General features: G+C 41.8%; 47 protein-coding genes and 2 pseudogenes. 25 read left to right on the forward strand and 24 right to left on the reverse strand.

The annotated features are described in order from the left end of the window. Positions 1-77 precede the first annotated feature (77 nt). On the reverse strand, positions 78-311 hold the full coding sequence (locus AAC147_RS07030) for a GNAT family N-acetyltransferase (protein ID WP_231571342.1): 234 nt from the start codon (positions 309-311) through the stop codon (positions 78-80). Continuing rightward, positions 311-622 carry a hypothetical protein gene (locus tag AAC147_RS07035; RefSeq protein ID WP_231571344.1) on the reverse strand — a complete coding sequence of 104 codons (312 nt, stop codon included), beginning with the start codon at positions 620-622 and terminating at the stop codon, positions 311-313. The genes AAC147_RS07030 and AAC147_RS07035 overlap by 1 nt, the downstream gene beginning before the upstream one ends. A gap of 473 nt (positions 623-1,095) precedes the next feature. Between AAC147_RS07035 and tkt the strand changes: the two genes are divergently transcribed. The 4 genes from tkt to fbaA all read left to right on the forward strand — a co-directional run bounded on the left by tkt (position 1,096) and on the right by fbaA (position 6,794). Continuing rightward, a complete protein-coding gene (gene tkt / locus AAC147_RS07040) occupies positions 1,096-3,090 on the forward strand; it encodes a transketolase (protein WP_047679805.1) in 1,995 nt (664 codons plus the stop codon). 332 nt (positions 3,091-3,422) lie between these two features. After that, on the forward strand, positions 3,423-4,442 hold the full coding sequence (gene epd / locus AAC147_RS07045; protein ID WP_047679807.1) for an erythrose-4-phosphate dehydrogenase: 1,020 nt from the start codon (positions 3,423-3,425) through the stop codon (positions 4,440-4,442). Positions 4,443-4,493: 51 nt separating this feature from the next. Further along, a complete protein-coding gene (gene pgk / locus AAC147_RS07050) occupies positions 4,494-5,660 on the forward strand; it encodes a phosphoglycerate kinase (protein WP_047679809.1) in 1,167 nt (388 codons plus the stop codon). 57 nt (positions 5,661-5,717) lie between these two features. Then, entirely contained in the window at positions 5,718-6,794 is a 1,077-nt protein-coding gene (gene fbaA / locus AAC147_RS07055) for a class II fructose-bisphosphate aldolase (RefSeq protein WP_047679811.1), read from the forward strand. Positions 6,795-6,898: 104 nt separating this feature from the next. Here fbaA and dtpB read toward each other — a convergent pair whose 3' ends face one another. From dtpB to AAC147_RS07125, 14 genes are all read right to left on the reverse strand, one after another. After that, positions 6,899-8,365 (reverse strand): dipeptide/tripeptide permease DtpB, encoded by a 1,467-nt coding sequence (dtpB, locus tag AAC147_RS07060; RefSeq protein ID WP_047679813.1) that lies wholly within the window; start codon positions 8,363-8,365, stop codon positions 6,899-6,901. A 673-nt stretch (positions 8,366-9,038) separates the two neighbouring features. Further along, positions 9,039-9,557: a 4-hydroxyphenylacetate 3-monooxygenase, reductase component gene (gene hpaC, locus AAC147_RS07065; RefSeq protein ID WP_047679815.1), complete on the reverse strand. Its 519-nt coding sequence runs from the start codon at positions 9,555-9,557 to the stop codon at positions 9,039-9,041. A 21-nt stretch (positions 9,558-9,578) separates the two neighbouring features. Next, complete coding sequence (gene hpaB / locus AAC147_RS07070) at positions 9,579-11,141, reverse strand: 4-hydroxyphenylacetate 3-monooxygenase, oxygenase component (RefSeq protein ID WP_047679817.1); 1,563 nt, start codon at positions 11,139-11,141, stop codon at positions 9,579-9,581. 219 nt (positions 11,142-11,360) lie between these two features. Next, positions 11,361-11,936 (reverse strand): hypothetical protein, encoded by a 576-nt coding sequence (locus AAC147_RS07075; RefSeq protein ID WP_052189413.1) that lies wholly within the window; start codon positions 11,934-11,936, stop codon positions 11,361-11,363. 169 nt (positions 11,937-12,105) lie between these two features. Beyond that, positions 12,106-12,999, reverse strand: coding sequence for a 4-hydroxyphenylacetate catabolism regulatory protein HpaA (gene hpaA / locus AAC147_RS07080; RefSeq protein ID WP_369793131.1), 894 nt, complete (start codon positions 12,997-12,999; stop codon positions 12,106-12,108). Between the two features lie 43 nt (positions 13,000-13,042). Next, entirely contained in the window at positions 13,043-14,425 is a 1,383-nt protein-coding gene (hpaX, locus tag AAC147_RS07085) for a 4-hydroxyphenylacetate permease (protein ID WP_047679821.1), read from the reverse strand. A 237-nt stretch (positions 14,426-14,662) separates the two neighbouring features. Next, the gene (hpaI, locus tag AAC147_RS07090) at positions 14,663-15,469 is read right to left on the reverse strand and encodes a 4-hydroxy-2-oxoheptanedioate aldolase (RefSeq protein ID WP_047679823.1); all 807 of its coding nucleotides are present in this window, start codon (positions 15,467-15,469) and stop codon (positions 14,663-14,665) included. A gap of 26 nt (positions 15,470-15,495) precedes the next feature. Then, complete coding sequence (gene hpaH, locus AAC147_RS07095; protein WP_047679825.1) at positions 15,496-16,299, reverse strand: 2-oxo-hept-4-ene-1,7-dioate hydratase; 804 nt, start codon at positions 16,297-16,299, stop codon at positions 15,496-15,498. Positions 16,300-16,320: 21 nt separating this feature from the next. After that, the gene (locus AAC147_RS07100; RefSeq protein WP_047679827.1) at positions 16,321-17,793 is read right to left on the reverse strand and encodes an NAD-dependent succinate-semialdehyde dehydrogenase; all 1,473 of its coding nucleotides are present in this window, start codon (positions 17,791-17,793) and stop codon (positions 16,321-16,323) included. Positions 17,794-17,864: 71 nt separating this feature from the next. Beyond that, entirely contained in the window at positions 17,865-18,260 is a 396-nt protein-coding gene (locus AAC147_RS07105; RefSeq protein WP_047679829.1) for a 5-carboxymethyl-2-hydroxymuconate Delta-isomerase, read from the reverse strand. A gap of 12 nt (positions 18,261-18,272) precedes the next feature. Further along, positions 18,273-19,148 carry a 3,4-dihydroxyphenylacetate 2,3-dioxygenase gene (gene hpaD / locus AAC147_RS07110; RefSeq protein WP_047679831.1) on the reverse strand — a complete coding sequence of 292 codons (876 nt, stop codon included), beginning with the start codon at positions 19,146-19,148 and terminating at the stop codon, positions 18,273-18,275. A gap of 106 nt (positions 19,149-19,254) precedes the next feature. Next, positions 19,255-20,721 (reverse strand): 5-carboxymethyl-2-hydroxymuconate semialdehyde dehydrogenase, encoded by a 1,467-nt coding sequence (gene hpaE, locus AAC147_RS07115; RefSeq protein WP_047679833.1) that lies wholly within the window; start codon positions 20,719-20,721, stop codon positions 19,255-19,257. Next, the gene (locus tag AAC147_RS07120) at positions 20,718-21,482 is read right to left on the reverse strand and encodes a fumarylacetoacetate hydrolase family protein (RefSeq protein WP_047679835.1); all 765 of its coding nucleotides are present in this window, start codon (positions 21,480-21,482) and stop codon (positions 20,718-20,720) included. The genes hpaE and AAC147_RS07120 overlap by 4 nt, the downstream gene beginning before the upstream one ends. Continuing rightward, positions 21,479-22,126 carry a fumarylacetoacetate hydrolase family protein gene (locus AAC147_RS07125; protein ID WP_047679837.1) on the reverse strand — a complete coding sequence of 216 codons (648 nt, stop codon included), beginning with the start codon at positions 22,124-22,126 and terminating at the stop codon, positions 21,479-21,481. Before AAC147_RS07125 ends, AAC147_RS07120 begins: the two co-directional genes overlap by 4 nt. Positions 22,127-22,521: 395 nt before the next feature. Between AAC147_RS07125 and hpaR the strand changes: the two genes are divergently transcribed. Continuing rightward, positions 22,522-22,971, forward strand: a complete 450-nt coding sequence (gene hpaR, locus AAC147_RS07130) for a homoprotocatechuate degradation operon regulator HpaR (protein ID WP_047679839.1) — start codon at positions 22,522-22,524, stop codon at positions 22,969-22,971. Positions 22,972-23,300: 329 nt separating this feature from the next. Here the strand turns inward: hpaR and AAC147_RS07135 are convergent, their stop codons facing one another. Next, positions 23,301-24,476, reverse strand: a complete 1,176-nt coding sequence (locus tag AAC147_RS07135) for an MFS transporter (RefSeq protein ID WP_047679841.1) — start codon at positions 24,474-24,476, stop codon at positions 23,301-23,303. A gap of 234 nt (positions 24,477-24,710) precedes the next feature. Continuing rightward, on the reverse strand, positions 24,711-25,544 hold the full coding sequence (locus AAC147_RS07140) for a MurR/RpiR family transcriptional regulator (protein WP_047679843.1): 834 nt from the start codon (positions 25,542-25,544) through the stop codon (positions 24,711-24,713). A 271-nt stretch (positions 25,545-25,815) separates the two neighbouring features. On the opposite strand from AAC147_RS07140, the gene AAC147_RS07145 reads away from it, so the two are divergent. The 8 genes from AAC147_RS07145 to iolB all read left to right on the forward strand — a co-directional run bounded on the left by AAC147_RS07145 (position 25,816) and on the right by iolB (position 37,477). Then, positions 25,816-27,327, forward strand: coding sequence for a CoA-acylating methylmalonate-semialdehyde dehydrogenase (locus AAC147_RS07145; RefSeq protein ID WP_047679845.1), 1,512 nt, complete (start codon positions 25,816-25,818; stop codon positions 27,325-27,327). A 4-nt stretch (positions 27,328-27,331) separates the two neighbouring features. After that, positions 27,332-29,296 (forward strand): 3D-(3,5/4)-trihydroxycyclohexane-1,2-dione acylhydrolase (decyclizing), encoded by a 1,965-nt coding sequence (gene iolD, locus AAC147_RS07150; RefSeq protein ID WP_047679847.1) that lies wholly within the window; start codon positions 27,332-27,334, stop codon positions 29,294-29,296. A gap of 403 nt (positions 29,297-29,699) precedes the next feature. Continuing rightward, positions 29,700-30,686 (forward strand): inositol 2-dehydrogenase, encoded by a 987-nt coding sequence (gene iolG / locus AAC147_RS07155; protein WP_047679849.1) that lies wholly within the window; start codon positions 29,700-29,702, stop codon positions 30,684-30,686. 102 nt (positions 30,687-30,788) lie between these two features. After that, positions 30,789-32,477, forward strand: coding sequence for a solute:sodium symporter family transporter (locus AAC147_RS07160; protein WP_047679851.1), 1,689 nt, complete (start codon positions 30,789-30,791; stop codon positions 32,475-32,477). Between the two features lie 66 nt (positions 32,478-32,543). Then, positions 32,544-33,677, forward strand: a complete 1,134-nt coding sequence (locus AAC147_RS07165) for a Gfo/Idh/MocA family protein (RefSeq protein WP_047679853.1) — start codon at positions 32,544-32,546, stop codon at positions 33,675-33,677. A 56-nt stretch (positions 33,678-33,733) separates the two neighbouring features. Beyond that, the gene (locus tag AAC147_RS07170) at positions 33,734-35,692 is read left to right on the forward strand and encodes a bifunctional 5-dehydro-2-deoxygluconokinase/5-dehydro-2-deoxyphosphogluconate aldolase (RefSeq protein WP_047679855.1); all 1,959 of its coding nucleotides are present in this window, start codon (positions 33,734-33,736) and stop codon (positions 35,690-35,692) included. Positions 35,693-35,720: 28 nt separating this feature from the next. Continuing rightward, positions 35,721-36,611 (forward strand): myo-inosose-2 dehydratase, encoded by an 891-nt coding sequence (gene iolE / locus AAC147_RS07175; protein ID WP_047679857.1) that lies wholly within the window; start codon positions 35,721-35,723, stop codon positions 36,609-36,611. A 35-nt stretch (positions 36,612-36,646) separates the two neighbouring features. Continuing rightward, positions 36,647-37,477 carry a 5-deoxy-glucuronate isomerase gene (iolB, locus tag AAC147_RS07180; RefSeq protein ID WP_047679859.1) on the forward strand — a complete coding sequence of 277 codons (831 nt, stop codon included), beginning with the start codon at positions 36,647-36,649 and terminating at the stop codon, positions 37,475-37,477. A 55-nt stretch (positions 37,478-37,532) separates the two neighbouring features. Here the strand turns inward: iolB and AAC147_RS07185 are convergent, their stop codons facing one another. Together AAC147_RS07185 and AAC147_RS07190 are read right to left on the reverse strand one after the other, a co-directional pair. After that, positions 37,533-38,816 (reverse strand): cytosine permease, encoded by a 1,284-nt coding sequence (locus AAC147_RS07185; RefSeq protein ID WP_156115329.1) that lies wholly within the window; start codon positions 38,814-38,816, stop codon positions 37,533-37,535. 20 nt (positions 38,817-38,836) lie between these two features. Then, positions 38,837-39,532, reverse strand: a complete 696-nt coding sequence (locus AAC147_RS07190) for a helix-turn-helix transcriptional regulator (protein WP_047679863.1) — start codon at positions 39,530-39,532, stop codon at positions 38,837-38,839. A gap of 410 nt (positions 39,533-39,942) precedes the next feature. On the opposite strand from AAC147_RS07190, the gene AAC147_RS07195 reads away from it, so the two are divergent. Together AAC147_RS07195 and AAC147_RS07200 are read left to right on the forward strand one after the other, a co-directional pair. After that, positions 39,943-40,557, forward strand: a complete 615-nt coding sequence (locus AAC147_RS07195; protein WP_047679865.1) for a helix-turn-helix domain-containing protein — start codon at positions 39,943-39,945, stop codon at positions 40,555-40,557. Continuing rightward, positions 40,541-41,398 (forward strand): queuosine precursor transporter, encoded by an 858-nt coding sequence (locus AAC147_RS07200; RefSeq protein WP_047679867.1) that lies wholly within the window; start codon positions 40,541-40,543, stop codon positions 41,396-41,398. Before AAC147_RS07195 ends, AAC147_RS07200 begins: the two co-directional genes overlap by 17 nt. Before the next feature lie 627 nt (positions 41,399-42,025). Here the strand turns inward: AAC147_RS07200 and AAC147_RS07205 are convergent. Further along, positions 42,026-42,562, reverse strand: coding sequence for a TetR/AcrR family transcriptional regulator (locus AAC147_RS07205; RefSeq protein WP_047679869.1), 537 nt, complete (start codon positions 42,560-42,562; stop codon positions 42,026-42,028). Positions 42,563-42,818: 256 nt separating this feature from the next. Here AAC147_RS07205 and AAC147_RS07210 point away from each other — a divergent pair, with 256 nt between their 5' ends. Continuing rightward, a complete protein-coding gene (locus AAC147_RS07210; protein ID WP_047679871.1) occupies positions 42,819-43,298 on the forward strand; it encodes a nuclear transport factor 2 family protein in 480 nt (159 codons plus the stop codon). A 207-nt stretch (positions 43,299-43,505) separates the two neighbouring features. Here the strand turns inward: AAC147_RS07210 and fghA are convergent, their stop codons facing one another. Both fghA and AAC147_RS07220 read right to left on the reverse strand, forming a co-directional pair. After that, positions 43,506-44,357, reverse strand: a complete 852-nt coding sequence (gene fghA, locus AAC147_RS07215; protein WP_047679873.1) for an S-formylglutathione hydrolase — start codon at positions 44,355-44,357, stop codon at positions 43,506-43,508. Positions 44,358-44,453: 96 nt separating this feature from the next. After that, entirely contained in the window at positions 44,454-45,563 is a 1,110-nt protein-coding gene (locus tag AAC147_RS07220; protein WP_047679875.1) for an S-(hydroxymethyl)glutathione dehydrogenase/class III alcohol dehydrogenase, read from the reverse strand. A 522-nt stretch (positions 45,564-46,085) separates the two neighbouring features. Here AAC147_RS07220 and AAC147_RS07225 point away from each other — a divergent pair. Beyond that, complete coding sequence (locus AAC147_RS07225) at positions 46,086-47,657, forward strand: AbgT family transporter (protein WP_047679877.1); 1,572 nt, start codon at positions 46,086-46,088, stop codon at positions 47,655-47,657. Between the two features lie 235 nt (positions 47,658-47,892). Beyond that, positions 47,893-49,167, forward strand: a complete 1,275-nt coding sequence (locus tag AAC147_RS07230) for a DUF1479 domain-containing protein (protein WP_047679879.1) — start codon at positions 47,893-47,895, stop codon at positions 49,165-49,167. A 40-nt stretch (positions 49,168-49,207) separates the two neighbouring features. Here AAC147_RS07230 and AAC147_RS07235 read toward each other — a convergent pair whose 3' ends face one another. Next, on the reverse strand, positions 49,208-49,465 hold the full coding sequence (locus AAC147_RS07235; protein WP_072032491.1) for a helix-turn-helix transcriptional regulator: 258 nt from the start codon (positions 49,463-49,465) through the stop codon (positions 49,208-49,210). Between the two features lie 568 nt (positions 49,466-50,033). Between AAC147_RS07235 and AAC147_RS07240 the strand changes: the two are divergent. From AAC147_RS07240 to pcaF, 7 genes and pseudogenes are all read left to right on the forward strand, one after another. After that, positions 50,034-50,147, forward strand: a pseudogene (locus AAC147_RS07240) (transposase); the annotation flags it as partial. Beyond that, positions 50,140-50,700, forward strand: a complete 561-nt coding sequence (locus AAC147_RS07245; RefSeq protein WP_231571346.1) for a hypothetical protein — start codon at positions 50,140-50,142, stop codon at positions 50,698-50,700. The pseudogene AAC147_RS07240 and the gene AAC147_RS07245, both read left to right, overlap by 8 nt. Then, positions 50,675-50,896: a hypothetical protein gene (locus tag AAC147_RS07250; protein ID WP_231571347.1), complete on the forward strand. Its 222-nt coding sequence runs from the start codon at positions 50,675-50,677 to the stop codon at positions 50,894-50,896. The genes AAC147_RS07245 and AAC147_RS07250 overlap by 26 nt, the downstream gene beginning before the upstream one ends. Before the next feature lie 79 nt (positions 50,897-50,975). Beyond that, positions 50,976-52,014 (forward strand): annotated as a pseudogene (locus AAC147_RS07255) (tyrosine-type recombinase/integrase). Positions 52,015-53,028: 1,014 nt separating this feature from the next. Continuing rightward, a complete protein-coding gene (locus tag AAC147_RS07260) occupies positions 53,029-54,174 on the forward strand; it encodes a thioester reductase domain-containing protein (RefSeq protein ID WP_047679881.1) in 1,146 nt (381 codons plus the stop codon). Between the two features lie 107 nt (positions 54,175-54,281). After that, positions 54,282-55,448: an MFS transporter gene (locus tag AAC147_RS07265; RefSeq protein ID WP_047679883.1), complete on the forward strand. Its 1,167-nt coding sequence runs from the start codon at positions 54,282-54,284 to the stop codon at positions 55,446-55,448. 31 nt (positions 55,449-55,479) lie between these two features. Next, positions 55,480-56,679: a 3-oxoadipyl-CoA thiolase gene (pcaF, locus tag AAC147_RS07270; RefSeq protein ID WP_047679885.1), complete on the forward strand. Its 1,200-nt coding sequence runs from the start codon at positions 55,480-55,482 to the stop codon at positions 56,677-56,679. Positions 56,680-56,773 lie beyond the last annotated feature (94 nt).

Here is a 56,773-nt window from a genome sequence, read left to right on the forward strand (position 1 = left end):
GAGTCCCGTCCGCACCGCCAGAATTTGTAAGCCCTGAGTTTTTGACTCAGGGCTTTTTTGTTTTATTATCAAAGACCTCAAATCAACTTATAGAAATAGGTTGTTGCTGAAAATTCACCGATAGAATTAATAACATAATTTGGGATTTCACCGACTTCAACAAAGCCAAGTTTTCGATAAAGGGCAGAAGCTGGATCATTGGTGCGTGTACCCAACACCAGCAAACTACGCTGGTATTGCTTTGCCAGCTCTTCCAGTTCATTCATTAGCATTCTGCCAATCCCACGCTGGCGATAGTCTGTATGTACCATTAGCTTTTCCACATCAGCACGATGCTGTCCATTTTTTTCCGGCAAAGAGAAAGTTGCACTGAACCTGCAATATGCTCATCTTCCAACGCCACCAACAGTAAACGATGACCAGATACCAGGTCTTCTTCGACATCCTGCCAATAATGTCCTGCTTCATTTGCTTTTAGTGGTGCAATAAAACCGATGGAAGCATCATTTTCGACACAGTTATTCAGTAAGTTAATAAGTTCATCACGTCTGGCATTGATGGAATGCAATAGCATGATGTTTGGGACTGATATTGAACTTAGTTTAGGGTTGGATTTTGTCATTTATTATTAAGTCTGAGATAAGTGATGATTAAATACTATTCAAGTGAATTTATTCTGAATATAAGAAAAAATCAAAATATATTACAAGTAAGTGAATCTTGTTTGTTTTGATGATGAAAATTACGACATTTATCGTTCTTTAACTCAACCTCTTCTTTGAATCAGGTTGTTATCTAAGTCAATAGAAAAACCCATGCTTTCGGCCTTGATTAACCTATTGAGTATCGTATCTAATACATTGTTTCTTATTGTGCAAATCACGATATGAAATCATCGCTTATTTGCGAAAACTCACCTCCGATTATGTATATTCGCTTGAAAATACGTCAAAACAGCGGGGTAAATCAAAGAATTGATGCCGAGCGGAAATTAAGATAGTTTTCGTTTATTGGCATTAATGATTGCGGTTTGTATGCTGCGCTGCGAAAATTAGTTCTAGTTCACTAACGCTTTTATCCGACTTGGAGTAAAGAATGACCACTCGTAAAACCCTTGCGAATGCTATCCGCTTCTTGAGCATGGATGCTGTGCAGAAAGCAAAATCAGGGCATCCTGGTGCACCGATGGGAATGGCTGACATTGCTGAAGTGCTGTGGCGCGACTATTTGAACCATAACCCTGCCAATCCTGACTGGGCTGATCGTGACCGCTTCGTATTATCCAATGGTCATGGTTCTATGCTGATTTACAGCTTGCTGCATCTGACTGGTTACGATGTTTCTATCGACGATCTGAAAAATTTCCGTCAACTGCATTCTAAAACCCCTGGTCATCCAGAATATGGTTATACTCCGGGCGTAGAAACGACAACTGGCCCACTGGGACAGGGTATTGCCAACGCGGTTGGTTTTGCGATTGCGGAACGCACTTTGGCAGCGCAGTTTAACCGTCCGGGCCATGATATTGTCGATCACTACACTTATGTATTCATGGGTGATGGTTGTATGATGGAAGGGATCTCCCATGAAGTTTGTTCTCTGGCGGGTACATTGAAGCTAGGCAAACTGATCGCTTTCTATGATGACAACGGCATCTCCATTGATGGTGAAGTTGAAGGTTGGTTCACTGATGACACCGCTGCACGTTTTGAATCCTATGGCTGGCATGTTATTCGTGGTGTAGATGGTCATGACTCTGTTGCAATACAGGCTGCTATCGAAGAAGCTCGTAAAGAAACCGGCAAACCATCTCTGTTAATGTGCAAAACTATTATCGGTTTTGGCTCACCAAATAAAGCGGGCAAAGAAGAGTGTCACGGTGCGCCACTGGGTGACGCTGAAATTGAAGCGACCCGTAAGGCTCTGGGTTGGGAATATCCTGCTTTTGACATTCCTCAGGATATTTATGCAGAATGGGATGCAAAAGAAGCTGGTAAAGCTAAAGAAAGTGCTTGGGATGTAAAATTTGCCGCTTATGCTGAAGCTTACCCGGAACTAGCCACAGAATTCCGCCGTCGTACCCGTGGTGAATTGCCTGCAAATTGGGACGCTGAATCCAAAGCATTTATTGAGAATCTGCAACAGAATCCCGCTTCTATTGCCAGCCGTAAAGCATCACAAAATGCTCTGGAAGCATTTGGTAAAGTTCTGCCTGAATTCATGGGCGGCTCTGCTGATTTGGCACCAAGTAACCTGACTATGTGGTCTGGCTCCAAGCCTCTGAATGAAGTTCAAAGCGGTAACTACATTCATTACGGTGTACGCGAATTCGGTATGTCTGCCATCATGAATGGAATTGCTCTGCATGGTGGTTTTGTGCCTTATGGTGCGACATTCCTGATGTTTGTTGAATACGCCCGTAACGCAGTACGCATGGCTGCACTGATGAAGATCCGTAGCATCTTCGTTTATACCCATGATTCTATCGGCTTGGGTGAAGATGGTCCGACTCATCAGCCAGTTGAGCAAATTGCCAGCCTGCGTGTAACACCCAATATGAGCACATGGCGTCCATGTGATCAGGTAGAATCTGCGGTAGCCTGGAAATATGCGATTGAGCGTAAAAATGGCCCAACTTCTCTGATCTTCTCCCGTCAGAATTTGGCACAGCAGGAGCGTACGGCTGTGCAACTGGCGGATATCGAAAAAGGTGCTTATATCCTGAAAGATTGCGCAGGTCAGCCTGAATTAATCCTGATTGCGACGGGTTCTGAAGTTGAGCTGGCAGTGAAAGCCGCTGAACAATTGAGTGCAGAAGGCCGTAAAGTTCGCGTAGTTTCCATGCCATCTACTGATGTATTTGACAAACAGGATACGGCATACCGTGAAGCGGTTCTCCCTGCTGCGGTTTCTGCCCGTATTGCGATTGAAGCGGGTATTGCTGATTGCTGGTTTAAATACGTTGGTATTAATGGTGCTATCGTGGGAATGGATACGTTTGGTGAATCTGCTCCTGCTGATGCTCTGTTCAAAGAGTTTGGTTTCACTGTTGAGAATGTGGTTGCCAAAGCAACCGCATTACTGAAATAACAAGCAAACCCTGCCCTGGATAGGTTTTAGAAAGCAGCTAATAAAAACGGCTTGCTGAAAGATGAGAGGGGAAGAAGCGCATTAGCATCAAATCTTGGGCTAATGCGCTCTTTTTTCATCAAAATTTTTTGATTATGCTATTTATGACCCTTGCCATTATTCTCTATTTCTCGTAGTCTTCCCTTATAGTTAGCTGAACCGTTTCAGTTATCGCAGGAAAAATGTCTTGTCTGTCACAATCTGATTAATTTTATGATGAATCATCCGTACAATTTGCAGTTGCTCAGTTATTCTAAGCCGTTGCGTGACCATAAAGAAATTCAGGGGGTAACATGACCATCAGGGTAGCGATTAACGGTTTTGGGAGAATAGGGCGCAGTGTTCTGCGTGCTCTCTACGAAACCGGGCGTCGGGCTGAAATTGCGGTTATCGCTATCAATGAGCTGGCTGATGCAAAAGGTATCGCCCATTTATTGAAATACGATTCCAGTCATGGGCGTTTTGCATGGGATGTACGCCTGAACAATAAAGTATTGCGCGTAGGAGATGATAGTATACGGCTGTTTCATCAACCAGATCTCTCGGATTTGCCGTGGAAAGAACTGGATATTGATATTGTACTCGATTGTACGGGGAAGTATGGTGAACGAGTGGATGGAGAAGCTCACCTCACTAGTGGTGCCAAAAAGGTTCTGTTTTCCCATCCGGGAGGCAATGATCTGGATGCAACGGTGGTATATGGTGTAAATCATGATTCATTGGTTGCCGAAGATCGCATTGTTTCTAATGCATCTTGTACAACAAATTGCATTATCCCGATCATTAAGGTGCTGGATGATGCGTTTAACATTGAATCGGGCACGGTGACAACAATTCACGCATCCATGAATGATCAACCAGTCATTGATGCTTATCACTGTGATTTACGTCGAACCCGTGCGGCCAGCCAGTCGATTATTCCAGTCAATACAAAACTAGCGGCAGGGATCACACGTATTTTTCCCAAATTCAGTGATCGGTTTGAAGCCATTTCTGTACGAGTACCTACCATCAATGTAACAGCGATTGATTTAAGTGTGACAGTCAGTGCTGTCGTTAATGTCAGTGAAGTAAACCAACTACTGCAAGAATCAGCGGTGAGTTCGTTTCGTGGTATAGTGGATTTCACTGATTTGCCGTTGGTTTCAACGGATTTTAACCACGATCCTCACAGTGCTATTGTGGATGGTACACAGACCAGAGTGAGTGGAAATCATCTGATCAAAACGCTTGTATGGTGTGATAATGAGTGGGGCTTTGCCAATCGTATGCTCGATACAACCCTGGTAATGGCCTCTAAAGGTTTTATGTAATCACAATAGAAGATTGAGTAATTTTATAGAGAATCAATGAGAGGATTCACCATGTCTGTAATTAAGATGACTGATTTAGATCTGGCGGGTAAACGTGTTCTGATCCGTGCTGATCTGAATGTGCCTGTAAAAGATGGCAAAGTTACTTCTGATGCGCGTATCCGTGCGTCTTTGCCGACGATTGAGGCTGCGTTGAATCAGGGAGCCAAAGTCATGGTTACTTCTCACCTGGGACGCCCGACTGAGGGAGAATACAACGAAGAGTTCTCACTGCAACCTGTCGTTGATTACCTGAAAGGTGCACTTTCTTCTCCTGTTCGTCTGGAAAAAGATTATCTGAATGGCGTTGAAGTGGTGGAAGGCGAATTGGTGGTTCTGGAAAACGTTCGCTTCAACAAAGGTGAGAAAAAAGACGACGAAACGTTATCGAAACAGTATGCAGCATTGTGTGATGTATATGTAATGGATGCCTTTGGTACAGCACATCGTGCTCAGGCGTCGACTCACGGTGTTGCTAAATTTGCATCGATTGCCTGTGCTGGCCCATTATTATCTGGCGAACTGGAAGCCTTGGGTAAAGCACTGCACAACCCGGCTCGTCCAATGGTGGCGATTGTCGGTGGCTCTAAAGTTTCAACTAAACTGACTGTTCTTGATTCATTGTCCAAAATTGCTGATCAGCTTATCGTCGGTGGCGGAATTGCCAATACTTTTGTTGCCGCAGAAGGCCACAATGTAGGTCGTTCTCTGTACGAAGATGATTTGATCCCTGAAGCGAAAAAACTGCTGGAAAGCTGTGATATTCCAGTACCTACTGATGTTCGTGTTGCGACAGAATTCTCTGAAACTGCCGAAGCTATACTGAAATCCACCAGTGAAATTAAAGACGACGAGCAAATCCTTGATTTGGGCGATGCATCTGCTGAACGTCTGGCTGAAATCCTGGAAAGTGCTAAAACTATTCTGTGGAATGGCCCGGTTGGTGTTTTTGAATTCCCTAATTTCCGTAAAGGAACCGAAATTGTTGCCCATGCGATTGCAAAGAGCGATGCTTTCTCGATTGCAGGTGGTGGCGATACTTTGGCAGCAATCGATCTGTTTGAAATTGCTGACAAAATCTCTTACATCTCCACCGGTGGCGGTGCTTTCCTTGAGTTTGTTGAAGGTAAAAAACTACCAGCCGTTGTGATGCTGGAAGAACGTGCTAACAGTAAATAAGTTGTGATAACAGGCAGTGAATACTGCCTGTTCAATGTCAATACAGGACCACGTAACATGTCTAAAATTTTTGATTTCGTAAAACCGGGTGTCATCACTGGTGATGATGTTCAAAAAGTCTTTGCTATCGCAAAAGAACATAACTTTGCTCTGCCGGCAGTTAACTGTGTCGGTACTGACTCTATCAATGCAGTGCTGGAAACAGCGGCAAAAGTACGTGCTCCGGTAATCATCCAGTTTTCCAACGGTGGTGCATCATTTGTAGCGGGTAAGGGATTGAAACTTGAAGGGCAGCAAGCCGCAATTCTGGGGGCAATTTCTGGTGCTTATCATGTACATCAGATGGCAGAGCATTATGGTGTGCCAGTGATCCTGCATACTGACCACTGTGCACGTAAATTACTGCCGTGGATTGATGGTCTGTTGGATGCTGGTGAAAAGCATTATGCTCAGACTGGCAAACCATTGTTCTCTTCCCACATGATTGATCTGTCAGAGGAATCTCTGGAAGAAAATATCGAAATTTGTAGCCAATATCTGGCACGTATGGCGAAAATCGACATGACGCTGGAAATTGAACTGGGTTGTACTGGTGGTGAAGAAGATGGTGTTGATAACAGCCATCTCGACAGCTCTTCCCTGTATACTCAACCAGAAGATGTGGCTTACGCTTATGAGAAACTGAGTGCTATCAGCCCGCGTTTTACCATCGCGGCATCTTTTGGTAACGTTCACGGCGTTTATAAACCAGGTAACGTTAAACTGACACCAAAAATCCTGCGCAATTCTCAAGACTACATTTCTGAAAAATTCAACCTGCCACACAATAGCCTGGATTTCGTCTTCCACGGTGGTTCCGGCTCTACCGCAGAAGAGATTCAGGAAGCTGTCAGCTATGGCGTAGTGAAAATGAATATTGATACCGATACTCAGTGGGCTACCTGGGAAGGTATTTTGAACTACTACAAGAAAAATGAAGGTTATCTGCAAGGCCAGTTGGGTAACCCGGAAGGTGCGGATAAACCGAATAAGAAATTCTATGATCCCCGTGTCTGGTTGCGTGCTGGTCAGGTTTCCATGACTGTTCGTCTGGAGCAGGCTTTCAAAGAATTGAACGCGGTTGATGTGCTGTAATTTCCATACTGATTGGCATGGATTCAAGTAGTTTTTTAGTTCCCGCTCGTTATTTTAATTATCAACGAGCGGGAATTTTGTTTGATTAAACCAAATCAGATGGACTATGCTTTCGCTCCATCCTTCATAATACGGTTCAGCCACGGCACCATGAAAGCCATAATCACAGCAACAATAAGAGTGGCAATCCCTATCTTTCCAAATACGCTCATATAAAGTGGCAGGGTTTGCAGAGGGTCGGTCACGCCTTCTGGTGCTGCGGTGAATGTGGCAACATAACTTCCTAATACTGATGCTGCTGCTTGAGATAAGAACCACATGCCTAGAATAAACCCTGTCAGGTAGCTAGGAACAAACGTTGCTACCATTGCCAGCCCCAGTGCACTGATCATTAATTCCCCGACGCTCTGGAACAGATAAACCAGGACAATAAACCATGGGGAAGTCATGCCTTGTTCATCGGCAAATAAACCTGAAGCGGCGGCAGTCATGAAACCGAGAGAGCACAGGAACATGCCGAAGGTAAACTTTGTTGGCATGGAAAAGTCTTTTCCCTTTGCTCCCAAGCGGGTGTAAACCACAGCCAGGATAGGACTGACCACAATGATCCAGAATGGATTTAGTGCCTGGAAACTGATGGGATTAACATTAAAACCGAAGATCTGGGTATGGACGTTGTTGATGGCGAAAAAATTGAGGGAAGTCGGCATTTGGTTATACAGGATGTAGAACATAACAGCCTGTAGCATCAAAATAAATGCCACAAACATCTTATTGCGACCGATCCTGTCCTGCTTGAATGCCTGCCAGAAGAAAATTATTACAACAACGGCTGAAATCGCAATGAGGACAATATTGGCAATGTTGATATTGTGCAATAACCATGCACAGACGCCAATCATAGCCACAGTACCAAGCAAAACTAAAAACAGGGTTGCATAGTTCAGAGGGACATGATCTGGTTCAGAGCCAATGTTATGTACCATACGACGGCAGGCGATATAAACCAGCAAGGCGATAATCAGACCAATACCACAGATATTATAAGTGACGGCGTAGCCATAAGTATCAGCAATGACAGGGGCAAGAGAGAGAGAAACCAGAGAGCCAAGATTGATAGACATATAGAATAACGTAAATGCACCATCCAGGCGTGGATCTTGGGGTTGGTAACATTTTGCCAGTAGGCTGGCGGGGTTGGCTTTAAAAAGGCCATTACCGACGGCCACGGTTCCCAGAGCATAAAAAATCAGTTCAGGTTCCATGATGGAAAGACCAATCATGAAATAGCCTATTGCCAGTACAATGGCACCCAGAACGATAGTTCTCTTTGTCCCTAATAAGTGGTCGCCAACATAACCCCCGATAGAAATCAGGCCGTAAACCAGTGCAGAGAACGCACCGAAAGTGATAAATGCTTGTGTTTCTGAAAAACCAAGTTGTTTAACGAAATAAACAGCAAGAATGCTTTGAACGCCGTAGTAGCCAAATCTTTCCCATAATTCCACAAAAAAGATCATGAAAAAGGGTTTCGGTTGATCCCATAAACCGATTGGAACGGTTTTTTTCATAGTAACTGCCTCTGTTAGTTGTCATACCGGTGGACAATACATTCAGAGTTCATACTGTTGTTAACATATGGATAACGCAATGTATTGTACGGGTTGTGATTTTGTTTATTTATTCAGAGTGATCGAAGCGCGGGAGGTTAATATACTAGTACAATATCTTCTCAGTAGTTGATCACACTAATGTAAAAATTAATACCAGATTTGACGAAATATTCACTAAATTAATAGCGAAAATCATGCATGAATGGTTTGAGTGTTCGCAAATAAATCAATCTGCTGTTTATTTAATCTTTATTGTTGTTTTTTATCTAAAAATGGCTACCCATTAATTAGTATTAAGAAAATGAGATTACAAATGTCAATATATTAATTTTTTATTATGTGATTAATAATTTTGTTTGTTTTCGCAGGGGTAAAATCTATATAAGATGACTAATTTTATATAATCTCTCATAATTATTAAATAATTAATCAAGTTACCGATTGATTTTCAATCTTGGAGTAAGGTGAGTTATTTTTTAATCAATGTGATGAAGGCTTTGTGATGAAGGCTTAATTGGCGGGATATTATTCCAGAATTAAATTCGAGTTGAACTACTATATCTTACTGGATTTCAAGTTGTAGCTTTGCTAGCTACAACTTGAAATATGACGGATGTATAAGCTGATATTCTTAAACCGCGGTAGCCAAAGTCTTGTTCATAACTTGGTGAAAACTACGCTTAAAATAAATTAACCCATGCCCTTCTTCACGAACAATAATCTGTTTTATTTCCACCAGATAAACATTATGGGTACCGATTTCCTGTACCTGTTCAATGCTTCCTTCCAGATTGGCGAGAGTTCCTTTCAGCATTGGCTGCCCTAATGAGCCAGTGTGCCAGATATCCCAACTAAAGCGCTCTTCCATACTGGCTTCGGTCATACCAGCGAAATGGCGAGCCATTAATTCTTGCTCATGATTCAGAATATTGATACACAGCCGCCCGTTTCTCTGAAATACCGGATTCATGGCGCTGTTGCGATTAATGCACACCATTAGAGTTGGAGGCGTATCTGTCACAGAGCAGACTGCTGTTGCTGTCATACCGCAACGCCCTGCCGGGCCATCCGTAGTGATAATATTCACCGCAGCGGAAAGGCTTGCCATCGCATCCCTGAAACGCAAGCGATGTTCATTTTTTAAAGACATAATATGCCTCCTGCTACTGATTTATTTCAGCAGCTTATCTAATAGATTAATATCGTGGTTATTGTGTAAGTGGGGTTTTGTCCAGCCATTTACATCATAGTCAGAGAGACAGCGATCCACTAACTCCGTCATTTTCTTCATATTGCCGGAGCCATACGCATGACGCAGACATTGCAGGCGAATTTCATCCTGACTGCCGGCATAATTAATTTCGTACAATTCATGACGTCCACCGAATTCACTACCGATGGCATCCCACATTAATTTCAAAATCTTAATTCGTTCCACATGATCAATACCATTGGAGCCACGTACATATTTTTCCAGGTACTTATTGATTTCAGGATTGTTCATATCCCGCACGCTGGATGGCAAATAAATTAACCCGCTAGTGACATTACTTTCAATGATGTTCTTAATTTTCGTGTAAGCCATCGGTGCCATAACACGGTAAGTTTGTATTGCCTTGGCATCTGGCAGGTAAGCATTACCTTCCCATGGCTTGGCTTCTGCCCACATTGCATCGGTCAGAGACCAGAATAGATTGCGCCATGCCACGACTTCACCGAGATCTGCCTGAACACCACGAAAATCCACCACTCCAGTACATTCGAGACTCTTTTGCAGTAATCCGGTGATAAAGTCCAGTTTTACCGCCAGACGTACACAAGCCTGTATTGGAAACAGACGGGCAAACCCACTCTGGACAGCCCAATTACGAGCACGATCAAAATCGCGATAAATTAACACATTTTCCCATGGGATTAACACTTTATCCATTATGAGAATGGCGTCATTTTCATCAAACCGACTGGAAAGGGGGTAATCGAAAGGTGAACCTGTGGCTCCCGCCACTAATTCATAGGAAGCACGGGAAATTAATTTAACACCTTCAGAATCCATCGGAGCAACGAACATCAAGGCAAAATCAGGGTTATCACCGATGACTTGTGCTGAGCCAAAACCAATAAAATTATAGTGAGTCAATGCCGAGTTAGTTGCGACTACTTTGGCACCACTGACAATAATGCCTGCATCTGTCTCTTTTTCTATTTGGATAAAAATATCTTTAACCTGATCAGCAGGTTTATGACGATCAATCGGGGGATTAACTATCGCATGGTTGAAATAGAGCGTGTTTTCTTGAATGCGTTTATACCAGGTACGGGCGTTATCAGCGAACTGTCCATAAAATTCAGGGTAAGCACCTAACGCACAGCAAAATGCTGCTTTATAGTCAGGAGTACGGCCCATCCAGCCATAACTCTGGCGTGACCATTCAGCAATAGCATCGCGTTGTTGGCGGATATCATCGGGACTGGTCGCGAAACGGAAGAACTTATGGGTATAACCGCCACTGCCAGTATCCGTATCCCAACAGAGTACATCATGGGTTTCTGGGGCATGCAGGGCATCATACAGTTGACCGATAGAGGTTGCCGCATTGCGAAAAGCGGGATGTGTAGTGACATCCTTAACTCGTTCGCCATAGATATAAATTTCCCGTCCATCCTGAAGGGAATTCAGGTACTCTTTGCTGGTTAATGGGCGTTTATGATCGGCTCGCAAATCTTCTGGTCTCATGGCTACCTCATCATTCCGAAACTTCCCATTTTGATTTGTTATCCTAATGGGAGGGTAAGTGTTAATTTTATGTTTATTTTATAGGGTTGATTGAAGCGATTGAGAGAGAAGACTTGAAGAGACTTTCAGGAGATACGCGGGTACTTTTCGATAAAATTGGGCTGTTTACTGCGTAAATGTGATCGAGCTTGTATTTTAGAAGTAATGAGTTTTTTATTGTTATAATAAATTACAGAAGTGATATGGTGGAATATCGCGTCCATGGCGATAACGTAAGATTAATTCACCGTCGAATGGGATATTTTGATCGTAGCGGTAGCTTGGATAGGCACAATTACTCCATGGGTCACAAATTACAGCTTCTCGGTTCCATGTATCAGGCTTTTTTGTGTTTCCTTGGCGCCTGCCAATTACAACAATTGTATGTCCATCTTTTCCTAAATCATCAATATCAACATCAAACAGATCGAGAGGTTCTACTCCTTGCATTTTTAGATAAGAGAATGCGACGATAGCTTTTTCTCCACAATTACCCAATCGGTATTCTATGGCGGCAGCGCTGGTGAGAAAAATGTGTTTTCTGTTATGGTCACAAGTTTGCCTGTTGTTAGAAACTTCATTAAGCCTTGCATGGGTTGACATTCTTATAGAATACAATTGCTTATTTAATTCATTGCTCAGTTTTTTCTGCTCAACTGTTTGAGTTGGCAGTTGATTTGGAGAAGTAATACCAATTTTAATATTCACATAGTTGATGGCTTTTCTTGCTAAAAAAATATTTCTGGATAATGACATAGCTATATTTCTCCAGAATAAAAAATTATGAAAGGGATAATTAACTATTTTTTACCAGTGATTGGATTTCAGAGCGTGTTTTGCTTCTATCAATATTTTTTCTATCAATATTTTGATTATGCTGCATGAGATTTTCAGCCTACCATTTCAGAATTAGTGAGGCAATTAATTACTGAGGTGGCAGTATATCCTTTTCCCGCCAAATGCTCGGAGAACATCCCACCAACCGATTAAAAAATCGGGCAAAATAAGCCGGGTCTTTAAAACCGAGTTGGTATGCCACGTCAAATACAGGACTGTCACTGAACAACAATAACCGTTTAGCTTCCCGTAATAGCCGGTCAAAAATCAATCTTTTTGGTGGTCGGTTGGCAAACCGACGACACATGTCTTTCAGACGTGACTCAGTGACGCCCAGTTTTTGGGCGTATTCCGGTACAGTAAGATGTTGGCGGTAATATTGATCAATCAATTGGTTAAAACGCTGGAATAGTTTTAATTCTCCTCTGACTCCACCGGAATGGTGATCATCAAGGGGGATGCTGCGTAACAGGAAGGTAAACAGTGATTGCGCTAAAAAAGCCAATGATTGCTCGCGGCCAGCAAATTGGTTGGCAGACTCACGCCCGATCAGTGCCCAATAGTGGTTGAATGTCTCCAATTCATCAGGTTTATCCACGATGGAAAGGCAAATAGCAGGAATATCGATAAACTCCCGATGGAGAGGGTAGAGAGAATTAAGCAGTGGTGTAATCAATTCCTGGCGTACTGTCAGGACATAACCGTCGGTATCTTCTTGCGTAAAGAATGCGTGAGGAACGGAAGGAGGAGTCAGGATAAACAGCGGAGCCTGTACGGAGTAGCGAAGATCATCTAATTGTAATTCTATTCGGCCTGTTACCAGATAATGAAGCTGAAAAAAACCATCATGACGATGCGCTTGCATATCACGCCCAAAAAAAGCAGCCATGCGACCGAAAGTCTGATAGTGCACATCATCTGATCCCTGTGTTTCATCATAATCCTTGCTGATATCAATATTAGCAATGGTGGTTTTGCTCATATAAGTGTCTGACATGAATTTCTTCCCTTATTTGAGATTGTCATCAGGAATGTGGTTGATGGGGTGATGATATCGCCTGTGGTTTCGACGTCTTCATTGGGATCAACAAGACCATTAGCGCTCCGATAATGAGTAACACAGCAACAAAATAGAGTCCAGAGTCAAAACTACCGGTCTGATCTTTCAGCCACCCGATCAACAATGGACTAACGGCAGAACCCACATTTCCGGTGGCATTGATCACGGCGATCCCGATAGCACGCGCACGCAGACTGATGGATTGATCGGGGGCTGTCCAGAATACTGCCATGGCAGTAAAGGAGCCGGTTGATGCCATGATGATCCCCAAAAGCTGCACCAGACTGTTGTTTGTCAGTGAAGCCAGGATCCAACCTAAGGCGGCAAACAGATAGGGAAGTACCGTGTGCATTTTACGTTCTTGCAGGCGATCGGAACGGCGACTCCAATAAATCATACCTAAAATGGTACAGAACTGCGGAATAGCCGTTAGCAGGCCAATAACTACATGGCTGCTTTCCTGATTGAAACTCTGCATAATCTGTGGCGTCCAGATATTAATGGCGCTCAGGGTATTGGTCAGACAGAAATAAGCGAAGGTGTACATCAGGACAATCGGGGTAAAAACCTCACGCCACAGGCTGGTTTTTGTTTGTGAATTCTCAGCCTGAGACAAAGAAATTCTATCGTTCTCTATCATCTCTTGAAGGCATTTTTTATCCTCGTTTGTCAGCCAGTTGGCTTTTTCCGGTGAATCATCCAAATAAAACCAGACAACAATGCCGAGTAAAACAGAGGGAAATCCTTCCAGAAAAAATAGCCACTGCCAGCCACGCAGATCCCAAATTCCATCCATTTCCAGAATATAACCGGAAGCCAGTGAGCCAAATGCCATAGTAACAGGCATTGCGATCATAAACAGGGCATTAGCGCGGGCGCGATAATAGGCGGGGAACCAATAGGTCAGATAGACCAGAATGCCCGGCAGGAAGCCAGCTTCTGCAATACCTACCAGCATACGCAAGATATACAAACTGGTAGGGCCGGTGGCAAACATTGTGGCAGTAGAAGCAATACCCCACAGAACCATAATTGTGGCAATCCAGCGTCTGGCTCCTACAATACTCAGCATGATATTGCTAGGAATACCGAAAGCCACGTAAGTAACGTAAAACAGTGTAGCAGCCAGCCCGAACATGGTAGATGTAAGGCCAAGATCTTTTCCCATCGTTAAACCGGCAAAACCAATATTAATGCGATCCAGAAAAGAAAATATAAACAGGATGAATAAAAACAGGATCAGGCGGCGAAATAATTTATTGATAACATTTTGTTGTTGGGTGGTAAGTTGTTTATGTGGGTAAGCCGGATGATCGGATTTTGCTATGGCTTCAGGTGAACTGCTCATTGTTGTTACCTTTTTTATAATGAGTTATTTTTATAAATGATTTTTTTATGAATCGAGCTTTTTATGAATATTTAACGTGTTATGAACACGCTTTTTATAGATACAATTTTTATAGATAGAGAAGGAACGAAAACCGTGATGGCAGATGCTGCGATTAGCATCTGCCCGGTATACCCTGCATGTTGAATTTATTGAGTATAGAAAACACAATTCTGGCTTGGCAGAAATACCCGGAATTTAATAAATACTGTTTGCAGGTGATGTGATATTTCCCTGTTCCTTGCCAAAGCGGGCCGCTAATGAACTGACTGCTCCTGTCAGCAGTGTGATATCGACACCGACAGCAATAAACTGCACCCCAAGCTTCAGATAATGTTCCGCAGTTTCAATATTGGTCATCAGAATCCCTGCCGCTTTGCCTGCGGCTGTGATTTGGGTAATAGTCTGTTCAATCGCTGCCTTAACGTCAGGATGCTGGAGATTGCCAGGATATCCCATATCTGCACTGAGATCGGCCGGGCCGATAAATACGCCATCGACACCATCGACTGCCAGGATCTCGGCTAAATTATTCAAAGCTTCACGCGTTTCCACCTGAACCAAGACACACATTTCTTCATTGGCACGAGCCAGATAATTGGAAGTGTGGTTCCAGCGTGAAGCTCTCGCCAGCGCACTGCCTACACCACGAATACCTTCAGGAGGATAGCGGGTTGCCCGTACTGCTTCGCGTGCTTGTTCAGCATTCTGAACCATTGGCACCAGCAATGTTTGAGTACCGATATCCAGTAGCTGTTTAATAATGACGGGATCGTTCCACGGTGGACGGACAATAGGCTGGCTTGGATAAGGAGCTATTGCTTGTAGCTGGCTCAGAATTGAAGGGATATTATTAGGGGCGTGTTCTCCATCAATCAATAACCAATCAAAACCTGCATTCGCCAGAATTTCAGCGCTGTATGAACTGCAAAGCCCAAGCCATAAACCAATTTGTGGCTGTCCCGATTTCAGGGCTTGTTTAAATCTATTTGTTAGCTGATCCATATGTACACCTTAAATTCTTAAACTTCTTAAACAAAGTGGCAGCTAACAGAACCCAGTACGCCATAATCCACATGAAATGTATCGCCTTTACGGGCAGGGACGGGACGGGTGAAAGAGCCACTAAGAATGATCTGACCAGCTTCAAGTTGAGCACCATGCGAAGCCAGTTTATTAGCCAGCCATGCGACTCCATTGGCAGGATGATCAAGAACCGCCGCAGCGACACCTGATTCTTCGACGATACCATTGCGATAGAGTAGGGCGCTGACCCATCGCAAATCCAGTTCATCGGGTTTGATGGGGCGCCCACCCATAATGACGCCACCATTGGCTGCATTATCAGAAATCGTATCCAGCACTTTGCGCGGACGCTGAGTTTCGGGATCAATGTTGTGACAGCGGGCATCGATCAATTCTAACGTCGGAATAACGTAATCTGTCGCATGGTAAACATCAAACAACGTACAGTTTGGGCCGAGCAGCGGTTTTGCCAACACAAATGCCAGCTCGACCTCAATACGCGGCACAATAAAACGGTCGTAGGGAATATCACTGCCTGCCTGAAAAAACATATCATCCAGCAGGACGCCATAATCTGGTTCATCAATTTGCGAACTGGCCTGCATGGCTTTGGAAGTCAGACCGATTTTATGCCCCTTCAAAACTCGACCTTCTGCAATTTTCATACCGACCCATTCACGTTGAATGGCATACGCATCCTCAATGGTTATTTCTGGATAATCCAATGAGATTTGTCGGATCTGCTTACGGTCTTTTTCTGCCTGGTATAAACGGCGCGCAACCTGTGATACGACTTCTTGTTGTAGCATAGTATGTTAAACTCCTTGGGTTTATAACCCTCCGAAACAGAGGTATTTCACTTCCAGATAGTCTTCTATACCGTAACGTGAACCTTCACGTCCCAAGCCAGACTGTTTTATGCCTCCGAATGGCACCACTTCGTTAGAAATCAAACCTTCATTGATACCTACCATACCGCTCTCCAGGGCTTCAGCCACCCGGTAGATCCTGCCAATATCGCGGGAGTAAAAGTAAGCGGCCAGGCCAAATTCCGTATTGTTAGCAAGGCGGATTGCTTCTTCTTCATTACGGAATTTGAATAGGGCAGCCAAAGGGCCGAATGTTTCTTCATGGGTGATTAACATTGTTTCGTCAACATCAGCCAGCACGGTTGGTTCGAAGAACAGTCCACCCAACTTGTGTGATTGACCACCAGTAAGGAGTCGTGCACCACGGGAAACAGCATCATTAACATGAGCTTGTACTTTATCGACCGCTGCCTGATTAATCAGAGGCCCTTGCTGTGATGTGCTGTCATTAGCCGGTCCGATCCGTAGTCGTTTAACTGCCTGAGTCAGACGCTCAGCAAATGCCTCATAAATACTTTCCTGCACTAAAATCCGGTTGGCACAGATACAGGTCTGCCCGCTATTACGGAATTTTGTCGTCATGGCACCTTCTACCGCAGCATCCAAATCGGCATCATCAAAGACAATGAAAGGTGCATTGCCACCTAATTCAAGGGAGAGTTTTTTCACCGTATCGGCACTTTGTGCCATCAGTAACTTACCTACACGCGTTGAACCAGTGAAAGAGAGTTTGCGTACGATAGGACTAGAGGTTAGAACTTCGCCAATGGCTTTGGCATCCATCCCTGTGACAATGTTAAAAACACCAGCCGGAACACCCGCTTGCTCTGCCAGTGCAGCCAGTGCCAGTGCAGAAAGCGGAGTCTCTGCGGCAGGTTTCAGTACAATAGTACAACCTGCTGCCAGTGCCGGGCCGACTTTACGGGTGATCATGGCATTGGGGAAATTCCACGGTGTAATAGCCGCAACGACTCCGATAGGTTGCTTGATGGTAGAAAGACGACGTCCTGGCATCGGGGAGGGGATAGTCTCCCCATAAACCCGCTTACCTTCTTCTGCAAACCATTCGATAAAACTGGCACCATAAGCGATTTCTCCCATCGCTTCAGCATGAGTTTTTCCTTGCTCCATACTCAACAATTCGGCCAGCGTTTTCTGGTTATCCATAATCAGATTGAACCACTGCTTGAGTATCTGACTACGCTGTTTAGCTGTTAAAGCACGCCATGCAGGAAGCGCGTTTTGAGCCGCTTCAATAGCGCGATGGGTCTCTGCTGCTCCCATATCACTGACATTGGCGATGATGTCACCATTGGCAGGGTTGGTCACCGCAAAGGTTGCTTGATTATCCGCATCAACCCACCGCCCATTAATATAAGCTTGTTGACGCAATAATAAGGTATTAGGTATTAAAGTATCGAAATAGTTTGGCATGGTTTTCTCTCCGTTTAACAAAAAGGTGAACTGGATTTTCTGAATTAATTAATCTTAAGTCATGCTGTTCATCATGTCTGATCGTTTGCCTTAAACAGCTTATGAACGTTATTGGATTTATAATTCAGTATCGGATCAAGTTCTTCTATCGTGAAAGAGAGACCAAGATAACGCTGTGCCATTAAATCAGCAAAATGGGTTTTGATGAGCGAAAAAAGCTTCTCCCCGACTTTCTGGCGATCTTCAAGGCTGCGCCCTGCACCAATTTTTAGTGTCATATGAACAAAAGCATAATCTTGTTTGCCATCCGCCATTTGCCATGTATCCAGCCAAATTGCCCGACTGCGGATACCCCCCAGAGGGAAAATGCCTGAGTCTGCAAGCAACTGATTTACTTTGGAAAACAGTTCCGGCAAGTTGGCTTCTTTGCGAATATTTTCAGTACATTCAGCGTAAAAATGTGGCATGGTTAATTCCTGTCAGACGGTAGTTGTCCGATGAACAAAATCGGGTAACGGAAAAACGGCATTCACTTGTCCTGTCCCTGAGCTGGCAAATAATTCGGTAAGAAACTCGACCTTACCATCGTATTTATCCCAACCAAGCAACCCAAGTAACATGACAGTATCGTGCATATTGCCTTCTCCACGGCAATAGTGGGCATATTCAGGCAGCATTTTGCAGAATTCCTTGAACTTGCCTTTCTTCCAGAGTTCCACGACCCGGCGATCCATTTGCTCATCAAACTCACGGGTATAACTGTTCATTCCTTCTTCAGCACGTTGATCATCGATGAAACTGTGAGACAGTGAGCCACTTGCCAGAACTGCGACTGTACCATCATATTTTTCAATCGCTCGTAAAATAGCCGCTCCTAATTTACGGCTGTCTTCAAAGGCATGAACAGTACAAAAGGCAGAAATCGAAATCACTTTGAAATGGCGGTCACTATTCATATAGCGCATTGGAACCAATGTGCCATATTCCAGTTTCAGACTTGGGATTTCATGTGATTGCGCACGAACGCCCATCTTACGGGCTTCTTCTGCAATAATTCGACCCAGTTCGGGGTTACCGTCATACTCGTAACTCATGTCGCGAATAAAGTGGGGCAATTCGTTACTGGTATAAATACCGGAGAAATGTTCTGCGCAGTTAATATGATAGGCACTGTTTACCAGCCAATGGGTATCGAACACAATGATGGTATCAACACCCAATTCTCGGCAACGTCGGCTGATTTCTTTATGTCCGTCAATTGCACTCTGTCTGCAACCGTGATGTTTGCCCGGCAATTCGGACAAGTACATAGAAGGTACATGTGTAATTTTTGCTGCTAACGCTAACTTGCCCATAAATCCTCACTTAATATCAGGATGGTGAAACGTGGTTAACGCTGGAATTGATTACACTTTTCCCGTGTTAAAAACCTCAGTCCGGGTTAAAGCTTCCAATCCTGAATCAAAGCCCCCAGCGAGGAATCGAATGATTTCCCATTGAAATACAAACATTTTTCACTTCAGCAAAAACTTCAAAACTGTATTCGCCACCTTCACGTCCTATACCTGAGGCTTTCACGCCACCAAATGGCTGGCGCAGATCGCGTATGTTCTGAGAATTGACGAATACCATGCCAGCTTCAATACCATGGGCCAATCGCAGGACTTTGCTTACATCCTGTGTCCAGATATAAGATGCCAAACCGTATTCCACGTCATTGGCCATACGCAGCCCATCTTCTTCACTCTTGAATGGCAGCAGACAAGCAACAGGGCCGAAGATCTCTTCTTGCGCTACACGCATACGGTTATCTACATCTGCCAATACGGTCGGACGCAGGAAATGACCATCTTTCAGGTGATCAGGCAGATCGGTGGGTTTATCCGGGCCTCCTGCCAGTAAGGTTGCCCCTTCTTCAATGCCAAGGCGGATATAACCGGAAACCTTTTCCCAATGTTGTTGACTAATCAGGCTGCCGACTTGTGTATTCAGATCCTGTGGATCGCCGATGCGCAGTCGATTGGCACGTTCAGCAAAGCGTTTAACAAATTCAGGATAGATACTTTCCTGAATAAAAATACGGGAACCTGCTGTGCAACGTTCACCATTAAGCGAAAAAATAGTGAATAGAGCCGCATCTAATGCACGTTCAATATCGGCATCTTCAAAGATTAGCACTGGAGATTTTCCGCCCAGCTCCATCGAATATTTTTTCAGCCCTGCATTCTGCATAATCAGACGACCAGTTGCTGTTCCGCCAGTAAAAGAGACGGCACGAACATCCTGATGTTTTACCAGAGCATCCCCTGCCGTATTGCCGTAGCCCTGCACCACGTTCAGCACCCCTGCTGGAATACCCGCTTCCAGCGCCAGCTCGCCTAATCGGTCGGCTGTGAGTGGCGAAAGTTCGGACATTTTCAAAACAGCAGTGTTTCCCAGTGCCAGACAAGGAGCGACTTTCCATGTAGCGGTCATAAAAGGTACATTCCATGGGGAAATCAGTGCACAAACGCCCACAGGTTGGAGCAGTGTATAATTGAGCATCTTGTCATCAACGGGATAAGTTCGCCCGTTCATCTGCTGACAGATTTCAGCAAAGAAATCGAAATTGTGGGAAGCGCGTGGAATAAGTACATTTTGTGTCTGGTGGATTGGCAGACCGGTATCCTTGGTTTCCATTGCGGCAATATCAGGAACATTCTGGTCAATTAACTCACCTAAACGGCGCATCAGGCGTGCGCGTTCTTTCATTGGAGTATTGGCCCATTTGGGAAAGGCTTCTTTGGCGGCGGCAACTGCCTGATTAATTTCTTCTTTTCCTCCTGAAGCAACTTCTGCCAACACATCTCCGGTTGCAGGATTTGTCGTTTCAAAATAAGTTTTACTGTTAACGTTCTTGCCGTTAATCCAGTGGTTAATGATGGTCATGACAAACTTTCCTCATATTCTTGCTGGCTGACAATATGATTTACCAAACGTCCGATGCCTTCGATTTCCACAATGACTTCATCACCGGGAACGACATCGGATAGCCCTTTAGGGGTGCCTGTAGCAATCATGTCCCCCGGCTGCAACGTCATAAAGTCACTTAAGTAAGCGATCAGGAAGGGAATATCGAAGATCAAATCTGCGGTTGTACCACGTTGGCGTAGTTCACCATTGACCCAAGTGCTTAAGGTTAGATTATGAGGATCAGCGATTTCATTTTTATCAACAATCCACGGGCCGATTGGCGTTAATGTATCGCGGCTTTTTACGCGCAGATTAGGGCGATAATAATTTTCCAGGTAATCCCGGATAGCGTAATCGTTACAGAGGGTATAGCCTGCAACGTAATTCATCGCATCTGCTCTGGAAACTTTATGAGCAGGTTTGCCCATCACGACAACTAATTCTGCCTCATAATGCATATATTCCACATTGTCAGGACGGACAGAAACCTGACGATGGCCTGTGAAGCTATTGGCTGCCTTGATAAACACCAGAGGCTCTTCCGGCGGTTTAAATTCCAGTTCGGTTGCATGATCGGCGTAATTTAGACCCAATGCGAATAGTGTTCCATTGGCGGGGGGAAGCCAAAAAACATCAAGTTCGTTGACTTTGCTACCATCGGGGAGCAACACATTTTTCTGTTCATCAACAGTGACATGAAGAATCTGGCCTTGATAATGAACTCTGGCGTGTCTCATGCTTGACCTCCAGCCAATACAACGGTGTTTTGTAAAGTTGGGAAGCCATCGGCGTTGATAGTGACGGTATCATTGGGATGGAGCGTAATACGCTGATGTGGAGTTCCCAGCAGAATGACATCACCTTCTTCTAAGGTGGCAAAATCACTTAATGCGGACAAAAGTTCTGACGACGAGCGTACCAGATCTTTTGTTGACCAACGGTCAACTTCCTGACCGTTGATTTCAGTTGTGATCTCTAGTGAATCCACGTTTCTTGTACTGATCATCAGGCCGATTGGGCAAAAGCCATCCCGGCATTTTGCTTTTATGGCGGGGCGATAAAATGACGTCTCTGGCAAGCTGACTTCATTTGCCAATGCATAACCGACAATGTATTGCCCTGCGTCTTTAACGGAAACTTTGCGTGCGGGCTTGCCAGCTTTATCTGTACCGATAAACAGTGCCAGCGTTGCGCCACTTTGTACCGTTTCTCCAATAGGGTGAGGAATGATATCACCGGAAGCGATAATCGTGTTGTGAGGTTTGATAAACCAAATTGGAGTTTGAGGTGGTGTGTTATAAGGTGCTTTGTGAAATGCCTTGCGCCAAAAATCAAGCTGACTATTGTGGTTGAGAGCGACGGCAAAAACGGTGCCTTTCATTAACAACTCCTTGAAAGCTGAGCGACGGAGATACGTATCGCAAGAACAATTATTAATATATTAATAAACCAAGTGCTGATAACGTTCAATATGTTAAGTCAATTGTTAATTTTAATTGTGATCTGTGTAACAACATTCTGCCGCTGATTATTTTTAACACATAAAGATCAAACCGTTATATTATCTATCAAGGTCATTTGGTATTTCATTTAACTTTTTGTTAACTTTCTATGGAAAAATAATTTTATTTATTTGTTAATATTGAATTCTTTTCCCTTTGTGGATAGTTATGAGCATGTTAGTCTTTTTGCTGTTAATGTTGTCTATAATCGGTAGCGTGCGCGTTCAACTTATAGAGAATTACCCGTAGTTAACTTCAAGAGTCACCTTTAATTATGCATGAATCCTTGACAATAGCATTGCTTCAAGCTCGGGAAACCGCGATGAGTTTTTTCCGTCCGATATTGAAGAGTTATAATTTAACTGAGCAGCAATGGCGTATTATTCGCGTACTTGCAAGTAGTCGTTCGATTGATTTTCATGATTTGGCCAATCTTACCTGTATCTTACGTCCTAGCCTGACGGGTATTCTGACTCGCATGGAACGTGATGGTCTGATCTTTCGTTTAAAGCCTATGAATGATCAACGAAAATTATATGTTTCTTTGACTCCGGCGGGCCAAGAGCTGTATGAAGAAGCAAAAGGAAAAGTTGATGAAGGTTATGAGGCAATTGAAGCGGCTTTCTCTCCAGAAAAATTAGCTCAACTTTTAGGGTTATTGGATGAGCTTATTTCTATCGGAAATCGTTCTCAGGACGATATAGATGAAAATGAAGAACAGTAAAGATAGATGTGTATTAATATATTAATTAATTGATATTTTAATGATAAGAGAAAGAGCACCGGAATAAACTGGCCGTGATTTTCTGCACAGTTTATTGCGGTGGTTTCTTTGTTTTTTAGGAAATTGAACCTATTGTCAGAACTTATTGATTTTATTTATGGTTCATAAAATATATTTATGCTAAAGCTTTTCTATACTATTATGGAATAACTCATATTCAATATTGGAGTTAAATATGCTAGAGCAAAAATAGTACACGAGAGATATTTCAAGTTTTTTATTGATGATATTTATTTTAGTTTAAACATTTTTTATCACATATTGTGAAATTATTTTCTCAATATTTTTGTATACGTTTTCTTGTGGGCGAAGAAACCTGAAATGACGGCCAGTAACAATGCCATAGAAGCCAGTAAGCCACCAGTCAGATTGAGAGTAGAATAACTATAGTTTGCTGCGATAATGATCCCACCTAACCATGCTCCTACGGCATTACCCAAATTGAAAAATCCAATATTGACAGAAGAAACGAGATTAGGTGCACCGGCTTCCTGGGCTTTATCCATCACCAGACGCTGAATGGGTGATACTGTGGCAAAACCAAATGCAGCCATAAGGAATATACTCAAACAGGCAATAAATGGATTGTCACCGGAGAGCCAGAACATAAACAAAACTAAAGCTTGTAACCCTAGAGTCCAATATAGCAATGGCATCATGGCTTTATCTGCCAGTTTTCCACCAACAATATTACCAAAAAAGAATCCCAGTCCTAATACTACAAGGATCCATGTGATTGCACTTTCAGGTAATCCTGCAACATTGGTCATTAATGGTGCAATATAAGTAATAGAAGTAAAAAAAGCAGCAGGTCCCAAAACAGTAATTCCCATAGCCAGCAGAACGTGAATATTGGTAAAAGCTAACAACTCCTTTTTGATACTGGCAGGGGCTTGTTGATTGAATTTAGGCAGTAATTTTAAGATACCAAGTAATGCGATAATGCCGATAATAGTAATGATGGCAAACGTGACCCGCCAGGAAATGGCTTTTCCTATCCATGTACCAAGAGGTATCCCAACCAAATTAGCGAGCGTCATGCCACTGAACATAAATGCGATAGCGATTGTCTTTTTATCTTTTGGCACCAGTTCTGCCGCAATAATCGCTCCTATTCCCATAAAAGCACCGTGAGTCAGTGAAGCAACGATACGACCAATAATAGCCAGGTAAAATGTTGGGGATAAAGTCGTCAGTGTGTTTCCTATAATGAATAATACCATTAACATAGCGAGCATCTTTTTTCTCTCTATATGCCCACCCAGAATAATTAAAACAGGCGCCCCAATAAATACACCGAGTGCATAACTGGTGACCATATATCCTGCTGTGGGTATTGATATACTAAAGTCAATGGCAATTTCCGGAAGCAAACCAGCGATAATAAATTCAGTCGTGGCGATCCCAAATGTTGCTAAAGCTAGAACCCAAATAGCTGCTGGCATGGAGTGCTCCTGATCAGAGAATGAATAATAGGGTTATTATTAAAATCAGTTATTATTATCACAGAGTGTATTTATTTCTGAATGCGAAGAATGCTAACCTATATCAATATATTCATATAGCATTCAATTTGGAAGTAGCTGAAAACTAGTTAAATGAATACAAAATAATAATAGTACCCTATACCTTTCGTCTTTCAAGTTGCCACCAATAAGCGGCAACTTGAAAGAAATCACTTATCCTGCATTTTCTTTTCTGTAAGCTAAAGCAACAGCTAATGATTGGATCAGACATAGCGTGGCTGATTGAGAACGGAATGCATCAACTTTTGCCTCCTTCACCACAAAGCAAATGTCACTGAAACTTGCCAGTGGGCTGATCTGGCTGTCAGTAATCACAATCTGCTTTGCTCCAGCCTGTGCAGCTCTTTCACTGACCATTACCGTTTCTTCGGCATATGGTGTAAAACTGATGGATACCACAACATCATCAGCGCCAATCATGTTCATCTGTTCGCGAAACATTCCACCCAAACCATCCACCAACAAGGGACGGCACTCCAAATGACTCAGAGCATAAGTAAAGTATGACGCGACGCTAAAAGATCGGCGTAGCCCGATAATGTAAATATTGTGAGCATTCGCCAATAAATCTACTGCTTTATTTAAATCCTCCACAGGAGTGCGGGCGGCAAGTTGCTGAATGGCTTGTGCATTAGAGTGGGCAAATTCCTGTAAAATATGTTGTGGATCTTCCGGTTTCTGCTTATTGCCATCCAACGCCTTGAACAGGCGGGCCCTATCTGTATAACTGGCTGTTTCTTCTACCAGATTTATACGAAATAATTGTTTCATTTCATTGAACCCGCTGAAATCAAAAGCATTGGCAAAGCGAATAAGCGTAGAAGGTGGAACTTTGGCCTCTTTTGCGATAACTGCAACAGTATCAAAAGCTACGCTATTGGTATTATCTAAAACGTACCTTGCAACTTGCTGTAACCGTTTACTTAACTCATCATAACGTGAGCGAACTTGTTCTTGCAGTTCATGCAGATTCGACGCAGCAGACATAATGTCTCCCTAATAAATTGTAATGAAATAGATAATTCATTCATCGTTAGGCAAGTCTGTTAAATGCAGGCGAAGATGTTCGCAAGTTGCCATTGTCTAATGAATGTAATTGCACAAAAATAGCGTGTTGATCACATTAATAAAAGGGTATTCCAATTCTGATTGAAAATGAAATATATATTTCATATATCTGTAGCATCGTGATTCAATTCATAATGATTCAGCTCATCTTAAATGGTTAACCTTATAATTGTATTGAGAGAGGCTCAGAATGGAACAGATTAAAAATTTTATTGGCGGGCAACTCATTGGTAGTCAAAGTGATCGTATTTCATTTGTGTTTAACCCGGCGACAGGACAGTCAATTCGTCAAGTTGCCATGAGCACAGTTCAAGAGACTCAATCAGCTATTGGATCTGCTCACCAGGCCTTTAAGGAGTGGTCTAAAACCCCTCCATTGAAAAGAGCCAGGATCATGTTCAAATTTAAATCATTACTTGAAGAAAATCAGGAGCGGCTGGCTTGTCTGATTTCCGAAGAACATGGAAAAATCTATTCTGATGCAGTGGGGGAATTGACTCGTGGCCTTGAGGTTGTCGAATTTGCCTGTGGTATTCCCCACTTACAGAAAGGAGAACATTCTGCCAATGTGGGTACAGGCGTTGATAGTCATTCCCTGATGCAACCACTGGGCGTTTGTGCAGGAATTACTCCATTCAATTTTCCGGCAATGGTTTCGATGTGGATGTTCCCGATTGCATTAGCGACGGGAAATACCTTCGTTCTGAAACCTTCTGAAAAAGATCCTTCTCTCTCAATCGAACTGGCTAAATTATTGCAGCAGGCGGGTTTGCCGGATGGGGTATTTAATGTTGTACAAGGAGATAAGGAAGCCGTTGATGTATTGCTGACTGATCCTCATATTGAGGCGGTGAGTTTTGTTGGTTCTACACCGATTGCAGAATATGTTTATACCACGGCATCCGCACATGGCAAGCGTTGTCAGGCATTAGGGGGCGCGAAAAACCATTGCATCCTTATGCCGGATGCCGATATGGATATGGCTGCGAACGCCATTATCGGGGCAGCCTTTGGCGCAGCAGGAGAGCGTTGTATGGCATTGTCTGTTGTTCTGGCGATTGGGGATGAAATTGCAGATGAGCTGGTAGCAAGACTTCAGAATCAAATTGACAAAATGGCTATCGGTGCAGGGGTCACCGAAGGCAGGGAAAATGACATGGGACCAGTCATCTCTGAGCAACACAAGGCTAAAATTTGTCATTACATTGACAGTGGCGTAGCTCAGGGAGCGAAATTGCTGGTGGACGGGCGTGGATATCAGGTTCCTGATTATGAAAACGGCTATTTCGTCGGGCCTACCTTATTTGATTATGTCACGCCAGAGATGAAAATCTATCAGGAAGAGATATTCGGGCCAGTGTTGTCCATTGTTCGCATACAGGATTATGCAGCAGCTCTGAGATTGATTAATCAGCATGAATACGGTAATGGTGCTGCTATCTTTACCCGTGATGGGGAAACTGCCCGTCAGTTCAGTGAAGATGTACAGGCTGGCATGGTTGGCATCAATATACCTATTCCTGTGCCAATGGCATTTCATAGTTTCGGAGGCTGGAAACGCTCCATTTTCGGCCCACTGAATGTGCATGGTAATGATGGTGTGCGTTTCTATACCCGGATGAAAACAGTAACCAGTCGCTGGCCAGCCAGTGTGCGTCTGGAACACCATGACAGTAGCTTTATCATGCCAACGATGGAGTAATATCATGAATGCATCAATAACGCATGCGCAATCAACGAATACACAAAAGATGACAATGGCTCAGGCTCTGGTCAAATTTCTCAATCAGCAATATATCAATGTTGACGGTGAAGAATTTCCCTTTATTTGTGGCGTCTTCACCATATTTGGTCATGGTAATGTCGTGGGATTAGGGCAGGCGTTAGAGCAAGAACCGGGGCATCTCAGCGTTTATCAGGGGTGTAATGAACAGGGTATGGCACATATTGCTACCGGTTTTGCCAAGCAGAAAAAACGCCGACAGATTTTTGCTGTAACCTCTTCTGTTGGGCCGGGGGCGGCCAATATGGTTACAGCCGCCGCTACAGCAACTGCGAACCGTATCCCGTTACTATTATTACCGGGAGATACTTTTGCATGTCGTCAGCCTGATCCGGTTTTACAGCAGGTTGAACAGTATGGTGACGGCACCATCAGCACTAACGATTGTTTTCGCCCTGTTTCGCGCTATTGGGATCGCATTTCCAGACCTGAACAATTGATGAGTGCAATGATCCACGCTATGCGAGTATTAACTGATCCGGCAGATACAGGTGCAGTGACCATCTGCTTACCGCAGGATGTGCAGGGGGAAGTATGGAATTACCCTGATTACTTCTTCCAGAAACGAGTACATCGTCTTGAACGCCGACCTGCTACTTTGCCCCGTATTCAGGATGCCGTAGAGCTTATCCAGCGTAAGAAAAGACCGTTGCTGATTTGCGGGGGCGGAGTCCGTTATTCTGATGCTCATGCGGCTTTCCGTCAGTTCGTTGAAACTTTCAATATTCCATTTGCTGAAACACAGGCAGGTAAAAGTGCTATTGTCGCAACACATCCCTTGAATTGTGGTGGGATCGGTACAACGGGTTGTCTGGCAGCAAATTTGCTGGCTAAAGACGCTGATCTAATTATAGGTGTTGGTACACGTTTTACTGACTTTACTACTGCATCAAAGTCTTTGTTCCAAAATCCGCAAGTTGAATTTCTTACAATAAATGTAGCAGAATTTGATGCCAGCAAGCTGGATGCCGTCGCAGTTATTGCTGATGCCAGAGAAGGGCTGAATGCGATCATTCAGGCATTGGTAAAAACGGCATGGCGTTCTGACTGGCAGCAGGAAATTATGCAGGCAAAAGCAACCTGGCAACAAGAACTGTCACGGTTGTTTTCCATACAGTATCAGGTCGGGGACAAACCGGAAATTGCGGGTCAGTTGGATGATAAATTAAATGAATACAGTGAAACATTGCAGACTAATCTGACTCAGACACGGGTACTAGGCCTGATGGATCATCATCTGGAACCTAATGCCATTATTGTTGGAGCAGCGGGTTCCTTGCCGGGAGATTTACAGCGATTGTGGCAGCCTAAAGAGCCTGATACTTATCACCTTGAATACGGTTATTCCTGTATGGGGTATGAAATAGCAGCAGCACTAGGGGCAAAACTTGCCTGTCCGAACCAACCTGTTTATGCAATGGTTGGGGATGGATCTTATATGATGTTACACAGTGAATTACAAACAGCGATTCAGGAAAACATCAAGATTACCGTGTTATTGTTCGATAATGCCGGTTTTGGTTGTATTAATAACTTGCAGATGAGTCAGGGTATGGGGAGTTTTGCGACAGAAAATCGCTATCGTAATCAACAAAGTGGTCAGTTAGATGGCGTACTTGTACAGGTAGATTTTGCCAAGAACGCAGAAAGTTATGGCTGCAAAAGTTACCGGGTACATAACGAACAGCAACTGATTGCTGCTTTGCAGGATGCCAGAACACAACCCCGCGCAACTTTAATCGATATTAAAGTGCTGCCAAAAACCATGACCCATGATTATGAAGCATGGTGGAGAACAGGAACAGCACAGGTTGCAGACAACCTTGCCGTTACAACGGCGGCTGAAAACATCAGGCAATATGTGGAGAAATATACTCGTCAATATTAATTTTCTTGCGATGTAGTCCCTGCAATATGGTTTGATACTGCCTGTCTGGTGGTAAAACGAACCATTCTATGTTGGATATGGAAATTTTATTTCATATCCAACCACGTCATTGTCATAGTTGGTTGATCACGGTTTATTGAACACATTGTATTCTTTTAGCCATGCCTTAGTGGAATGATTTTTTTATATTATTCTATGATTTTAAAGTGAATTTATATTAGTCATCCAATGAAATAACACTTTTTTCGTGACAGATATAACACTAATTGCAGCTTTTTCATCACAAAATGCTAACCACTTCTAAAAAATAAAATTTTCAAATAAACCAAAATTGAAATAAATATTTTAATTGATATATTTTTATCCACCCAAAAAGCAGATACAGAGGTATCAAGGAGCATTTATGTTCAATATTGCATTATTTGGCGCAGGTAGGATTGGGCAGGTTCACGCGGCTAATATTGCCAATCATAGAGAAACTCGCCTTTATTCCGTGATTGACCCTTATCAGACAAATGCTGAGATACTGGCACAGAAATATCAGTCTAAAATACAATCGACTGAAGAAGCGATGGCTGATCCCAATGTGCACGGTGTTCTTATTGCATCAGCAACAGATACACATGCTGATTTGATCGAACTGGCGGCTCGGCACAATAAAATGATTTTCTGCGAAAAGCCGGTTCACCTTGACCTTGAGCGGGTTCGACAGTGCCTTGCTATAGTCAAGCAGTTTCAGGCTCCTCTGTTTGTTGGTTTCAACCGTCGATATGATCCCCAGTTTCGTCGGATGAAAAATTTATTCCATTCCGGCAAAATTGGTAAAGTAGAATCTCTGCTTATCACATCCCGTGATCCTTCTCCTCCGCTTGCTGAATATATCCGGGTTTCTGGTGGTATGTTCAGGGACATGACCATTCATGATTTTGACATGGCTCGTTTTATTATCGGTGAAGAACCCTGTGCTATTTATGCACAAGGCAGTAATTTGGTCGACCCGGCCATTGGTCTGGCTGGTGATATTGATACTGCGTTTATTGTTATGAAGTTTCCTTCAGGAGCGATGGTAACCATCTCCAACAGCCGTCGTTCAGGGTATGGTTATGACCAACGCCTTGAATTACATGGTGAAAAAGGCTTGCTGACGGCAGGTAACATTAAGGAAAACAGCGTGGAATTTTGGGGAGAAAATGGATGCCTTTCTGCCAAACCTGAACATTTTTTCCTGCAACGTTACCATGAGGCGTATATCGCGGAATGGAGCCATTTTGTTGATGTTATGGCAGGCAGGGCCACTCCAGAAACCACGGGGTTTGATGGTGCACAAGCATTGTACCTTGCTGATAAAGCACTTGAATCCTTACTGACTGGTAAGGAAATTAAATTATAAGCAACAGAATTTCATAAAAATAAGAAAGATTATTTTTTCAAGAAAACCGTTTTCTTGTCGGCCTATTGTTGCCTTTTGGCAGCAAATCAGGGGGAGGAATATATGTCCGCTTTTCTTTCTTTTGTTGGTTTTACCCTGCTGGTTGCTGGGATTGCTTATTATAAAACAAGGAACAAACATTTAATTGATTCCACTGAAGGGTATTTTCTAGGTGGACGCTCTATGACCGGCGTTTATATCGGCAGTTCCATGTTATTAATGAACCTATCCACCGAACATCTGATTGGTTTGAATGGATTGGCATTCAGAACAGGGTTTATTGTTATGGCATGGGAAGTTATAGCTGCGTTAACTATTGTGCTGTTTGCCATTTATTTTTTGCCAAAATATTTAAAATTGGGTATCTCAACAATTCCTGAATATCTGGAGCGGCGATTTGATAAAAACACATTGCTGATTACCTCAATTTTATTTCTGGCAATGTACGTCATTTCGTTACTGCCTATTGTTTTATATACCGGAGCTATTGCACTGGAAAGTTTATTTCAGGTTTCCCAGATATTTCAGATCGATAAAACCACTGCATTATGGATTATGGTCTGGGGTGTTGGCGGGCTTGGTGCTATTTACGCTATTTTTGGCGGAATTAAAGCCATTGCAGTTGCCGATACCCTTAATGGCATCGGATTAATTGTCGGTGGCGGGCTTGTTACTATTTTCGCTTTATTGTACGTAGGCGATGGCAGTGCATGGAAAGGCCTGGCCGACGTTTATCAGGCACATCCTGATAAATTTAACTCCATTGGCAGCGAAGATTCACTTGTCCCATTCTCAACTTTGTTCACAGGATTGATCATTTCTAACATGTTTTTCTGGTGTACTAACCAATCAATCGTACAAAAATCTCTGGGTGCAAAGAATCTGGCAGAAGGGCAAAAAGGGGTGATGTTATGTGCTGTGTTGAAGCTTATTATCCCGTCTATCATTATCTTACCCGGCGTTATCGCATTTCATATCTTCAATGGGCAAATAGATAACCCGGATAATGCCTACCCTGCATTAGTGCAATTAGTTTTGCCTAAAATACTGGTTGGCTTTTTTGCCGCGGTTGTTGTCGGAGCTGTATTCTCAACATTCAGTGGGGGGCTGAACTCTTCCGTTACTCTGTTTATTGTCAATATTTACAAACAACGAATTAATCCTAATGCCAGCGAAGCACAGACGGTCGCAGTGGGTAAATATCTGGGCATTGGGCTGGCATTGCTAACCATGATTATTGCGCCACTTGTTGCTAATGCACCGGATGGTTTGTTTTACTTGATCCAGCAATTACAGGGGATTTTCAACGCTCCGATTCTCAGTGTTGTGCTTGTCGGGTTAATGACAAAACGTGTTCCTCCGATTGCCGCAAAACTGGGTCTGTTATTTGGCATGTCGGCTTATATCGTCTGTAACTTTATCCTGCACATCAATATCCATTTCTTCCATTTGGTCGGTATCCTGTTTGTACTGAATGTTATTTTCATGCTGACGATTGGTTATTTCTTCCCTGCTGAAACTTATCAGGAAGTATATACAAAACAAGTGGATATTACGCCGTGGTCTATGGTGAAACCAATAGGATGGTTGATTACTTTGGCGGCAATATCAATGTATGTTTTTCTGGCACAGAACGTGCCGCTATATGTGCTGATACTCTACTATGTGTTTGCTGCCGGGATCTTGGGTTACGTCTTTTATCAAATCAATAAGGCATGGTTTAAACGCCCTATTCACAGGAAAAGTGCATAGAAAAAACCAGACCCAGACAAAAAAGACATAAAAAAACCTGAATGATGGAATCGGAGAATAAATAACATGAAAGAGATTCGGATTGGGTTAATTGGCGCGGGTTATATTGGACGTTCCCATGCTATCGCTTATGCACAAGCGCCTACAGTATTTCCACTAAAAGTGAAACTGATACGTGAAATGATTGCAGGAATAACCCCTGAACTTGCTCAGGCTCACGCAAAAGAACTTGGTTTTCTGCGTTCAACCGGAGATTGGCGGGAACTGGTTGCTGATCCAAACATTGATGTGGTTGATATATGTACACCTAATTTCTTGCATAAAGAAATGGTATTAGAAGCTATCAAACATGGCAAACATATCTATTGTGAAAAACCACTGGCTTTGAACTCCCAGGATGCCAAAGAAATGATGGCAGCAGCGACAGATGCGGGAGTGAAGACGCTGGTAGGTTTTAACTATATGAAAAACCCTACAGCACAGTTAGCAAAAGAAATTATCTCGAAGGGTGAAATCGGTGAGGTCGTGCACTTTTACGGCACACATAATGAAGATTATATGGCAGATCCTCTGAGTCCGATTCATTGGCACTGCTTTAAAGATAAAGCAGGTTTGGGAGCACTTGGTGATCTTGCCTCTCATATTATCAATATGGCGCAGTATCTGGTGGGGGACATAATGACTGTCTGCGGTGATATAGAAACAGTAGTAAAAGCACGCCCTGAAAAATCCGGTTCTCCAGTGTTAGTTCCCGTTGAAAACGAAGATCAAGCACATGCGTTGGTACGTTTCGATACAGGAGCAATGGGGGTGATTGAAACTTCCCGTATTGCTTGTGGCCGCAAAATGGGGCTGAGCTATATCGTGACAGGTACTAAAGGTACGCTGAGCTTTACTCAGGAACGAATGGCTGAATTGAAACTATATCGACATGATGAACCGGCAAATCGTCAGGGGTTCAAAACTATTCTGGTTGGGCCGGAACATCCGGATTACGCTCCTTTCTGTAATGGTGCCGGCCATGGCATTGGTTTCAATGACCAGAAGACGGTGGAAGTCAGGGATTTGATTGATGGTATCGCTCAGGATCAGGCTATTTGGCCTGATTTTACTGAAGGTTGGAAAGTCTCCCGTATTTTAGATGCGATTGTACGCTCTCATGACCAAAAACGTTGGGTTAACGTTTCTGAAATTAATTAAATCTCGCAGTTAGCAAAATTGGTTTTCAAAACGCGTACTTGTTAAGAGGCAGAGTGATGGAGCAACATAAAAAGTTTGATGTTATCTGTATGGGGCGTATTGCCGTTGATCTATATGGCCAGCAAATAGGCGCCCGTCTGGAAGACATGAGCAGTTTCTCTAAATACCTTGGTGGTTCTTCCGGGAATGTAGCCTACGGCACTGCGCTTCAGGGATTGAAATCATCCATGTTGGCCAGAGTTGGTGATGAACATATGGGGCGTTTCTTACGTGAAGAACTGGAGAGAGTGGGGTGTGATACCAGCCATTTGGTCGCAGATAAAGAGAGGCTCACGGCTTTAGTGTTACTCGGTATTAAAGATAATGAAACTTTCCCACTGATTTTCTACCGTGATAATTGTGCTGACATGGCTATTACCCGCGATGATTTCAGCGAAGACTATATTGCGTCCGCCCGTTGTCTGGCAATTACGGGAACACATCTTTCCCATCCGCAAACCCAGGATGCGGTGTTGACAGCATTACAATATGCCCGTCGCAATGGGGTAAAAACGGTACTTGATATCGATTACCGCCCCGTATTATGGGGGCTGACATCACTTGGAGACGGAGAAACCCGTTATATCGCTTCAGCGCAGGTCACAGTACAATTACAGAAAGTGCTTTCTCAATTTGATCTGATTGTAGGAACTGAAGAGGAATTTCATATTGCAGGCGGCTCTAAAAATACCATTGACGCCTTGCGTTGTGTCAGGGAGCTAAGTAAAGCAACACTAGTCTGCAAACGTGGGTCATTAGGCTGTTCCGTGTTTACCGAAAATATTCCTGATATCCTTGATGAAGGAATCACAGTGCAGGGAATTAAAGTAGACGTACTAAACGTCTTGGGGGCTGGTGATGCCTTTATGTCTGGCTTGCTACGGGGATACCTTAATAATGAAAGTTGGGCGCAGAGCTGTACATATGCGAATACCTGTGGTGCATTAGTGGTTTCCCGTCATGGTTGCGCGCCAGCGATGCCAGATAAAACTGAGTTGGATAATTACCTTGTACGTTCTGCGGAAGTTCATCGCCCTGATTTAGACATTCATCTAAACCATCTCCATCGTATTAGTGGCCGTCATAAACTTGGTGGTCGTCATAAACAGTGGCAAGAGTTGTGTGTTATGGCGTTTGATCACCGTATCCAGTTTGTTGAAATGGCCCGTAAGGTTAATGCCAATCTTGATCGCATTTCACAATTAAAAAAATTGTTATTCCGCGCCAGTCAGGAAGTGAGTGCAGAAGCCAGTCTGGAAGGTCATACCGGAATATTGTGTGACAGCACTTTCGGGCAGGATGTTCTTAATGCAGCGACTGGAAAAGGACTATGGATTGGGCGTCCGATTGAATTACCGGGTTCCCGTCCACTGCGCTTAGAGCATGGTGATATTGGTTCACAGCTTATCCGTTGGCCAAGGGAACATATCGTGAAATGCCTGGTATTTTTCCATCCTGAAGATGCTTATTCTTTGCGTTTGGAGCAGGAAAGAACAGTTCAGGAAATTTATGCAGCCTGTTGCCAATCTGGTCATGAATTATTATTGGAAGTGATCTTACCATCGGGTATGACGCATTCTGATGAGCTTTACTTGCGCGCACTCCAACGTTTTTACAATCTCGGCATTAAACCGGATTGGTGGAAATTACCCCCTATGCAGCCCACGACCTGGGATCAAATTGAAGAATTAATTACTCAGCGAGATCCTTATTGTCATGGAGTCGTGCTCCTTGGTTTGGATGTTTCCGAAGAGATATTAAAGGCAGGTTTTAACGCTGCGGCGGGTAAATCCATTGTCAAAGGTTTTGCTGTTGGGCGTACGCTGTTTGCTAAACCATCCCTAAAATGGCTGGCTGGTGAAGTTGATGATCAAACACTCATCCTGCAAGTAAAAACGAATTATAACAATCTGATTAGCTATTGGCGTCAACGTGGTAGTGAAGAAAAAAGCTGGCGCATAACTTGCTCTCACTAATTTACTCTCACCTTACAGGAGAACCATCATGGTTGTTCAACTTGGCATTAATCCTTTGACATGGACCAATGATGATCTGCCTTCTCTGGGCGCAGAAACCCCGTTGGAAACTTGTTTGGCAGAGGGGCGTCAGGCAGGATTTGCGGGTTTTGAACTTGGTAATAAATTTCCCCGTCATTCACATATATTAGGGCCAATTCTGGCCTCCCATGATTTGCAATTGGTGTCTGGTTGGTATTCAGGGAATTTACTGACGCGCAGTGTTGCAGAAGAAATTATGGCCGTTCAGCCGCATTTAACCTTGTTACGTGAACTGGGTGCAAAGGTGATGGCCTTTGCAGAAGTGACCCATTGCATACATGGTGAACAGGATAAGCCAGTGCATTTAAGGCCTTTTTTCCCGGCAGAATGCTGGCAAGAGTATGGAGAAAAGTTGACAAAATTTGCCCATTATACTCAATCACAAGGTGTTCAGATTGCCTATCACCATCATATGGGCACAGTGATTGAAAGTGCAGAGGACATTGATAATTTGATGAAAAACACGGGTGAGGCAGTGGGACTATTACTGGATACCGGTCATTTAACCTTTACCGGAGATGACCCACTAACCGTAGCAAAACGTTGGAATAAACGAATCAATCACATACATTGCAAAGACATACGTCTGGATGTGCTGAAAGAAGTCAAAAATCGCAAAATGAGTTTCCTAGATGCAGTATTAAGTGGCGTTTTTACTGTACCTGGTGATGGTTGTGTGAATTACACGGACATTTTTAATGTATTAAAAGCCAATGATTATCATGGTTGGCTGGTTGTTGAAGCAGAACAGGATCCGGCTGTTGCTCATCCACTGACGTACGCCACACTGGGGTATAACAATTTGTCACGTTTGGCCAGAGAGGCCGGCTTGATTTAAGACGCTGACATTAAAAATGACCTTGAGGTAAGCACATGTCTAATTTGCTATCAAAGTATCATAAGCCTGATCAGCACAAGCGGACGCAACATATCACACCAGAAATAGCGAACTGGGGATATGTTCATTTTGATGTTTATGAACTGAATGCGGGAGAGTCAATAACATTAGCGGCTTCGGAAAATGAAACTTGTTTAGTATTGATTGCAGGAAAAGCGACTGTGGTTACTGCCCAACAAAGATTCGAGCAGATTGGTGATCGTATGAATCCATTCGAGCGCAAAAAACCTTATGCTGTTTATGTTGAGCCGCATGAAACAATGGAAATTGTCGCTCACACTCATCTTGAACTGGCTGTTTGTCAGGCAAAAAGTAAAGGGAATTATTCCACCCGATTGATTACACCACAGGATATCGGTGCTGAACAACGTGGTAACGGTAACAACCGTCGTTATGTCCATAATATACTGCCAGATCATCAGCCTGCTGATAGTTTATTGGTGGTTGAGGTTTATACTGATGAAGGCTGTACCAGCTCTTACCCTAGCCATAAACATGATACCGATAATGAACCACAGGAAACCTATTTAGAAGAAACTTATTATCACCGATTAAATCCACCACAAGGTTTTTGTTTACAGCGTGTTTATACTGATGATCGCTCACTGGATGAAACGATGGCGGTATATAACAAAGATGTTGTTATGGTGCCGGGAGGATATCACCCGGTAGCGACTATTGCTGGGTATGACAGCTACTACCTGAATGTGATGGCAGGACCAACTCGTAAATGGTTATTTACTTGGGAAACAGACCATCAATGGGTTAATGGTGAAGCTTATGCCGAAAAGCATGCCAGCCGTTAGGGGCAGGGATTCGATTATTGCTCCCAAACAGGGAGCAATACATCAAGAGTTATCATTATGGGAGGCGTTTAACGGTACATTTAATTAACCAATAAATTGCACTTGCCATCAATAATGAATTAATTGTCGGTACTCCCCATTCAATAGTTAATCCAATAACACTACCGACAATACTGGCAAATATTGCTGCCCAGCCGATAGTTGGAGTTTCGTCTGGAAGATTACCTTTCTGCTTACTTTCATCTAATACTTTGCGATAAGAGCGCAAAATATAATAATCAACTAACATTACTCCCAATATTGGTGGGAAAACAACACCAAGTACAGTAAGAAAATCTACAAATCGGTCTAAAATGCCGAGAATGGAAAACAAAGTTCCCAATATTCCAATTATGATCGTTGTTGGAGGATAGTGTAATTTTTTACCGGTGATACCTTCGACAGCATTAATAATTCCCAATGATGAAGAGTACAAGTTCAGATCATTCACTCTTAATGTTGAGCATACGACAACGAATAAACCTGCACCACCTGTGGCTTGTGACATAATGGTAACAACATCAGCCGTATTTAATGCTTTCGCGATTAAAATTGCCAGACCATTAATGACAAATTCACCAGCAATAATTGTCAGCAAAGTGATCCCAAGAACATGTTTTCCTGATTTAGTATAGCGAGTCAGATCCGGAGTCATCAGACTGGCAACAATCGCCCCCCCAACAACTATTGTAATACCTGCACTGATAGACAGAGTTTCATCTGAATGAGGCAGCTTTAAAATTTCATACCAACGTTGGCCTGAATCACCTAATAATACGCTGGTGGAGATATAAGCAACCAGAAGAATAAACATGGGTACAGCAATTCTGGCAGTAAACCGTAATGCCCTAAAACCAAAAGCGACTAATGTCGTTAATAACGTGCCGGATATTGCCGCAGATAAACCAAATCCGAGTTTATTCCCGGAAGCGAAGTTAAGAGATTTAGCAAAAATAGCATTTTGGATACCAAACCAGCCTAATAGACTGACAGCAATAATGAGGCCAATTAATACCGAACCTATTCGACCAAAACCACACCATCGTGCCAGTAGACTGCCAGAGAGCCCCTCTCGCATACCTGCAAAGCCAAGCCCAAAAGTAACAATACCAAAGAGCAGACTGCCGATAAAAATAACAATAAATGCATCTGTCAGTGCCATGGAGTTGCCGAGGACAGCACCAAGCATAAACTGATCTAATGCTGTTAACATGCCCATATGGACGATAGCTACGCTCAGCAGAGATAGACGCTGTTGTTGTGGCATTCGACTTAATGGACAGTGTTCAATTTTGAGCACTATCATCGTTCCTTGATTTTTTAGAGAAAGAGGACACCTTTTTCAATTAGGCGTTCTGGAATATAGCTGTCTAGTTGCAAATCCCGGCAAAATTCTTCAAATTGCTGGAGTGAGTGGACATTAGCTTTCTGATAAATGTTGTATATCCTATTTTCTATTGTTTTAGGACTGACACCGTAAATTTGAGCTATCTCCTTATTTGAACGCCTTTGTAGTATCAAAAAGATAATATCCAGTTCTCCCTTAGTAAAAAGATCTGTTTCGGCCTCTGTTGTCAAGACACTGGGTTTTTGCCGATTAATATACTTTAGAGGGGAGAGACTACTTAGTGGCTTGGCATTCCAAACAATCCCTATACACTCTTTTTCATCGTTATACACAGGAAACTTTTCGCTGATAAAAGGAGCAAGATTATTCTTTCCATACCAATAGTGTGTTTCGATAATGGAAACTCTGTCTTTTGACTCTTCAGTCCTCCGGTCATGTTCTTTCAGATCTTGGGAGAATTGATCTTCAGACCAATGAGCAGGAAATTCACAATCAAGTTTACCTTCTACGTCAAAATTTTTAGGTGTATTGGTGTATAGATAAGCGGCTTTATTCATATAAATATGTCGGGACTCCAAATCCTTAATGCCCCAAGGATCGCTCAGATGTTCCATCATGGCGATCAACCCCTTTAGATAGGGTTCATTATTTTTATAGGTTGAGCTCATTTCTATCTCATATAGTTTACAAATGGTAAATGTAGTTAAGTAAATAGTAACCAATGTATCTATATGTTATTCCTCATTAACCTTTAAGTATGAATAATAACTTTGGGTGAAATTCAGGTGATTTAAGTTAAAAAATATCAACATAAGTCATATTTCCTCTATTTGATATTATTTCATGTTTTTATTGATTGTTTATTTATGATGTAAATCAAAATATAACCTATCGAATTAATATTTTCTATAAAAAACAATTTAGTTGTATGATTAAATAATTAAGTGGAAAAATAAATTGCTACCATTTTTTTTGTTTTATGGCAAGGGTGTTATTCACTCTTTCTAAGTTTAGTAAAACATGTTTATTCTAAAAGTTCATATAAATTAGATGGTTAAATATTTTCCTAGGCATTGCTATGTATAAAAAACAAAAAATGGAATACCTGAGAAAAAATTTACAATATTTACTTGATTCCAGAGGTGAAAGCAGAGTATCACTTTGTGATCGGACCGGGCTTAATCGTACAACTATCTACAATATCTTAGATGGTAGAGTACAAAGTGTTCACTCTTCAACTATCCAGAAAGTATCCAACTTTTTTGGTGTTTCGTATAGTGAAATAGAGACAATTGATATCGCAGAAAAAGAACGTATTGATGCGATTGTTTCTTATGAAGGTAATATGAACCCCAGCGCTGTGCCGTTGTTTAGGCAATCTGAATGTGTTACTGCTAAATTCTTTGAAAGTAAAATTGGCTCCTTAATTGTTGGAAGAGAGCTAACTTATTATTTTGGTTTTGGTCCTAATATCGTCGCCATTTTACTTGAGAATGATTTTTTAGGTAAATATAATGCTGGTGATTTATTAATAGTTAGAAGAGGTCATTATCAGAGCGATAACCCTAAGTTATGTTTCGATCAAAAACGGAAAAAGTTTCATATCAACGAGTTTCATATTGAAAATGCAGAAGATTCGGTAGTGATTGGGGATATAATGGAAGAACGGTTTGGGTATGGGAAAAAAATATAAATTACTGGGATTTAACAGTCAGGATAATACAGCAAATGTATTGATTTCATCAACAGGAAAAGTTTTGAGGATTAATGTAAAGGAGCTAGAAAAGAGTGAAATAGCGGATGATTTTGATAGTCACGAAACAAAATCACTCTATCGGAAGATATATTCCAGCTTTCCAGATTCTCCCTCAATCTATGAAATTGAAGAACGAAATGAAAAGTCTTGGGTTGTTTATTCACTTCTCGCTTTATTACTGACAATTTTCTATACTTTCAGCAATATAGCAGCAGCCAAGCCTGTTTATATCGAATATCTCAATATCATTGTTACTCCGGGTACGTTCATTTACCCATTCTCTTTTTTAGTTATTGACTTACTCAGTGAATTTTATGGGTTCAGGTTAGCAAGAAAAGCAATATATATGTCGCTGGCGTCTAACCTGATCATCGTCTCATTATTGAGTATATCGACGAGCTTACCAGCTATTCCCAATTGGGGTTTGAATGATCAGTACAATGCTCTGATGAATCATATCTTATCAGCGATTTTTGCTTCCTCGTTGTCATTCTTGGTATCTGAACTGGTCAACTCATATGTCTTGTGTAAATTAAAAGACATGACAAATTCCCGGTTTTTAGCACTAAGGGTATTTTTCAGTACTTTTATCGCGTCAATTCTTGATAGTTTTGTTTTCTGTTTTGTTGCGTTCTACGGAAAACTTCCAATAAATCAAATTATTGGGATGATGATTATTCAGATATTAATTAAAATTTTCTTTGCACTATTTAATGTTTTCCCCGCTTACGGTTCGCGTTATTTATTCAATCATTGGGTTGTCAAAGCCGCACATTAATGAGTAGCATGGAGAGTTTTTCTCCATGCTATTTGCCCGATTAAATCCTATCTTATGTTGTATAACATCTTGTAATGTGAATGAAGATAGTTGCTGACTGGTACGCGCTTGAAGCCAGATCGTGACTAGAAGGCTGCTGCAGTTTCCGTATAGTTATACAATAGCTCTTTTCATATTCATATCATCTATGTAAAAAATTTTATCAGATGCATTTGTTTTTTATATTTACGGGGCAATGCAACAGATTTTGAGTTTACTTATTAAAATCAAATGAGTATGAGATTTTTTACTATGTTTTATTTTTTATGTTTCAAATAATGACGTCGATATTGAGTAGAAAAATCAACATTTGAGCTTTTATTTGTTGATTTTACTGTTCGTCTGGTGTATTAATTTGTCTGTAAAAATATAAGTTATAATTAAGATTTTGTCTGAGTATCAGGTAGTGCATCATCACTGCCTTTTATGTAGACAAATATTTTCATTATTTTGAATAGTTAGTTTTGACTCGCCCAACACCAGGGTAATCTTAGAACATTTTTTGTTCTGATATGGTAATCAGTCTCTTAGTCAGCCATGTTGGTTAAGAGACTGAATAACCTCAATTTTATGAACAAATTTCACATCTTAAATCAAGCGGTAAGCCATTGTGCGATAGCGCTCTTCATGACCTGCAACCTCACCGAATTCAGCTCTAACTATCATTCCCTCAATAAATGTTATCAATGCTTCTGCTTTGGATTCCGTATCTTTTGAGACTGTTAAGAAAACTGATAATAGCAGTGACTTTAACCAAGTTTTGTGCTGTTGTGCTTGTTTAACGATAGTTTCATTGTGGCCTTTGAATTCAGCTAAAGCATGCATAAACAGGCAACCTTGAAAATCTTCTGTAGCAAACCATGAAAAATGCCAATTCAGGATGGCATTGAGCTTGTTTTCAGTTCCTTCAGTTGAAGACACAACAATACTGAGTTCTTTCTCAAACCTCTGATGTCGTCTGAATAGGACTCCTTTGATCAGCTTATTTTTGGAACCAAAATAACGGTACATAGAGGTTTTTGATACATTCGCCTGATCTCTTATCAAATCAACACCAACAGCGTTGTAACCAAATTTATTAAATAGAGACTCGGCAATATCCAGGATGTGTTCTTTTTTACTCATAATATTTTCTTATTATTTATTCAATCTAGTTCTATAAAAGTTAGTTTTCAGGATAAATCTAAGGTTGTTTTTACGTGTACAGATCTGTACATTTATTTGTGTGTACAAGATTGTACACATGGTATCATACCTATTGAGCTTTATTGCAGGTTATCAATCTAAAAAGTGGAATAATCCATTTACTGCAGCTGATGTAAAAGAGAGTGATAAATTTATTAATTTCTTTCCATAACATATTAAATATTCTGGAGAAAATATGCCTGAATCCGTTGAAAAAAGAAACCCCATCCCGCCATTTACTGATGAAACTGCAATGCAGAAAGTCCGTATTGCTGAAGATAGTTGGAATACACGTGATGCAGCCAAAGTTGTTCTGGCATATAGCAAAGACACCAAATGGCGAAATAGAACAGAGTTCGTAAATGGCCGGAATGAAGCAGAAGAATTACTCATCCAAAAATGGAGAAAAGAGCAGGATTACCGCTTGATTAAAGAGTTATGGGCAGTGGAGGGAAACAGAATTGCTGTAAGATATGCCTATGAATGGCATGATGGTTCAGGAAATTGGTTTCGTTCATATGGTAACGAGAATTGGGAATTTGATGAAAACGGTATGATGATTAACCGTTTTGCAAGCATTAATGATATCCCTATTAATGAAGCTGAACGTAAGTTCCATTGGCCTTTAGGACGCCGACCAGATAACCATCCTGGGCTCAGTGAATTAGGGCTATAAAAATAGGTGAAAAGATGGATGAAAAACAGTAAATGAAGTTCATGCCATTCTTTTATTGACATTGTTAAGCACGAAAATACTCATATGCTGCCAACGGATTGACAGCATAGTCATGCCTTGATTGAAGAGGAAAGGGGGCAGCTCAAGTTTGAGCTAATACACATAATTAGTAAAAAATAATTGCGATATAGGATTTTATTTTAAAAATTACTGCTTTTTAGCATATTCTTGCATTGCTTTTGCATGATAAGCGATATGTTCGCCAATAAAACTAGCAATAAAATAGTAGCTATGGTCATAATTAGGACGAAAATTTATTGTCACAGGGTAACTTGTTTCATCACAAATATCCTGCAATAAATGGGTACATAATTGGTTATCCAGAAACTCATCATCAGTTCCTTGATCAATCAAAATTGAAAGTTGTTCTGTTGCTTTTGCATTTTTGATCAATTCTACTGTGTCATACTGTTTCCAGAGCGACCTGTCTTCTCCAAGATAGTTGGAAAAAGCCTTTTCCCCCCAAGGAATCTGACTTGGTGCAACAATAGGAGAAAACGCTGATACACTGCAATAACGTTGCGGATTTCTCAGCGCAATGACCATCGCGCCATGTCCACCCATAGAGTGCCCACTGATTGCCCGCACACCAGTGACAGCAAAGTATGTTTCAACCAATTCAGGCAACTCAGAAACCACATAATCGTACATACGGTAGTGTGGTTCCCAGGGTTGTTGTAATGCGTTGAGATAAAACCCTGCTCCTTTTCCAAGATCATAAGAAGGGGCATCAGCGATATCATTCCCCCGAGGGCTGGTATCCGGAGCGACAATAACAACACCATGTTCAGTTGCGTAGCGTTGGGCTCCGGCTTTTGTAATGAAATTCTGCTCAGTACAGGTTAAGCCAGAGAGCCAGTACAATACAGGTAATTTCTTTTCTTTAATCTGAGGTGGTAGAAAAATTGAAAATTTCATCTGACAATTCAGTGAATTAGATCTATGTTGATAGACCTCTTGCCATCCGCCAAAACAGGCACGATGTTCAATTCTTTCCATGGTTTTTCTCTCTAAGATTGTAGGTTCAGGTTCTTCAACTATATGGTTTATATCTTATGGAGTTTATATTTGGCTGTTCCTGTAATAGTCGTTCAATTAATAATGAATCACTGTCCGAATAGATTTGCCTTCGTACATCAGATCAAAGGCCTCATTAATGTTTTCTAATGGCATTTTATGGGTTACGAAAGGTTCAAGTTCAATTTTCCCTTTTATCGCATCTTCCACCATTCCCGGTAACTGACTACGCCCTTTAACTCCGCCGAAAGCCGTTCCTTTCCATGTTCGCCCGGTAACAAGCTGGAATGGACGAGTAGAAATTTCCTGTCCGGCACCAGCAACACCGATAATGACTGATTGTCCCCAACCACGATGTGCACTTTCGAGGGCTGCACGCATCACATTGACGTTACCAATACATTCGAAAGAGTGGTCAACTCCCCATTTTGTCATATCCAGAATAACCTGTTGAATCGGTTTGTCGTGATCATTGGGGTTAATGCAGTCAGTGGCACCGAATTGTTTGGCTAGCTCAAACTTATCTGGATTGGTATCAATAGCAATAATACGTCCGGCCTTAGCCTGACGAGCTCCCTGGATCACGGCAAGCCCAATTCCACCCAGACCGAAAACTGCTACAGAGTCCCCCGGTTGAACTTTGGCAGTATTATGCACAGCTCCGATACCCGTCGTGACGCCACAGCCTAATAAGCAAACATGTTCATGATTGGCTTCCGAATTGATTTTTGCCAGAGAGACTTCAGCAACTACTGTGTATTCACTGAATGTAGAACATCCCATGTAGTGATAAACAGGTTGTCCATTGTAAGAAAAACGAGTTGTACCGTCGGGCATTAAGCCTTTTCCTTGTGTATCGCGAACGGCAATACACAGGTTCGTTTTACCGGATTGACAAAATTCACATTTGCCACATTCAGCCGTATATAACGGTATGACATGATCACCGGGCTTTACGCTGGTTACACCTTCACCGATCTCAATCACTACACCAGCTCCTTCATGCCCGAGAACAACAGGAAATCTCCCTTCAGGGTCATCTCCTGAAAGCGTGAAAGCATCAGTATGGCAAACACCTGTGTGGCTGATTTTTATCATGACTTCACCGGCTTTCGGTGGTGCTACGTCAATTTCAACAAGTTCGAGAGGTCTGCTTGGGCCAAAAGCAACGGCGGCGCGCGATTTCATAGAATTCCTCTTTTTTTGACATAAAAAGTGAATGTAAATTGTCCGGCACATGACGAACATGGAAAGAACACGTATTCACGCATTATAGTTGTATCGTAGATTTGATCATCAATTGATTGTACTTAAGGTAACGGTGATCGGTATAACTTAGTCCAGAAAATAACAGGTGAAGATACAGACTATAATCAGAGGCAGTGATTATATTGTCACGAATATCCAGATAATAAATAAGATAGGTAATATGTATAAAAATAATAGCAGAATAATAAATTATGATTCTTGTATTCACATAAAAAATGCCACATAGCACGAATTTTTAAAATATATTATTACTCTTACCTTTAATGATTTTCCCATAGAAAAATTAAAATCAATAACATCAACTTTTTGATAAAAAAAGAAAAACATAAAAAAAAGAATAAAAAACTGCCTCATAATCCAGCTATTATCTCATTATTTACGATATGGTAAAAACTCAAAACATTATGTAACTTCCGTTGCTCTGTATCAGAAGGAGAAACTATGTTAACTAGAAAACAAAACGGAAGTCGCTTTCTGCGAACAATTGAATGGTTGGGAAACGCTTTACCTCATCCTGTTATTCTTTTTATGATCCTGATCGCTGTTTTATTGGTCTCTTCAGCAATCGGACAATATTTTGACATTACAGCTATTGACCCCCGCCCAGAAGGAGCAAAAGGTCGGGCTGAAGATGGAGTGATCCATATCGTCAGCCTGCTTGATGCAGATGGAATTCGTAAAATCCTCTCTAACTTAGTGACAAACTTTACCGGTTTTGCACCATTAGGAACAGTTCTGGTTGCTCTGCTTGGCGTCGGCATTGCAGAGCGTTCAGGGTTATTATCTGCGTTAATGCGTCTGGTCGTCATGAAGGCTCCCAGAAAATTAACGACATTGGCAATTGTATTCGCCGGTATTATGTCAAATACTGCCGCAGAATTAGGTTATGTAGTACTTATTCCATTGGCTGCCATTATCTTCCATTCTCTCGGTCGTCATCCACTTGCAGGACTGGCGGCAGCATTTGCCGGGGTATCTGGTGGTTATTCAGCCAATTTATTATTGGGTACTATCGACCCTCTGCTTTCCGGGATCACTCAACAAGCAGCACAACTCATTGACCCATCCTATATTGTTGGTGCTGAAGCTAACTGGTATTTCATGTTTGCCAGTACTTTTCTGATTTCCATTCTTGGCTACTATGTGACTGAAAAAATTGTTGAGCCACAATTAGGTCCATATACAAATAGTACGCTGGATGAAGATGAAAATACGTTAATAAACTCCGCCGCATTAACCGCTCTGGAAAAGAAAGCTCTTATAGCAGCCTCAATAACGTTTGCTGTACTTGGTGTGATTTTGGCACTGAGTGTTGTACCAGAAAACAGCATCTTACGTAATCAGGAAACCGGATTAGTCAGCAATTCTCCATTCCTGAAATCTATCGTAGTTTTTATTTTCCTCTTTTTTTCTATACCGGGCATTGTCTACGGTTATGTCACCAAGTCAATGAAATCCAACAACGATGTGGTCGATGCTATGGCACAGTCCATGAGCAATTTGGGCTTATATCTGGTTATTATTTTCTTTGCCTCTCAATTTGTCGCTTTCTTTGGCTGGACTAATATCGGTCAAATTATTGCCGTAAAAGGGGCGAATTTCCTGAATGAAATTAATCTGCACGGCGGTCTGTTATTTATCGGGTTTATCCTGATTTGTGCTTTTATCAATTTGATGATTGGATCAGCGTCTGCACAATGGGCGGTTACTGCACCAATATTTGTCCCCATGCTGATGTTGGCAGGTTATGCTCCGGAGACTATTCAGGCAGCTTATCGTATCGGTGATTCTGTAACCAATATCATCACTCCAATGATGACCTACTTCGGGCTGATTATGGCGATAACGGTGAAATACAAAAGGGATGCCGGTATCGGTACTATGATTTCTATGATGTTGCCTTACTCCCTGGTATTTATGGTAGGTTGGTCACTGTTCTTCTATGTTTGGGTCTTTGTTTTTGGTTTACCTGTCGGCCCCGGTTCACCAATTTACTATAATCCTGTCGGTTAATGGTCTGTAAGTTAGACGAAATGCTTGCCCTATACATTGACAGAGCAAGCATTTTATTCTGGTTTTTATGTTTAAAATCAAAATATTACTTCAATGATATTAATTAAAAACAATTTTTGTTTTTAATTTAGAGGTATTTTTCCACAAATTGACTAAAACTTTGTTGATATATTATAAATCGGAGGTAGATTAATTTCTGTCCAAATATAAAACCCATTCATAAACAGAGATTACTATGGATACTTCTTTTACCAGCACCAGCTTTCCTGATGATTACCGCAAAAGAATTCGCCAGATGAAACAAATTCTGCGTGAGCAAATCGGAGATGTTGAAACTCTCTTCTCCCAAGTATGTGACAAAATAGAAAAAGAATTAACCGCAGCCAAAGAAGATGAAAAAAACATGGGTAACGTCTGGCCTGAGATACATTGGCGTGATGCGGCAGAAGGCAGAGTAACAGAGGAAATCATACAAAAAATTAAGCGCCGTGGCTGCTTGGTCGTCAGGCAAAATTTCCCACAGGATCAGGCAATCGCATGGGATCAGTCCATGCTTGATTACCTCAATATCAATAAATTTGAACGCTTCTATCAGGGACCAAAGGATAATTATTTTGGCAGTCTTAAAGCATCCCGGCCGGAAATTTATCCCATTTACTGGTCTCATGCACAAATGCAAGCCAGACAAAGCGAAGAAATTGCGCTGGTACAGTCTTTTCTGAATCACTTATGGAAATTTGAATCGGATGGAGTGAAATGGTTTGATCCTGACGTCAGCATGATTTACCCCGATCGTATTCGCCGCAGACCACCGGGTACGACATCTAAGGGTCTGGGGGCTCACACAGATTCTGGGGCTTTGGAACGCTGGTTACAACCAGATTATCAAAACGTGTTCAGAAAAATCTTTACTAACCAGTTTACAGAATACGATCCTTGGGATGCTGCCTATCGTCCTGATGTACATGAATTCAATAGCACAACGAGATGTTCTGTTTTTAGAACATTTCAGGGCTGGACTGCGCTGTCTGATATGTTGATTGGTCAGGGACTTCTGCATGTTGTGCCCGTTCCTGAAGCAATAGCCTATATTCTGTTACGCCCACTACTGAATGATGTGCCCGAAGATGAACTATGTGGTGTAGTTCCCGGCAAAGCACTTCCTATATCAGAGCAATGGCACCCTCACCTTGTTCGTGGGTTATGCAGTATCCCGGCTTTGCAGGCTGGTGATTCTGTCTGGTGGCACTGTGATCTTATCCACTCAGTTGCTCCTGTAGAAAATCAACAAGGCTGGGGAAATGTAATGTATATTCCCGCTGCACCATTGTGTAATAGAAATCTGGCCTATGCCCGTCAAGTGACTGAAGCCCTTGAACATGGCGCTTCTCCACCAGACTTTGCTCCGGAACATTATGAAAAGAATTGGAAAAACCGTTTCACCATCGCTAAGTTAAATGCAATTGGCTTACGGGGACTTGGGTTAGGAAATCGGAATATTGAGACATAGATTTCAATTATCAATCATGAAATTATCAGGCATGAAATTATCAGGTATGGAACGCCTTTGCTTTTACCAGATTACGGTAGACTATCGGAGTCAGCGCAAAATGTTGTTCAAACAACTTACTGAAATAGTGGGGATCCCTGAATCCTACTAACTGTGCGACATGCAATAAATTCAGGTTATTATCTTTCAATAACTGCTTTGCTGTTAATAAACGATAATTAAGCATATATTTATGGGGAGAAACTCCGACTTGTGCTCTGAAATTACGGGCCAAAGTACTTTCTGATACCCCCAACATAACTGGCAATGTCTTTAATGGTGATATGCAATGTTATATTCTGCTTAATATAACTTTGGGCTATTGAGACCACTTCATCAAATTGTGTGCTACCTCCCACTTGAAAAAATGGTTCTGATTGGAAGTCGGACACTTCATGCATAAAATGTTTCTCAATAACTTTAGCGATAGGTGGCCCAAAAAACTGAGAGATAAGGTAAACCAATAGCTCCATTTGTGAATTAATACTTCTTACACAGTAAATATTGTCATTATAGGTAATACTTGCCTTGTATCAGGTTCCTGTTCGTCAGGTCATGGTTTTGCTACACGCTTCCTCCAGACCCCACCTCGCGGTAACGCCCTTGCGTTTCGCTAGTCCTTCGCCACCATCAGGCTGGACAGGGGACTCTCACCCCCAAGCTGTCGGACATGCCCGGCACACATGAAATCTATGGCCACCCTCGTTTTTGCAACACTAATTTTTGATGAAGTTTGGGTTTGCTTAAATCTATCCGGCGTCACGGTGGGCATGAATGCCCGCGCCTCAATGAATTCCGCACCTGATGAACCTAATACTACAGTCGTATTTATCAAAAAGGGCACCCATTCTGCCGGCGTCCAACGCCAATATAGCGGCACCGCCGGGCGGGTCGAAAACAGTCAGATAGGCGTCTTCCGGTGTTATGCCGGTCATGGCGGTCATGGCGGTCATGGCGGTCATGCTTTTATTTTACCACCTGTGCCGTGCGGTTAGCGAAGGGACATTTGTTGCCGCCGGGTGTGGCGCCGGAAACGCAGGCAGCACAGGGGGTCTTATGGCAAGCAGTGGTGTTTTGGGCGGCGTTGTTTTACCACCTGCCGTTGTTGCGGCAGCTCGAATGGGAACTGGAAGACGGGCGTGTCTGACAACCGGGCATCGGTATCCCCGACAAACCGTTTCGTTTCCGTTTTCGCGCACCGGAGAATATACCATCGGCTCCACAGGAAGTGTGGCTGGCTGCCTGTCTGTTACCGGAAAAAGCCATGATGTGGCTGGTGACGGTACCGGAGGTCTGGCACTGTCTGATGCAGCATCTCAACGGACGTCCCTCCACCGTCCCGTTGATAGACACATTGCTTCAAAAGGCCGCCGGACAGGTTCATTCTCCTTTATGGATAAAACAGGAAGTTTCTCAGTCTTCGGCGAAGGAGGAAGCTTTCTCTGCCGAAGGCTACCCGGTACCGGAAATGGCATCCACGCCTTTTGTCAGTGAAATCACAATACCTCTGCCATCTGTGTCTGACGATACCCTGACTTTATTAGCCTTATTTCAGTCACCGGATGCATCCTCGCCGCAAAATCAGGGAAAAAGTCACCACGCCGACTCGAAACTGACCAAACGGCCGGGACGGGAGAAAGAAAGTATTGCCCCTGACAGTCACCTGTATTCATCATTTAAAGATAAATAATTTAAAGGGTTATTTATATTTTATTGCCGCGAATTGTTTTTGGACAGGAAACGGCAGGATGAGCCGAGGAAAAAATAATATGTTGCACACCGTAGACACCCTCAGTTGGGACGAATTATTAGAAGAGTACTTTTTTTCACATATCCTGAGACCGGATACCGAATGGAGTTATCGCAAGGTCACACGGGGTTTTATCCGGTTTATGGGAGAAGCCGCATCACTGGCACAGGTTATTCACCGGGATATGCTGCGGTGGCGGCGCGACCTTCTGGTGGAAAAAAAAACAGTCGAGCCATACCTGGAATAATAAGGTGGCTCACCTGCGGGCGATCTTTAATTTCGGCATGGAGCAAAAACTGCTGCCCCACACCGAAAACCCGTTTAACAATGCGGTGGTTAAAAAAGAGAAGAAAAAGAAGAAGATTTTGAGCAAATCGCAGATAACCCGCATTAATTTGTTGATGGGCAAGTTTGCTGAGGAAGAAAGCATCGAGATGCCCCCACGGGGAGGGCGTTGTGCCCTGTATCCGACCTGGTATTGGTCAACGGTGCTGGCGACATTGCGTTTTACAGGAATGCGTCAGAACCAGTTACTGCACCTGCGATTGCGGGATATCAATCTGGACAGCAATTATATTGAACTGAGGCTGGAAGGCAGTAAAAACCACTGTGAATGGGAAATACCGATTATTCCGCCGCTTAAACGCCGGCTGACAAGATTAGTGGACAGGGCAATCGCTGTCGGTGCGAAAGCCCACGATCCGATTTTCGATCTCAGTCGGTTGAGTGTCCCACACCCAAGCCGGCTTTCCCGTTACCAATACGATATCAACCGGGAAAAACAACAGTTCCGTTCTTTCTTTCGTCGGCTGTCCAAAGAGTGTGATTTTGCGGTCTCGCCTCACCGTTTTCGTCATACGTTGGCCACGACCCTGATGAAATCGCCGGATCGTAATCTACCGCTGGTGAAACGATTACTGGGACACCGTAATGTGGCAACCACGATGGAATACATTGATCTTGATATGGAAGGGACGGGTAAAGCGCTGGAGCGGGAACTGGGGTTGTATACTGATTTTGTTGATGAGTATCCGATGAGAATGAATAAAACGGCGTAAAAAAGACAGGGCAGGTCTCAGACGGGATTGAGGTGGAGGTGTGAGTGAACTGCCCTGCATCAATAGCGATGCGATGAAAAAAATGGCTAATTTCGATCCCCTGTCCCGTAAAGTTTTTCCCTTACTTGGCATCAGAATCAATTAATGAAATCATTACCTTAAACGAGAAAAGGGTAACTGTTAAAATAGCTACCCTGTTATCTTGTCTTAAATGTTCTTTTCAACTAAACAGTACAAATTGAACTGATTAGGATTTAACATTTAATTAACGATTGATTCTTTTTTGCGTTTTTGTCAGGAAATTTAACAACCTGGGACAAACCCGTATGGAAACTTGGTGCCGGAGGCGGAATCGAAAAACATTGTAACTTGTTGAATTTATAAAGTCTATTATCTCTAATTTCGTTCGCCACCCATTAGGTGATCCTTGTAGGCGATAGGATCTTTTTAGCTACAAGTTAACACATTATCTATTAGGTCGAGTAGAGTCAAATTTTTTTATGATAAAATCACGGGTTAGCAGGGCGTCTGAAAGTATTACTTCTGAAACTAACTGCCCTTTTGAGTAGTTGAGATTGCCATGCTAATCCAAGATATATTCTTATTTGAACAATAAGTTTCATAGATAATAAAAATGAAACTTGAAAGATAGTAAATAGATGCTAAATTATATTTATATCAGGTTGTAGATATAATTTTAAATTGATATTTCACAGTCAGAGTATGCTTACCATATTAAATCATCTTCCATTGAAGAAAGACTACTTTTGGTTTATCTGTAGTACATGAAGATTATTTATACTTATTATATTTTCAATCCATTTTAATAAATCCTATAAATAGTCACCATTCGATGACTTTATTATTGAAAGTATAACAAAAATATAACATAAAAATACCTAAAAAGATGTATTATTATTTTCTGATAATGCTAAATATGATTTATTATTTAGCATAATAAAAACACTTCAATCCTAATTTAAACATACGAAACATATAACCAAGGTGATTAACATGGGAAAAGTAAAACCTAATGTTTTATTAACTGGTGCTACAGGTTTTGTTGGTGTACACCTTTTGGATGTTTTGTTGCAAAATAAAGATATAGGGGACATTTATTTATTATGCAGAAACATTGATCAGGAAAATAAAACGCATCGTATAGAGGAGGCATATAAGAAATTTTCTCTAGATGGTATTCATCGGCTAAAATTAGCTAAAAACGTCAAGATTATTGAAGGGGATATTACCTTACCTAGGAGTGGTATTAATAATTCAGATTATAAAGAATTATGTAGTGAAGTAGATGTTATCTACCATATTGCGGCACGAGTAAATCATATACGTCCATATGAAGTATTGAAAGCTCCTAATGTTGATAGCTTAAATGACATGATTAATATTGCTAACACTGGTAAGATGAAAGTTATCAATTTTGTTTCTACACTTGGATCTGCATCTAGAATTGATGAATATGGTTATTATGTTGAAGATTTTCCAGGGAGTACAATTCTGAATTCAGATATGGGATATTTAATTTCAAAATGGGAAGCTGAACGCCTGTTGGGAAAATTCACAGAAATAGGTGGGAAAGCTAATTTATTTCGTTTGGGATATATTTCAGGTCATAGTAAAACGGGTGCAGCTATTTTTGCAGACAACCAATTTATGCTTTTCATTAAAAGCTGTATTCAACTAGGTTATGCTCCCATTTTACCACGTATTATTAATTTTACGCCTATCGACTATACCGTTTCTATTATGGCATTACCTAAATATATGACTGAAACTGGTAATGTGCTTAATTTATTTAATTACAATGGGTTAATTAGCTGGGAAGATATTATTACTTGGCTAAACAATCGCGGATTTAGTCTAAAATTATTAAATTTCTATAAATGGCAAAAAAAATTATTAGACAGTGGTGAAAACAATTCTCTTTATCGCTTCTTGCCACTATATGGTGTAGACGGTTCTCATGATAAAATACTACGTTTTGGACGGGAAATAGATAAATTTCATTATGAAAAAACAAAAGAAGCCACGAGTTTGATAGATTATAAATTACCAAATCTTCGTTATGATTTACTTGATACTTATTTGAAGTATTTACAAAAGGAAGATTTTTTACCTGTACCTATGCTAAATACTTTTTCATAATAGTGAAATATTAAGGTTAATAGGGGTAGGTTTCTTTTCTGTGAGGAATGAAGCTACCCTTATATCATTTTTATGGTCTATTTATAATAACTGGAATTAATCACATTATGAAAAAAAGTCATTATCTTGCATTATCCTTCCTATGCGCATTATCTGTAGCAAATATCTATTATAATCAACCTTTACTTGGTTTATTTGCAAAAGATTTTAGTATTGAAGAGGAAAAAGCTGGTTCAATTGCTATGGTTGTTCAATTAGCATATGCAGCAGGTCTTGTCCTTTTTGTACCGCTTGGTGATCGAATGGTACGACGGAAACTGTTGTACATTCTTTTAAGTATTAATGCGCTATCCTCACTATTAGCATCTCAATCACAAAATGTTGAACAGCTACTACTGATTAATATTTTAATAGGTATGACATCTGTTAGTGCCCAAATTGTTATTCCAATGGTTTCATTGATTGCACCTGAAGAACAGCGAGGAAAAGCTGTAGGGATTGTTGTGTCAGGTCTTATGACTGGTGTTTTATTCGGTAGATTTTTATCCGGATTTGTAGGTGAGTATCTTGGTTGGCGAAGTATGTATGTTATAGCAATGAGTTTAGATGTTATCTTGATTGTAATACTTCCAAAATTATTACCTATTAATAAACCTTCCAAACAAGTTATTCCATATTTCACCTTGCTTAAATCTTTATTGAAATATTTTGTATCAGAACGTAAGTTAAGAATTGCTTGTTTTTCTGGCGCCTTAATGTTTGGTGCTTTTAGTGCATTGTGGGGGGGGTTATCCTTTTTAATGGCACAACCACCTTATCATTATGGAAGTGATATCGTAGGAAGTTTGGGATTAACAGGTATTGCTGGTATTCTTGCTACATCTTTAATAGGGAAATTAGCGGATATATACTCTCCAAAGTTTGTTGTTTTACTCGGCGTGATCTTTGCAATGTTAGGATTTTTGTCTTTATTCTTTGCACCATATTATATATTAGTAATAATTTTAGGAATTATGTTTCTAGATCTTGCAGGAAGAACAGCTTTGGTAGGAAATCAACTTAGAGCATTATCTTTATCTGAAACTTCGCGTAGTCGCTTAAACACCGTATTTATGTGTTCTTATTTTATTGGTGGCGCTATTGGAACGCGTATTGGTTCTGAGGTTAGTGTGAATTATGGATGGTTTGGAATATCAGTTTTGGGATTAATACTAGCCAGCTTAGTTGCATTAATTAATATTTTTAAAGATAAACAAACACAGTCAGAAAGTTAACTCAAATGCACATAAAATAGGGGAATTCTCTATGGATGTTTATATTTGTGATGGAATCCGTACACCATTTGGGCGTTATGGTGGAAGCCTTTCATCAATGCGTCCTGATGATATGGCTGCGTTGATAATCAAGGAACTACTTAAACGCAACAAAGAAATAGATCCAACAAATATTGATGATGTTATTTTTGGGTGTGCGAACCAAGCAGGAGAAGATAATCGTAATATTGCGCGTATGGCTACATTACTTGCCAATCTCCCGCCAACAGTACCCAGTACAACGATTAATCGTTTGTGCGGTTCAAGCCTTGATGCCGTATCTATGGGTTTTCGTTCAATAAAATCAGGTGAAGCAGATTTGATCATTACAGGGGGCGTGGAAAGTATGAGTAGAGCGCCTTATGTTATGGGAAAAGCGGAATCTATATTTTCTCGTAATCTGAAAATTGAAGATACAACAATGGGATGGCGGTTCATCAACTCTGCTATGCGAAAACTTTATGGTGTTGAAACAATGCCTGAAACTGCTGAGAATCTTGCAAAAGAGTGTGGTATCTCTCGCGAGGAACAAGACTTTTTTGCCTTACACAGTCAGAACAAAGTTGCCAAAGCTTATGAACAAAACCTGTTTAATGATGAGCTAATAGCTGTTCATATTTCACAAAAGAAAGGTGAAGACATCGTTTTTTCCCGTGATGAACATCCTCGTGAAACAAATTTAGAATCACTTAGTAAATTAAAAAGTATAGTTACTGATAGTGGAACAGTCACTGCTGGTAATTCTTCTGGTATTAATGATGGGGCGAGTGTTGTGCTCTTAAGTAACGAAGATGCAAGCATTAGAAATAAGTTGTCACCTAAAGCTCGTATACTTTCTTCAGCTGTTGCAGGTGTAGAGCCAAGAATAATGGGAATAGGCCCTGTCCCTGCTATTAATAAAGCTCTAAAGCTAGCTAATCTTACACTTGATCAAATTGATATTATTGAATTGAACGAGGCTTTTGCTGCTCAGTGTTTGTCTGTCATGAAAGCTCTCAATATAGATATGAATGATGAGCGTGTTAACAGGTACGGAGGGGCAATTGCTTTAGGACATCCTTTAGGTGCCAGTGGTACCAGACTTATTGCCACTGCTTACCATCAACTGATAAGAACAAAAAAACGTTATGCCGTTTGTTCAATGTGTATCGGTGTAGGGCAAGGTATTGCAGTGGTTATTGAACGAATTTAAATTAGTGGAAATGCGACAGATATAAAACTGCACTGACGCGCTGCGCTTGTCTTCTCCGGGTCATGCTCCCAATAATTAGATATAGTGATAAACA

The sequence above is a fragment of the Xenorhabdus sp. NBAII XenSa04 genome, assembly GCF_963866145.1.
Taxonomy (GTDB): domain Bacteria; phylum Pseudomonadota; class Gammaproteobacteria; order Enterobacterales; family Enterobacteriaceae; genus Xenorhabdus; species Xenorhabdus indica.

Bases quoted from the DNA above. Each gene is read 5' to 3' on its own strand.
- AAC147_RS07030 (WP_231571342.1), bottom strand. From the start codon at position 311: ATGGTACATACAGACTATCGCCAGCGTGGGATTGGCAGAATGCTAATG.
- AAC147_RS07035 (WP_231571344.1), bottom strand. From the start codon at position 622: ATGACAAAATCCAACCCTAAACTAAGTTCAATATCAGTCCCAAACATC.
- tkt (WP_047679805.1), top strand. From the start codon at position 1,096: ATGACCACTCGTAAAACCCTTGCGAATGCTATCCGCTTCTTGAGCATG.
- epd (WP_047679807.1), top strand. From the start codon at position 3,423: ATGACCATCAGGGTAGCGATTAACGGTTTTGGGAGAATAGGGCGCAGT.
- pgk (WP_047679809.1), top strand. From the start codon at position 4,494: ATGTCTGTAATTAAGATGACTGATTTAGATCTGGCGGGTAAACGTGTT.
- fbaA (WP_047679811.1), top strand. From the start codon at position 5,718: ATGTCTAAAATTTTTGATTTCGTAAAACCGGGTGTCATCACTGGTGAT.
- dtpB (WP_047679813.1), bottom strand. From the start codon at position 8,365: ATGAAAAAAACCGTTCCAATCGGTTTATGGGATCAACCGAAACCCTTT.
- hpaC (WP_047679815.1), bottom strand. From the start codon at position 9,557: ATGTCTTTAAAAAATGAACATCGCTTGCGTTTCAGGGATGCGATGGCA.
- hpaB (WP_047679817.1), bottom strand. From the start codon at position 11,141: ATGAGACCAGAAGATTTGCGAGCCGATCATAAACGCCCATTAACCAGC.
- AAC147_RS07075 (WP_052189413.1), bottom strand. From the start codon at position 11,936: ATGTCATTATCCAGAAATATTTTTTTAGCAAGAAAAGCCATCAACTAT.
- hpaA (WP_369793131.1), bottom strand. From the start codon at position 12,999: ATGAGCAAAACCACCATTGCTAATATTGATATCAGCAAGGATTATGAT.
- hpaX (WP_047679821.1), bottom strand. From the start codon at position 14,425: ATGAGCAGTTCACCTGAAGCCATAGCAAAATCCGATCATCCGGCTTAC.
- hpaI (WP_047679823.1), bottom strand. From the start codon at position 15,469: ATGGATCAGCTAACAAATAGATTTAAACAAGCCCTGAAATCGGGACAG.
- hpaH (WP_047679825.1), bottom strand. From the start codon at position 16,299: ATGCTACAACAAGAAGTCGTATCACAGGTTGCGCGCCGTTTATACCAG.
- AAC147_RS07100 (WP_047679827.1), bottom strand. From the start codon at position 17,793: ATGCCAAACTATTTCGATACTTTAATACCTAATACCTTATTATTGCGT.
- AAC147_RS07105 (WP_047679829.1), bottom strand. From the start codon at position 18,260: ATGCCACATTTTTACGCTGAATGTACTGAAAATATTCGCAAAGAAGCC.
- hpaD (WP_047679831.1), bottom strand. From the start codon at position 19,148: ATGGGCAAGTTAGCGTTAGCAGCAAAAATTACACATGTACCTTCTATG.
- hpaE (WP_047679833.1), bottom strand. From the start codon at position 20,721: ATGACCATCATTAACCACTGGATTAACGGCAAGAACGTTAACAGTAAA.
- AAC147_RS07120 (WP_047679835.1), bottom strand. From the start codon at position 21,482: ATGAGACACGCCAGAGTTCATTATCAAGGCCAGATTCTTCATGTCACT.
- AAC147_RS07125 (WP_047679837.1), bottom strand. From the start codon at position 22,126: ATGAAAGGCACCGTTTTTGCCGTCGCTCTCAACCACAATAGTCAGCTT.
- hpaR (WP_047679839.1), top strand. From the start codon at position 22,522: ATGCATGAATCCTTGACAATAGCATTGCTTCAAGCTCGGGAAACCGCG.
- AAC147_RS07135 (WP_047679841.1), bottom strand. From the start codon at position 24,476: ATGCCAGCAGCTATTTGGGTTCTAGCTTTAGCAACATTTGGGATCGCC.
- AAC147_RS07140 (WP_047679843.1), bottom strand. From the start codon at position 25,544: ATGTCTGCTGCGTCGAATCTGCATGAACTGCAAGAACAAGTTCGCTCA.
- AAC147_RS07145 (WP_047679845.1), top strand. From the start codon at position 25,816: ATGGAACAGATTAAAAATTTTATTGGCGGGCAACTCATTGGTAGTCAA.
- iolD (WP_047679847.1), top strand. From the start codon at position 27,332: ATGAATGCATCAATAACGCATGCGCAATCAACGAATACACAAAAGATG.
- iolG (WP_047679849.1), top strand. From the start codon at position 29,700: ATGTTCAATATTGCATTATTTGGCGCAGGTAGGATTGGGCAGGTTCAC.
- AAC147_RS07160 (WP_047679851.1), top strand. From the start codon at position 30,789: ATGTCCGCTTTTCTTTCTTTTGTTGGTTTTACCCTGCTGGTTGCTGGG.
- AAC147_RS07165 (WP_047679853.1), top strand. From the start codon at position 32,544: ATGAAAGAGATTCGGATTGGGTTAATTGGCGCGGGTTATATTGGACGT.
- AAC147_RS07170 (WP_047679855.1), top strand. From the start codon at position 33,734: ATGGAGCAACATAAAAAGTTTGATGTTATCTGTATGGGGCGTATTGCC.
- iolE (WP_047679857.1), top strand. From the start codon at position 35,721: ATGGTTGTTCAACTTGGCATTAATCCTTTGACATGGACCAATGATGAT.
- iolB (WP_047679859.1), top strand. From the start codon at position 36,647: ATGTCTAATTTGCTATCAAAGTATCATAAGCCTGATCAGCACAAGCGG.
- AAC147_RS07190 (WP_047679863.1), bottom strand. From the start codon at position 39,532: ATGAGCTCAACCTATAAAAATAATGAACCCTATCTAAAGGGGTTGATC.
- AAC147_RS07195 (WP_047679865.1), top strand. From the start codon at position 39,943: ATGTATAAAAAACAAAAAATGGAATACCTGAGAAAAAATTTACAATAT.
- AAC147_RS07200 (WP_047679867.1), top strand. From the start codon at position 40,541: ATGGGAAAAAAATATAAATTACTGGGATTTAACAGTCAGGATAATACA.
- AAC147_RS07205 (WP_047679869.1), bottom strand. From the start codon at position 42,562: ATGAGTAAAAAAGAACACATCCTGGATATTGCCGAGTCTCTATTTAAT.
- AAC147_RS07210 (WP_047679871.1), top strand. From the start codon at position 42,819: ATGCCTGAATCCGTTGAAAAAAGAAACCCCATCCCGCCATTTACTGAT.
- fghA (WP_047679873.1), bottom strand. From the start codon at position 44,357: ATGGAAAGAATTGAACATCGTGCCTGTTTTGGCGGATGGCAAGAGGTC.
- AAC147_RS07220 (WP_047679875.1), bottom strand. From the start codon at position 45,563: ATGAAATCGCGCGCCGCCGTTGCTTTTGGCCCAAGCAGACCTCTCGAA.
- AAC147_RS07225 (WP_047679877.1), top strand. From the start codon at position 46,086: ATGTTAACTAGAAAACAAAACGGAAGTCGCTTTCTGCGAACAATTGAA.
- AAC147_RS07230 (WP_047679879.1), top strand. From the start codon at position 47,893: ATGGATACTTCTTTTACCAGCACCAGCTTTCCTGATGATTACCGCAAA.
- AAC147_RS07235 (WP_072032491.1), bottom strand. From the start codon at position 49,465: ATGTTGGGGGTATCAGAAAGTACTTTGGCCCGTAATTTCAGAGCACAA.
- AAC147_RS07245 (WP_231571346.1), top strand. From the start codon at position 50,140: ATGGCGGTCATGGCGGTCATGGCGGTCATGCTTTTATTTTACCACCTG.
- AAC147_RS07250 (WP_231571347.1), top strand. From the start codon at position 50,675: ATGGCATCCACGCCTTTTGTCAGTGAAATCACAATACCTCTGCCATCT.
- AAC147_RS07260 (WP_047679881.1), top strand. From the start codon at position 53,029: ATGGGAAAAGTAAAACCTAATGTTTTATTAACTGGTGCTACAGGTTTT.
- AAC147_RS07265 (WP_047679883.1), top strand. From the start codon at position 54,282: ATGAAAAAAAGTCATTATCTTGCATTATCCTTCCTATGCGCATTATCT.
- pcaF (WP_047679885.1), top strand. From the start codon at position 55,480: ATGGATGTTTATATTTGTGATGGAATCCGTACACCATTTGGGCGTTAT.